The 57,288-nt window shown below is 63.2% G+C and carries 51 protein-coding genes, 1 tRNA gene and 1 pseudogene (2 of these 53 cut by a window edge); 18 read left to right on the top strand and 35 right to left on the bottom strand.

From position 1 onward, the window contains the following. Both PLO63_09185 and PLO63_09180 read right to left on the bottom strand, forming a co-directional pair. A protein-coding gene (locus PLO63_09185) for an NAD(P)-binding protein (GenBank protein HOI74306.1) crosses the window boundary here: on the bottom strand, positions 1-1,719 show its beginning. The gene continues 2,250 nt to the left of window position 1, outside the view; 1,719 of the gene's 3,969 nt are visible here — the first part of the coding sequence; the start codon lies at positions 1,717-1,719; its stop codon lies off the left edge, out of view. Positions 1,720-1,731: 12 nt separating this feature from the next. Then, a pseudogene (locus PLO63_09180) lies at positions 1,732-2,193 on the bottom strand (FAD-dependent oxidoreductase). Between the two features lie 324 nt (positions 2,194-2,517). Between PLO63_09180 and hslO the strand changes: the two are divergent. From hslO to PLO63_09165, 3 genes are all read left to right on the top strand, one after another. Then, positions 2,518-3,423, top strand: a complete 906-nt coding sequence (gene hslO / locus PLO63_09175; protein HOI74305.1) for an Hsp33 family molecular chaperone HslO — start codon at positions 2,518-2,520, stop codon at positions 3,421-3,423. Positions 3,424-3,512: 89 nt separating this feature from the next. Beyond that, the gene (locus PLO63_09170; protein ID HOI74304.1) at positions 3,513-4,739 is read left to right on the top strand and encodes a mandelate racemase/muconate lactonizing enzyme family protein; all 1,227 of its coding nucleotides are present in this window, start codon (positions 3,513-3,515) and stop codon (positions 4,737-4,739) included. A 10-nt stretch (positions 4,740-4,749) separates the two neighbouring features. Then, complete coding sequence (locus PLO63_09165) at positions 4,750-5,781, top strand: zinc-dependent alcohol dehydrogenase family protein (GenBank protein HOI74303.1); 1,032 nt, start codon at positions 4,750-4,752, stop codon at positions 5,779-5,781. A gap of 126 nt (positions 5,782-5,907) precedes the next feature. On the opposite strand, the gene PLO63_09160 is transcribed toward PLO63_09165, so the two are convergent. From PLO63_09160 to PLO63_09105, 12 genes are all read right to left on the bottom strand, one after another. After that, entirely contained in the window at positions 5,908-6,084 is a 177-nt protein-coding gene (locus PLO63_09160) for a hypothetical protein (GenBank protein HOI74302.1), read from the bottom strand. Between the two features lie 235 nt (positions 6,085-6,319). Next, complete coding sequence (locus tag PLO63_09155; GenBank protein ID HOI74301.1) at positions 6,320-7,840, bottom strand: radical SAM protein; 1,521 nt, start codon at positions 7,838-7,840, stop codon at positions 6,320-6,322. A gap of 1 nt (position 7,841) precedes the next feature. Further along, positions 7,842-9,008, bottom strand: a complete 1,167-nt coding sequence (locus tag PLO63_09150; GenBank protein ID HOI74300.1) for a radical SAM protein — start codon at positions 9,006-9,008, stop codon at positions 7,842-7,844. After that, positions 9,001-10,110, bottom strand: coding sequence for a radical SAM protein (locus tag PLO63_09145; GenBank protein HOI74299.1), 1,110 nt, complete (start codon positions 10,108-10,110; stop codon positions 9,001-9,003). Before PLO63_09145 ends, PLO63_09150 begins: the two co-directional genes overlap by 8 nt. A 167-nt stretch (positions 10,111-10,277) precedes the next feature. Then, positions 10,278-10,901, bottom strand: a complete 624-nt coding sequence (locus tag PLO63_09140; GenBank protein HOI74298.1) for a DUF4276 family protein — start codon at positions 10,899-10,901, stop codon at positions 10,278-10,280. A gap of 7 nt (positions 10,902-10,908) precedes the next feature. Then, entirely contained in the window at positions 10,909-12,165 is a 1,257-nt protein-coding gene (locus PLO63_09135; protein ID HOI74297.1) for an AAA family ATPase, read from the bottom strand. A 136-nt stretch (positions 12,166-12,301) separates the two neighbouring features. Continuing rightward, positions 12,302-13,447 carry an acyl-CoA dehydrogenase family protein gene (locus tag PLO63_09130; GenBank protein HOI74296.1) on the bottom strand — a complete coding sequence of 382 codons (1,146 nt, stop codon included), beginning with the start codon at positions 13,445-13,447 and terminating at the stop codon, positions 12,302-12,304. Continuing rightward, positions 13,444-14,967, bottom strand: coding sequence for a long-chain fatty acid--CoA ligase (locus tag PLO63_09125; GenBank protein ID HOI74295.1), 1,524 nt, complete (start codon positions 14,965-14,967; stop codon positions 13,444-13,446). Before PLO63_09125 ends, PLO63_09130 begins: the two co-directional genes overlap by 4 nt. Further along, positions 14,964-16,199 (bottom strand): beta-ketoacyl-[acyl-carrier-protein] synthase family protein, encoded by a 1,236-nt coding sequence (locus PLO63_09120; protein ID HOI74294.1) that lies wholly within the window; start codon positions 16,197-16,199, stop codon positions 14,964-14,966. Before PLO63_09120 ends, PLO63_09125 begins: the two co-directional genes overlap by 4 nt. A 1-nt stretch (position 16,200) precedes the next feature. Beyond that, complete coding sequence (locus PLO63_09115) at positions 16,201-17,433, bottom strand: beta-ketoacyl-[acyl-carrier-protein] synthase family protein (GenBank protein ID HOI74293.1); 1,233 nt, start codon at positions 17,431-17,433, stop codon at positions 16,201-16,203. 3 nt (positions 17,434-17,436) lie between these two features. Further along, complete coding sequence (gene murI, locus PLO63_09110; GenBank protein HOI74292.1) at positions 17,437-18,243, bottom strand: glutamate racemase; 807 nt, start codon at positions 18,241-18,243, stop codon at positions 17,437-17,439. Positions 18,244-18,298: 55 nt separating this feature from the next. After that, positions 18,299-19,471 carry a class I SAM-dependent RNA methyltransferase gene (locus PLO63_09105; GenBank protein ID HOI74291.1) on the bottom strand — a complete coding sequence of 391 codons (1,173 nt, stop codon included), beginning with the start codon at positions 19,469-19,471 and terminating at the stop codon, positions 18,299-18,301. 163 nt (positions 19,472-19,634) lie between these two features. Here PLO63_09105 and PLO63_09100 point away from each other — a divergent pair, with 163 nt between their 5' ends. From PLO63_09100 to PLO63_09075, 6 genes are read left to right on the top strand one after another with little or no spacing between them, the layout of a single operon-like run. Beyond that, entirely contained in the window at positions 19,635-20,792 is a 1,158-nt protein-coding gene (locus PLO63_09100; GenBank protein ID HOI74290.1) for an iron-containing alcohol dehydrogenase, read from the top strand. Positions 20,793-20,837: 45 nt separating this feature from the next. Next, positions 20,838-22,040, top strand: coding sequence for a DegT/DnrJ/EryC1/StrS family aminotransferase (locus PLO63_09095; protein HOI74289.1), 1,203 nt, complete (start codon positions 20,838-20,840; stop codon positions 22,038-22,040). Positions 22,041-22,072: 32 nt separating this feature from the next. Further along, positions 22,073-23,086 carry an ADP-glyceromanno-heptose 6-epimerase gene (rfaD, locus tag PLO63_09090; protein HOI74288.1) on the top strand — a complete coding sequence of 338 codons (1,014 nt, stop codon included), beginning with the start codon at positions 22,073-22,075 and terminating at the stop codon, positions 23,084-23,086. A 2-nt stretch (positions 23,087-23,088) separates the two neighbouring features. Continuing rightward, entirely contained in the window at positions 23,089-23,835 is a 747-nt protein-coding gene (gene kdsB, locus PLO63_09085) for a 3-deoxy-manno-octulosonate cytidylyltransferase (GenBank protein HOI74287.1), read from the top strand. A 35-nt stretch (positions 23,836-23,870) separates the two neighbouring features. Continuing rightward, the gene (locus PLO63_09080) at positions 23,871-24,788 is read left to right on the top strand and encodes a lysophospholipid acyltransferase family protein (GenBank protein ID HOI74286.1); all 918 of its coding nucleotides are present in this window, start codon (positions 23,871-23,873) and stop codon (positions 24,786-24,788) included. Positions 24,789-24,817: 29 nt separating this feature from the next. Beyond that, entirely contained in the window at positions 24,818-25,327 is a 510-nt protein-coding gene (locus PLO63_09075; GenBank protein ID HOI74285.1) for a periplasmic heavy metal sensor, read from the top strand. 105 nt (positions 25,328-25,432) lie between these two features. Here the strand turns inward: PLO63_09075 and PLO63_09070 are convergent, their stop codons facing one another. The 11 genes from PLO63_09070 to PLO63_09020 all read right to left on the bottom strand — a co-directional run bounded on the left by PLO63_09070 (position 25,433) and on the right by PLO63_09020 (position 36,346). Next, positions 25,433-25,876, bottom strand: a complete 444-nt coding sequence (locus PLO63_09070; protein HOI74284.1) for an AsnC family transcriptional regulator — start codon at positions 25,874-25,876, stop codon at positions 25,433-25,435. Between the two features lie 47 nt (positions 25,877-25,923). After that, positions 25,924-26,322 (bottom strand): EF-hand domain-containing protein, encoded by a 399-nt coding sequence (locus tag PLO63_09065; protein ID HOI74283.1) that lies wholly within the window; start codon positions 26,320-26,322, stop codon positions 25,924-25,926. 89 nt (positions 26,323-26,411) lie between these two features. Continuing rightward, on the bottom strand, positions 26,412-27,536 hold the full coding sequence (ahbD, locus tag PLO63_09060; protein HOI74282.1) for a heme b synthase: 1,125 nt from the start codon (positions 27,534-27,536) through the stop codon (positions 26,412-26,414). A gap of 65 nt (positions 27,537-27,601) precedes the next feature. Then, positions 27,602-28,576 (bottom strand): porphobilinogen synthase, encoded by a 975-nt coding sequence (gene hemB / locus PLO63_09055; GenBank protein ID HOI74281.1) that lies wholly within the window; start codon positions 28,574-28,576, stop codon positions 27,602-27,604. A gap of 18 nt (positions 28,577-28,594) precedes the next feature. Beyond that, on the bottom strand, positions 28,595-29,773 hold the full coding sequence (ahbC, locus tag PLO63_09050; GenBank protein ID HOI74280.1) for a 12,18-didecarboxysiroheme deacetylase: 1,179 nt from the start codon (positions 29,771-29,773) through the stop codon (positions 28,595-28,597). Positions 29,774-29,898: 125 nt separating this feature from the next. Beyond that, positions 29,899-30,690 carry a hypothetical protein gene (locus tag PLO63_09045; protein HOI74279.1) on the bottom strand — a complete coding sequence of 264 codons (792 nt, stop codon included), beginning with the start codon at positions 30,688-30,690 and terminating at the stop codon, positions 29,899-29,901. 391 nt (positions 30,691-31,081) lie between these two features. Continuing rightward, complete coding sequence (gene cobA / locus PLO63_09040) at positions 31,082-32,605, bottom strand: uroporphyrinogen-III C-methyltransferase (protein HOI74278.1); 1,524 nt, start codon at positions 32,603-32,605, stop codon at positions 31,082-31,084. 32 nt (positions 32,606-32,637) lie between these two features. After that, positions 32,638-33,582, bottom strand: coding sequence for a hydroxymethylbilane synthase (hemC, locus tag PLO63_09035; GenBank protein HOI74277.1), 945 nt, complete (start codon positions 33,580-33,582; stop codon positions 32,638-32,640). Between the two features lie 23 nt (positions 33,583-33,605). After that, complete coding sequence (gene hemA, locus PLO63_09030; protein HOI74276.1) at positions 33,606-34,874, bottom strand: glutamyl-tRNA reductase; 1,269 nt, start codon at positions 34,872-34,874, stop codon at positions 33,606-33,608. Positions 34,875-34,878: 4 nt separating this feature from the next. After that, the gene (gene ccsA, locus PLO63_09025) at positions 34,879-35,694 is read right to left on the bottom strand and encodes a cytochrome c biogenesis protein CcsA (protein HOI74275.1); all 816 of its coding nucleotides are present in this window, start codon (positions 35,692-35,694) and stop codon (positions 34,879-34,881) included. A gap of 4 nt (positions 35,695-35,698) precedes the next feature. Beyond that, positions 35,699-36,346: a bifunctional precorrin-2 dehydrogenase/sirohydrochlorin ferrochelatase gene (locus PLO63_09020; protein ID HOI74274.1), complete on the bottom strand. Its 648-nt coding sequence runs from the start codon at positions 36,344-36,346 to the stop codon at positions 35,699-35,701. 159 nt (positions 36,347-36,505) lie between these two features. On the opposite strand from PLO63_09020, the gene prmA reads away from it, so the two are divergent. The 4 genes from prmA (at position 36,506) to PLO63_09000 (ending at position 38,901) form a co-directional block, all read left to right on the top strand. After that, positions 36,506-37,468: a 50S ribosomal protein L11 methyltransferase gene (prmA, locus tag PLO63_09015; GenBank protein HOI74273.1), complete on the top strand. Its 963-nt coding sequence runs from the start codon at positions 36,506-36,508 to the stop codon at positions 37,466-37,468. Continuing rightward, the gene (locus PLO63_09010) at positions 37,465-38,250 is read left to right on the top strand and encodes an RsmE family RNA methyltransferase (protein HOI74272.1); all 786 of its coding nucleotides are present in this window, start codon (positions 37,465-37,467) and stop codon (positions 38,248-38,250) included. The genes prmA and PLO63_09010 overlap by 4 nt, the downstream gene beginning before the upstream one ends. A gap of 5 nt (positions 38,251-38,255) precedes the next feature. Continuing rightward, positions 38,256-38,753 carry an RDD family protein gene (locus tag PLO63_09005; GenBank protein ID HOI74271.1) on the top strand — a complete coding sequence of 166 codons (498 nt, stop codon included), beginning with the start codon at positions 38,256-38,258 and terminating at the stop codon, positions 38,751-38,753. Between the two features lie 72 nt (positions 38,754-38,825). After that, positions 38,826-38,901 (top strand) — tRNA-Phe (locus PLO63_09000). A 118-nt stretch (positions 38,902-39,019) separates the two neighbouring features. Here PLO63_09000 and PLO63_08995 read toward each other — a convergent pair. The 8 genes from PLO63_08995 to PLO63_08960 form a co-directional block, all read right to left on the bottom strand. Then, positions 39,020-39,622, bottom strand: a complete 603-nt coding sequence (locus PLO63_08995; protein ID HOI74270.1) for a hypothetical protein — start codon at positions 39,620-39,622, stop codon at positions 39,020-39,022. A gap of 197 nt (positions 39,623-39,819) precedes the next feature. Beyond that, positions 39,820-40,245, bottom strand: a complete 426-nt coding sequence (locus tag PLO63_08990; GenBank protein HOI74269.1) for a DUF3592 domain-containing protein — start codon at positions 40,243-40,245, stop codon at positions 39,820-39,822. A gap of 89 nt (positions 40,246-40,334) precedes the next feature. Further along, complete coding sequence (locus tag PLO63_08985; GenBank protein HOI74268.1) at positions 40,335-41,051, bottom strand: ABC transporter ATP-binding protein; 717 nt, start codon at positions 41,049-41,051, stop codon at positions 40,335-40,337. Then, positions 41,044-41,799, bottom strand: a complete 756-nt coding sequence (locus PLO63_08980; protein HOI74267.1) for an ABC transporter ATP-binding protein — start codon at positions 41,797-41,799, stop codon at positions 41,044-41,046. The genes PLO63_08985 and PLO63_08980 overlap by 8 nt, the downstream gene beginning before the upstream one ends. Further along, a complete protein-coding gene (locus PLO63_08975) occupies positions 41,786-42,808 on the bottom strand; it encodes a branched-chain amino acid ABC transporter permease (protein ID HOI74266.1) in 1,023 nt (340 codons plus the stop codon). Before PLO63_08975 ends, PLO63_08980 begins: the two co-directional genes overlap by 14 nt. Then, positions 42,802-43,662 carry a branched-chain amino acid ABC transporter permease gene (locus PLO63_08970; GenBank protein HOI74265.1) on the bottom strand — a complete coding sequence of 287 codons (861 nt, stop codon included), beginning with the start codon at positions 43,660-43,662 and terminating at the stop codon, positions 42,802-42,804. Before PLO63_08970 ends, PLO63_08975 begins: the two co-directional genes overlap by 7 nt. 155 nt (positions 43,663-43,817) lie before the next feature. Next, positions 43,818-45,092: an ABC transporter substrate-binding protein gene (locus tag PLO63_08965; GenBank protein HOI74264.1), complete on the bottom strand. Its 1,275-nt coding sequence runs from the start codon at positions 45,090-45,092 to the stop codon at positions 43,818-43,820. Positions 45,093-45,465: 373 nt separating this feature from the next. Next, positions 45,466-47,706 carry a vitamin B12-dependent ribonucleotide reductase gene (locus PLO63_08960; GenBank protein ID HOI74263.1) on the bottom strand — a complete coding sequence of 747 codons (2,241 nt, stop codon included), beginning with the start codon at positions 47,704-47,706 and terminating at the stop codon, positions 45,466-45,468. Between the two features lie 423 nt (positions 47,707-48,129). Between PLO63_08960 and PLO63_08955 the strand changes: the two genes are divergently transcribed. Together PLO63_08955 and PLO63_08950 are read left to right on the top strand one after the other, a co-directional pair. Next, positions 48,130-51,513: an alkaline phosphatase family protein gene (locus PLO63_08955; protein ID HOI74262.1), complete on the top strand. Its 3,384-nt coding sequence runs from the start codon at positions 48,130-48,132 to the stop codon at positions 51,511-51,513. A 14-nt stretch (positions 51,514-51,527) separates the two neighbouring features. Then, complete coding sequence (locus PLO63_08950; protein HOI74261.1) at positions 51,528-52,022, top strand: hypothetical protein; 495 nt, start codon at positions 51,528-51,530, stop codon at positions 52,020-52,022. A gap of 97 nt (positions 52,023-52,119) precedes the next feature. Here the strand turns inward: PLO63_08950 and PLO63_08945 are convergent, their stop codons facing one another. Then, entirely contained in the window at positions 52,120-53,073 is a 954-nt protein-coding gene (locus tag PLO63_08945) for an AEC family transporter (GenBank protein HOI74260.1), read from the bottom strand. 245 nt (positions 53,074-53,318) lie between these two features. Between PLO63_08945 and PLO63_08940 the strand changes: the two genes are divergently transcribed. From PLO63_08940 to PLO63_08930, 3 genes are all read left to right on the top strand, one after another. Then, complete coding sequence (locus PLO63_08940) at positions 53,319-54,452, top strand: HD-GYP domain-containing protein (GenBank protein ID HOI74259.1); 1,134 nt, start codon at positions 53,319-53,321, stop codon at positions 54,450-54,452. 227 nt (positions 54,453-54,679) lie between these two features. Further along, on the top strand, positions 54,680-55,363 hold the full coding sequence (locus tag PLO63_08935) for a hypothetical protein (GenBank protein HOI74258.1): 684 nt from the start codon (positions 54,680-54,682) through the stop codon (positions 55,361-55,363). Positions 55,364-55,597: 234 nt separating this feature from the next. Continuing rightward, on the top strand, positions 55,598-57,103 hold the full coding sequence (locus tag PLO63_08930; protein ID HOI74257.1) for a radical SAM protein: 1,506 nt from the start codon (positions 55,598-55,600) through the stop codon (positions 57,101-57,103). Positions 57,104-57,193: 90 nt separating this feature from the next. Here the strand turns inward: PLO63_08930 and PLO63_08925 are convergent, their stop codons facing one another. After that, on the bottom strand, positions 57,194-57,288 hold the 3' end of the coding sequence (locus PLO63_08925; GenBank protein ID HOI74256.1) for a hypothetical protein. 205 nt of this gene lie beyond the right edge of the window; the window shows 95 of its 300 coding nt (coding positions 206-300); its start codon lies beyond the right edge, outside the window — the gene reads right to left on this strand; the stop codon is at positions 57,194-57,196.

The following is a 57,288-nucleotide window of genomic DNA, read 5'->3' as shown; positions in this document are numbered from 1 at the left end:
GCCCACGCACTGGATGAAGGCGATCTTCCGGGGCTCCTTGCCGTCGGAGATGCGCTGGACGTGTCCGAAGTAGGGACCCGACGCGGAGAGGATGCGCTCGAACTGGATCGCCGTCACAACGTTGGCGTAGGTGCCGAATCCATACTCGCCGCGGATGGATGCATCAAAGGTCTCGAAGCCCGGGGCAGCGATGACGGCCCCGACCTCGATGGTCTCTTCCTCGAAGGTATCGTCATGGTTGATCGCCTTCGCGATACAGGCGTCGACGCACTGATAGCACTCGGAGCAGATGCCGCAGGCCAGGCAGCGCTGGGCCTCGCGGACGGCCTCTTCCTCGCCGAAGCCGATGCCGACTTCCTGGAAATTGGTCCTCCGCTCGTCCGGCTTCATGTGCGGATATTTCGCCCGGGGAGCCTTCGGAACGGCGCTCACGTCGGCCTTGTCGGCCAGATCTTTCGTCCAGTCCTTCGCCCGTCCGGCTGCCATGTCCTCGCCCTGGAGATACCGGTCGATGGACACGGCCGCTTCCTTCCCGGCGAAGACGGCCTTGACGACCGTCTGGGGTCCCGTGACCACGTCGCCGCCGGCGAAGACACCGGGGACGTTCGTCGCGAAGGTGACCGCGTCGACGTCGAAGTTTTTCCACTTGTTGATGGAGATGCCGCTCTCGGCGGGAACGAAATCAAGGTCCGCCTCCTGGCCGATGGCCGGGATCAGGGCATCGCAGGGAACGACGAACTCGGAGCCCTTGATCTCGATGGGGCGCCGACGGCCGCTGGCGTCGGGCTCGCCCAGTTCCATCCGGGTGCACTCGATGCCCGTCACCTTTCCGTTCTCCCCGACGACCCGCTTGGGGGCCACGAGGAATTCCATCTTGATGCCCTCTTCCAAGGCCTCCTCGATCTCCTCCGGAGAAGCGGGCATTTCAGCCCGGGACCGGCGGTAGAGGATGAAGACGTCTTTCGAGCCCGTACGGATGGCCGTCCGGACGGCGTCCATGGCCACGTTCCCGCCGCCGACGACGGCGACCTTGTCGCCCAGGAAGACCTTCTCGCCCAGGTTCACCCGCTTCAGGTAATCCACGCCGTGGATGACGCCCTGCATGTCCTCCCCGGGGATGTTCAGCTTGCTGCTGTTGACGGTGCCGCAGCCGATGAAGACGGCATCGAAGTCCTTCTGGAGCTGGGCGAAGGGGAGATCCTTGCCCACAGGCCTGTTCAGATGGATCTTGACCCCCAGGTCCTCGATGACCTTGATCTCGGCCTTCAGGACGTCCTTGGGGAGACGGTACTCGGGAATGCCGACCGCCAGCCAGCCGCCCGCCACGGGCAGGGACTCGAAGACCTCGCAGTCGTAGCCTTCGGCAGCCAGGTAGTAGGCGCAGGTGAGGCCCGCGGGCCCGGCGCCGACGATGGCCACCTTCTTCCCCTTGCTCTCCTTCTTCTCGGGGATGTAGCGGGTCTCGTCCTTCAGGTCCAGGTCGGCGACGAAGCGCTTCAGGTGCATGATGTCGATGGGCTCATCAACCTTGCCGCGCATGCAGGCCGTCTCGCAGGGGTGGTTGCAGACCCGGCCGCATACGATGGGGAACGGGTTGTCCTTCTTGATGAGCTTCAGGGCTTCCTTGAATTTCCCCGTAGCGATGAGGGCGACATACCCCTGGACGCTGATGTGGGTCGGGCAACTCGCCTTGCAGGGGGAGGTGCCGAGCTTGTCGATGGCGAAGCCGCTGGGAATGGCCTGGGGGAAATGCCGGTAGGTGGCTTTCCGCTCGCTCAGGTTCTCGTTGAAGTCGGAGGGTACCGAGATGGGGCAGACGTTGGCGCAGTCGCCGCAGCCGGTGCACTTGGAGAGGTCGATGAAGCGCGGCGCCTTCGTCATTCGGACCTTGAAGTGGCCCGGTTCGCCCTCGACGGATTCCACGGTCCGCCGGGTGAGGATCTCCACGTTGGGATGGCGGCCTACTTCCACCAGTTTCGGGGAGAGGATGCAGGCGGAACAGTCGTTGGTGGGAAAGGTCTTGTCCAGCTGTGCCATGACGCCGCCGATACTGATCCCTTTTTCCACCAGGTAGACCTTCAGGCCTGAGTTCGCCAGATCCAGGGACGCCTGAATGCCGGCGATACCGGATCCCACCACCATGACCGCACCGATTTTTTCATTTGATTGAGCCACTGGACACCACCTCGGGATATCTCAGAATGTTTGCGTCCGTCCCGTCATCGCGCCCGGGGAAGATCCTGAATCTGAAATGGGCGGGAATGCGGACCTTATTGAGAGAACATGCTTGACACCCAGCCACCTGTTGATGGGGGCTGAACCGTCGGTGCCGCTACCATGATTAGGGCGTTCTGTCAAGTCGATTTCACCCCTCCGGGGAACCCGGATACACACCCCCCGAAGAAGAACAACCACTTGCAACATAAAGGTTTTTTTGTTACATCCCCGAGGCGCGGCGGCCGCCCGCGGAAGCCCCCGGAGAGACGCGAAACGCCCATTGCCGCCACGGCGGAAATCATGACAAAATCATCTATACAAAAGGAACCTGCAGGGAGCCGCCTGGTCCGGGCCATTTCCGAAGACGGCGCAATTCTGGCCCTGGCCTGCGACACCACGGAACCGGCCGCCCGCTCCGCCGGCCGTCACGGGGCCTCTCCCGTCGCCGCCGCCGCCCTTGGACGGGCCCTCACCGGCGGGGCGCTCCTGGCCTCCCTTCTCAAGGAAGGACAGAGCGTGGCCCTGAAGTTCGAGGCCGAAGGCCCGCTGGGCAGGATCGTGGCGGAGGCCGAACGGAACGGTCATGTCCGGGGATACGTCCAGAATCCGGGCGCCGATGTGCCGGACCGGGAAGGCAAGCTGGACGTCTCCGGGGCCCTGGGAACAAACGGTTTCCTGACGGTCCTGAAAGACCTCGGCCTGAAGGAACCCTACCAGGGGATCGTCCGCCTCTGCTCCGGCGAGATCGCCCAGGACATCGCCCACTACCTCCTCGATTCGGAGCAGATCCCCTCCGCCGTTGCCCTGGGCACGTACGTGGAGGCCGACGGCCGCGTGTCGGCCGCCGGGGGATTCCTGGTCCAGTCGCTCCCCCCGCCGGATCCGGACGCGGTGGAGCGCATCGCCTCCCGCCTGGAGGCGATGCCCCCCGTAACCACCCTGCTCAGGCAGGGAAAGACACCGGAAGACCTGCTCCGGGACATCTTCTCCGACATCCCGTTCCGCATCCTGGAGACGCAGCCCCTGACGCTCCGGTGCTCCTGCAGCCGCAGCCGGATCGAACGGGTGCTGGTCAGCCTGGGAGTTCAGGAGCTGAAAGAAATGCTGGAGGAGCGGGGAGAGGCCGAGGTGAGTTGCCAGTTCTGCCGGACCGTCTACCGGTTCAGCCGGGAGGAGTTGGCGGAACTGATCGGGCGCATCGCCTGACCGGCCCGTCCCCGGTTTTCGACCCTTTGCGCAACGGCCGTTCAGGCCGGAGCATGATTACAATCTCTCCGCAGAAAAAGGAGGCTGCCATGAAAATCGACCGCATTGAGCTCTTTCACGTCGCCGTTCCCCTTCCCAAGCCCTTCTGGCCGTCCTGGATCCCCGGCTATCCACAGACGGTGAACCGCTTCACCCTGATCCGCCTCACCACCGACGGGGGGCTCCAGGGCCTGGCGGCGGGCATGGCCTTCGAGCGGGAGCGGGAAGGCCTGGGCGGCCTCATCGGGCCGTACCTGATCGGCCTGGACCCGACGGACATCGACCTCGTCCGGCGGCGGCTCCGGGAGGTCGGCTACCTGGGCTGGCGGAACTACTGGATCGAGGCGGCCTGCTGGGACATCCGGGGCAAGGCGGAGGGAAAGCCCGTGTGGGCGCTCCTGGGCGGCACAGATGACCGGCCCGTCCCCGTTTACGCCTCCACCGGCGAGGTCCATCCACCGGCACAGCGGGCCGGGGAGGTGCTCCGTCTCCGGGAGATGGGTTTCCGGACGGTGAAGCTCCGGGTCCACAGCGCCACGATCCAGGAGGACATCGCCCAGGTGGAGGCGGTTCGCCGGGCGGTCGGCGACACAATGGAAATCGGAGTCGACGCCAACCAGGGCTGGCCTGTCACGATCATCGAAAAGCCGCCGATCTGGGATCTCGAGCGGGCGACCGGGTTCGCCCGGGCCTGCAAGGACCTGAACGTCTCCTGGCTTGAGGAGCCCCTGGACATGTACGCCTGGGACGAGCTGGCGGAGCTCCGCCGGTTGGCGCTCGTCCCCATTGCCGGGGCGGAGCTCAACGCCGGCTGGCAGGAGTACAGGATCATGCTGGAAAAGGGGAGTTTCGACATCTACCAGCCCGACGCCACCATGGGCGGCGGCATCGGCGACTCGAAGAAGGTCCTGGACGCCTGCATGGCTCAGGGACTGGACTTCAGCCCCCACACCTGGACGAACGGCCTCGGCTTCCTCATCAATCTGCATCTTTATGCCGCGAGCCCCCGGAAGCACCCCCTCGAGTACCCTTACGAACCGCCCGCCTGGATCCCCGAGTACCGGGACGGGATCCTGGCGGAGCCGATCCGGGTCTCGCCCGAAGGCACCGTGGAACTCCCGAAGGGACCCGGCCTCGGCATCGTTCTGGACGAGGACAGGCTCGCCCACTACGGGGAGAAGTTCTTCGAGATCACCCCCGGGGGGATCGCCGCGAAGGCCATCCGGGAAAAGGGGCTGTTCACAGCCATCAAGCTGGCCATGAAGAAAGGAAAGTAGAGAAACTCCCATGAAGGCGATGATCCTGAAGGGCATATCCAGTCTTCGGGAGAACCCCGCGCCCCTGGAGCCCGCAGATGTACCCCATCCGGAGCCGGGCGACGGGGAGGTCCTTCTCAGGGTCTCCGCCTGCGGCGTCTGCCACACGGAACTGGACGAGATCGAAGGCCGGACGACGCCGCCCCGCTTCCCCGTCATCCCGGGCCACCAGGTGGTCGGCCGGGTCGTCGGGCACGGACGCGGGGCGGAGCGGTTTCCAGCCGGAGAACGGGTCGGTGTCGGCTGGATCTACCGGGCCTGCGGCCGCTGCTCGTTCTGCCTGGAGGGAAACGAAAATCTATGCCCGGGCTTCGAGGCGACGGGACGGGACACGGATGGAGGGTACGCGGAATACATGACCGTTCCGGAGGCCTTCGTCCATCCCCTGCCGCCGGCCTTTACCGACGTCGAGGCGGCTCCGCTCCTGTGCGCCGGGGCCATCGGCTGGCGGTCCCTCCGGCTGACGGGCCTGCGGAACGGACAACGCCTCGGCCTGACGGGATTCGGCGCCTCGGCCCACCTGGTGCTGCGGCTGGTGCGGCACCGCTTCCCCGACACGCCCGTCTTCGTCTTCGCCCGGAGCGATCGGGAGCGGGCCTTCGCCCGGGAACTGGGCGCCGTCTGGGCGGGGGATACCGCCGATACAGCCCCGGAGAGGCTCGACGCCGTCATCGACACGACGCCGGCCTGGAGGCCCGTCGTGGAGGCCATGAGAAACCTGGCCCCGGGAGGCCGCCTGGTGATCAACGCGATCCGCAAGGAGGAGGGTGACAAAACGGCTCTCCTCGCTCTCCATTATCCCGAGCATCTCTGGATGGAGAAGGAGATCAAAAGCGTGGCCAACGTGGCCCGGCGGGACATCTCGGAATTCCTGGCCATGGCGGCGGAGATTCCCATCCGGCCGGAGGTGCAGGCGTATCCCCTGGCGGAGGCGAACCGCGCTCTGGTGGAATTGAAGGAAGGAAAGATCCGGGGGGCGAAGGTGCTCGTGATGGGGGATTGATGCGGCGGGTCCGCGACACCGGCTGTGGATGGACCCGCATACGGAGCGTCCGGTCAATGGCCGGGGAGCTTCTCCCGTCAAAGAATAAGGAGGCCCGCCGGGTCGTTCCGGATCCGCTTGCGTCTGCTATTGGTCTCCGCTTTCCTTCTTCTTGCGGTGTTCCCGGACGGCGATGAAGACATAAACGCCCACGGCCGCCCCCAGCGAGATGATCAGGTTCACCAGCCCGCTCTCGATCCCGATGACCCGCTCACAGAGGAGCCAGACCACCAGGTAGGTGACGGCCGTCAAGATTTCCTGCATTTCGGAACCTTCCCTCCCAGCGTGGATTCCTGCGGCCCCCGCCGATGATCCCTCTACGCGAAGGCCGGGTGTTTCCGGACGATCAGTATGGCCGTATACCTATCCGTCTTCCAAAACACAACGAAAAACTCCCCCCGCCTGGATCACGATCAGGCATCGTCCCGTAAATTCGAGCCGTTCCACCGCCCAGGAAGGCAAGGCATTCTTCCATTTCCATCCCCTAAATGCATTTGACCTATGCCGGGGGGCGGGCGGTCCAGGCCAGCCGCGCCCGGCCCAAGGCCCTGCCGAAACAGGCGGCCGCGTTCGGCAGCGGCGCCGCCGGATCGCGTTGAAAGAGATAGATCCGTTCCACCCCCAGACGGACCGCGTTTTCGGCCATCACCCGGTGCAGCTCCGCCGGGGCGTCGGCGGGCATGTACAGATGGACGGGGATGCCCAGCCCCTGAACGGACCGGATCCGTCCCAGGGCGCCCCCAAGGCCACCCGGCGTCCCCGCATCGTCCAGAGGCATCATCACCCGGATGGCGCGGACGGGAAAGGAGCGCAGCCGTTCCCGGAACCCCGGATCCTCCGGCAGCCAGCTTCCCGTCGTCCAGAGGCGGATGTCCGCACCGGAGGGAACCCTGCCGAGGATGCCGATCAGATCGGCCCGGAGTAGCGCGTCCCCGCCGTAGAACTCGATGCTCCGGTAGTTCGGGTCCACGGCCTGAAGGTCGCGGATCACCGCCTCGGCGGGCCTGCGCGACGGCCTTCCGGCGGCATCGCAGCCGCGGCAGTCCGGCGGGCAGGGGGCGCCAAGGTTCACCTGGTTTTCCGAGGCGATGGGATAGAAGGGGCGCCCCGGGCCCATGGGCCGGATGTGCTCCTCGATGTAGTCGGGGTTCCGCATCGGGCAGGTGTCCCCGCCCAGCCGGACCAGCGGATGGGACTGCATCCGCTCGAACACCTCCACCACGGACTCGCGCGTCGCGTCGCCGAATACGAGGGGAAGGTACGGGCAGGGGGCGATCCAGCCGTTGCTCATGATGTGGCAGAAGATGTTCTTGGCCGTGCACTTGTTCGTCTCCCCCACCGGCGTCCCCGGCGTGTGAACATAAATGTGGGGGGCGTACTCCGGGGCGATGCAGGCGAAGAGATCCCGCTCCCGGCGCGCGGCAAAGGGGGATCCGTCGGGACGGGCCGACCGGCCGGAAAAGCGGGGCAGGAGGAGCCGCACCTTCCCGGCTCCCTTCTCAAGGACGAAGGCCATGAACCGGTTCATGTCGCCGCCGGTGAAGAATTCGGCCGTCTGCGGCACGATGGAGACATGCACGGCCATGGAGGTCGCCGCACCCAGCTCCAGCGCCCGGACGGCCCGCTCGAAGCTCCCCGCCCTCCCTCTCCGCCGGTCGTGCTCTTCCGGGCGATAATCGTCCAGGCTGAGGTAGATCTGGTCCAGGCCCGCCGCTTCCAGTCCCCGGACAAAGGCCCCGTCCAGGAGCCAGCCGTTCGTCTCCAGGGACATCATGAATCCGGAGGACTTCCCGCGCCGGATGATCTCGAACAGGTCCTTCCGGAGCGTCGGCTCGCCGCCGAAGAGGTCCACCACCAGGCAGCCCGCCAGCCGGAGGTCCCGGAAGACGTCGTCGATCTGCTCCAGGGTCAGCTCGCCGGGCATGACGCTCCGGAGCTCCGCCACCCCGCAGTGCCCGCAGTTCAGTTGGCAGCGGTTGGTGAGGGTGAGCTGGACGACTTTGATGAGCGGCAGGGCCATGTCAGGCACCCCGATCCCGGCTGAGGTTGTAGGGCAGGTCGCAGTCGAAATCCCGGATCACCACCCCCCTCCCCCGGGCGTTTACGTAGTCCGCGGCGGCGTCCAGCCGCCACAGCGCCTCCTCCGTCTGGACCTTCGGCTCCAGCAGGGCCGCCGGGGTCCCCCGGTTGTCCGAATAGTGGAGAAAGTACGTGTCGTTGAAGGCGTCCGCCAGGGCGAGGGACGCCCGGAAGTCCTCCCGGGTCTCCGTGGGAAAGTTGACGAGGACGTGCGTGCAGAGGAGGGACCCGGGGGCGATCTCCCGGAGCCGCTGCACGCGCTCCACGACCCGGCCGATCGGATAGCGCCGGTTCATCAGGCCCAGGATGCGCTGCGAGCCCGACTGGAGCGGGATGTTGGCGTAGCGGATACGACCGGTGGCGAAGAGGGGAGCCAGATCGTCGAAGCGCTCCTCCACGAAAGCCGGAAACACGTAGCTAAGCTTGAGCGTCAGGCCGCCGTCCAGCCCGAGGAGACGTCCGGCAAGATCGACCAGATCGCTCCCGACGTCCCGGCCGTAACTGCCGCAGTCGTCCGCCAGCAGGGCGAAATCGCGCACGCCCTGTTCGAGCCCGCGCCGGGCCCGGGAGAGGATCGAATCGACGGGCACGCTGGCCAGGCCGCCCTTCGCGCGGCGGATGTTGCAGTAGGAGCAGCCGTTGACGCATCCCTGGCCGATGAAGAGGAAGGAGTCCTGCGGTCCGAGGTGCTGGCCCGACAGGAAAAACTCCGGCGGCAGGCGGCTCGCCGCGGCCGCCCGGACGGAAATCCGGTGGGGGAAGCGCGCATCGAGAAGGTCCAGTTCCTTCGGACCAATGCACAGCACCCCCTCCGGATCGAACGGGGCATCCGGCAGGCCGGCCAGGCAGCCGAGGAAAACCACGGTCTTCCCCTTCCCGTGAGCCCTCGCCACCTCCAGCGCCGCCAGGGACGTGGCGATCTTCCCCTCCGTGACACAGCAGGAGTTCACAAGGATAATCCCGGCCTCCCGGACGTCCCTCACGGGGGGGTGACCGTTCAGGAGGAAGAAGCGGACCGCCTGGGTGAAGAGGTATGCACCGGGGGCGCAGCGCCGGCTCGGGTTGAAGACGAAGATGCCGGGCTTCTGAGATGCGCCGGGATCAGGCATAGGGCACCACGAACGAAGCAAGCTTCCCTTCCGCCGCCAGCCGCCCCAGGTAATCCGCCTTCGCCTGCCGGTCCCGGTCGTCGTACCGGGAGGCCAGGGCCGCCGCCCGGGTCGCCCGGTTTCCGCCGTAACCGATGAAGACGGAGTGGTCGAACAGGCCGGCAAAGGAGACGCTCTCCGCCAGTTCCTCCCAGGTCTCCGTGGGAAACGCGAAGATGAAGTGGGAATAGACGAAGACGCCGGGATCGAGGGAGCGGATCCGGAGAACCGCATCCGACAGACAACTCGGGTCGTAGCGGCGGTTCATCAGGGCCAGGATGCGCGGCGAGGCGGACTGGGTCGGCAGGCAGACATAGGGGATGCGGCCGGCGGCGAAAAACGGCTCCAGCCGATCGGCGTAGTTCAGGAACAGGGCCGGAAACACCGTGTAGAGCTTGATCCGGAGGTCCGGGGCGATTCCGCAGATCCGCCCGAGCAGCCCCGGCAGGTCGTCGGCCCGGTCGAGACCGTAGGAGCCGCAGTCGTCCGCGAGTAAGGTCACGGTCCGGACGCCCTCTTCATACAGCTCGCGGGCATCCGCTTCGATCTCCTCCGCCGGCCGGCTCCGGACCCGTCCCTTGGCAAGGCGGATGCTGCAGTAGCTGCAGTCGTTGACGCACCCCTGGGCGATCAGGAGATAGCGGTCGTCCGGTCCCATGCAGGGCTGGTAGGGCCGGTGCCCGTCCAGGCGCGAGACGTGGACGGCCTCGAACGGGACGCACGCCCCGATGAAAGCATCCAACTCAGCACTCGCCTGGTACGGGATGAATCGAACCCTGTCTGCATCCCTGCCGAGGGCCGCCTGCAGATCCGCGGGAAAGGCCGCCAGGCAGCCGAAGACAACGATGCGCGCCTGTGGATGGCTTTGCATAGCCCCGGCGATGGCCTCCTCGCAACGCCGGCGCATCCGGTCGGTCACGACGCAGGCCCCCACGAAAACCAGGTCCGCCTCCCTCTCTCCGTCAACCTGGTGGCCGTTCCGCTCGAAGTACCGCCGTGCCCGGGAAAGAAACAGGGCGTTGTTCTCGCACCCCGGGTGAAGATTGATGATCCGGACGTTCATGGCTGGCCATCCCATCCGACTTGTTTCATGGGTGCCACTTTCATCAGATCATCAATCCGTTATCAACCATGAATTTCAATCAATACCTGCATTTCAACAAATGCTGAAATCGCTTGGAAGACTGAACCGGGATTTTTCTTTCAGGAAACCTGGAGAATCATTTCCATTCAAGACGATGCACCGGGAGATAGTTCATGAAGTGCATCCCTGAAAATTTGAAAGCTTTTCGAAGTGTTTCGGAGGGGTTGCATGTTCTTTGAAATATTTCTTGCCACTTCCACCTTTGGCATTCCACCGGGATAATAGCCGGCTTTCATCAAAACGCGTTCCAATGCCTCCCATGTGCCACCGGCAATCGCGTCAGGTTCGCGATACGGGGCTCTATTGCCAATATTGCCGGATACCCTCGGATATGCCTCTTTCAGCGCTATTGGATCACCAAAGAACCACGCCTCCAACTCTTCAATCGCGATTCGGTTCAAAACCTCAAACTGTCCGCTCACCGCCGCGGCCGTTTTTGATGTGAAGCCGGCTTGGCGAACCATCCTTTCCAGTTCAGCCTTCAATTTATAGCAATCGTCCGTGTCCCGATCGACCAGAACAACAATCCGGGAATCTTCCGGTAACCATGCCCGGTAGCCTTTCAGCCGATTCGGCAGACAGGCCAACAAATCATGTTTCCCATTGAAAGCATGTATATCAAAGGTCATCTTCCCTTGAAGAATCAGAGGAAGAATGTTCCTTAGTGCTTCTTCCGCCGAGTATTCCTCCACCAGGAATTCAACATGCATGGATGCTTTACTCCTTCACCGATCGGTGCAGGAGCTTCGGCCTGCTCTTTGGACCGCCGGCACCGTTCAACGGATCACCGACGTCAAAATGCCCTTCCATCCACAATTGTCCCAGTTGTGCGCCGTTCTCCATGAAAGCGTTGACACCCGGCATATCGAACGCCCGCCTGGCCTGAGTGAAACCCCGTTCGTCGCGGTAGAGAACCCATAGTTCCCGGGGTCGCAGGCTGTTCACAAAGTAGGGCGAATGCGTCGTAATGAATAGCTGGGATCTTGCTGCAGCATTTCTGCATTCTTCGGCCAATTCAGGCAACAGCCTTGGGTGCAACTGATTCTCCGGTTCCTCTATCCCGATCAGTTGCGGCGGTTCCGGGTCATACAGCAAAGTAAGATAAGCCAGCATCTTCAAGGTACCGTCCGAGGCAAAACGGGCCAATACCGGCCGCTCAAACGGCGCATCCTTGATCTGCAGGAGGAGCCTCCCATCCTGCATCGGCTCCGCCTCAACCTTCTCCAGCCGCGGGACCCTGGCGGAAAGCGTTTTCAGAATCTGGTCCAGTCGATCCGGTCGCTGTTCTTTCAGGTACTGGATTACATTCGGGAGATTATCGCCGATGGAACTCAGGCGCTCCTGCGGCCCGGCTTCCGGAAGCCCCCTCGTGGTATCGGCGCTCAGATAGGAAAGATACCAGCCCGTGACGAACCTGCGCAGTGCGCTGACACGAGGATGCTTGGCAAACTGTCCCAGGGTGTTGACGGCCAGCATTTCCGGGGAATCCAGCTGCTCGTCGATTCGCTCGTCCCGATCATCCGGCAATTCCCCCGAAATGACCCGCCCCCGGCCTTTTCCAAAGTCAAGAAACCGAAAAGGCTTGCCGTGGCCGCCTCTGCGCCACTGCAGCCATTCTTCCGCAACATAAGGACCTTTCGAATTCTCATCGATTGCAAGGTGGTAGGTGACAACAGGCAGCCTTGGTTTTTCACGGTATTTCAATTGAATAACGACAGGTCCCTCTTCCCCCCGTGTCCGCAATTCCCGGAAACGCCCTCGTTTGTCCCATGCCCGGCGCAAACCGGTGACGAAGCACTCCGACAGAAAAGCAAACACGTCAAAGATGGTTGACTTGCCGCTGCCGTTCGGCCCGAGAAATACAGTGAACGGTGTAATATCCTTCAATTCGAGATCACATAGCGCACGATAATTCTTGACCTTCAGATATTCAATGCGTGGCACGCTCTGGCCGATCGGCGCTTTGATTGTCATGATAAACTCCTGTCGGTTGACGGTTGGATGCTGCCTTGTATCATATGGAAACAATTATTGAAAGAAGATCAACCGGGCAAATCGTCAATCGATGCCGGACGATTGTTGATCGGGCATTTGCTCCTTTTATTCTTGTTCATACCCCCGACATCCGGGCGATGATGCCCTTCATGATCTCGTTGGTGCCGGCGAGGATGCGGGTGACGCGGAGGTCCCGCCAGGCCCGGGCGAGGGGGCCGCTCTCGTCGAGGCCCAGGCGGCCGTGGAGCTGGAGGCACCGGTCGGCGATCCGCCAGGCCGTCTCGGTGGTCCACCACTTGGCCATGGAGACCTCCCGGACGACATTCATCCCCTCGATGTGGTCGGCGATGAGCTTGTCCACGAACGTCCGGCCGATTCGGACCTCCGTCGCCATCTCGGCGATCTCGAAGCGGACGTGCTGGAACGACGACAGGGCCCTCCCCGAGATATCCGTTCCCTTCACGTGGGAAATCGTGTGCTCCAGGACCCACTCCGCCGCGGAGACGGCGCCGATGGCCACAACGAGGCGCTCCGGCTGGAGGTGCCGCATCAGGTTCTTGAACCCCGAGCCCTTCCCTCCGAGGCGGTGGGTCAGGGGCACCCGGCAGTCGTGGAAGAAGATCTCCGTCGTGTCCTGGCTGTGCCAGCCCGCCTTCTTCAGGCGCCGTCCCCGCTCGAAGCCCGGGGTCTTCCCCTCCACCAGGTAGATGTCCACGGCCCGGTGGGGGTCCTCCGTGGCCGGGTCCTTCGCGGCCACCACGAAGAGGTCGCCGTTGGTTCCATTGGAGATGAAGGTCTTCTGGCCGTTCAGGACCATGAAGTCGCCGTCCTCCACGGCGCTTGTCCGGATGGCCGCCACGTCGCTCCCGGCGTGGGGCTCCGTCATGGCGATGCCGGTGACGATCTCGCCGGCGATGCACCCGGGAAGATAGCGGTGCTTGAGCTCCTCCGAGGCGAAGGACGTGATGTAGGGGACGACCACGTTGCTGTGGAGCCGCGGGGAGAGGCCGTAGCAGTTGGTCTTCGCCATCTCGTCCACGACGATGACGGAATGGAGGAAGTCGAGGCCCCGGCCGCCGTACTCCCGGGGAATGTCGGTGCAGAGAAAGCCCGCCGCGCCCATGGCCCGCCAGGCCGACCGCGGGACGATGCCGTCGGCCTCCCACCGGTCCACGAAGGGGATGACCTCTCTAGCGAGGAACCCGCGGAAGTCCTCGCGGAAGGTCCGGTGCTCGCCGGTCCAGGGCAGGATCTCCATCATCCCTCCCGCAGGCGCTTCTGGAGGATGCGCTTGAGGACCTTGCCGCCGGGATTCCGGGGGAAGGAATCGACGAAGAAGACACGCTTCGGCATTTTGAAGGGGGCGATCTTCCCCTGAAGCCCCGCCAGGATCTCGTCCTCCGTCACGACCTCGCCCTCCCTGAGCAGCACGAAGGCCGCCACCACCTCGCCCCGCCTGGGGTCCGGCATGCCCACGGCCGCCGCCTCCTTCACCGCCGGGAGGGACTGGATCGCCCGCTCGACCTCGGCGGGGTAGATGTTCTCCCCGGAGGAAATGATCATCTCCACCTTGCGGCCGATGATGTAGAGAAACCCGTCCTCGTCCCGCCGCCCCATGTCACCTGTCCGAAACCAGCCGCCCTTCCTGGCCTCCGCGGTCTCCTTCGGCTTCCGCCAGTAGCCGGAGAAGACGTTGGGACCTTTCACGACGATCTCCCCGGGATCCCCCGGGGCGACGTCCCGGTCCTCCTCGTCGACGATGCGGAGCCGCACGTGGAAGACCTCCTTGCCCACGGACCCGGCCTTCCGGACGGCGTCCTCCAGGTCCAGCGACGTGAGCCGCCCCGTCTCCGTGAGGGCGTAGCCCTGGACGAAGCCGATCCCCTTCTCGTCCTGGTACTTCCGGATGACCGGGAGCGGGATCGGCGCGCCACCGGAGATGAAGAAGTGGACGTGCGAAAGGTCAGCCCCGGCCCATTCAGGTGTGTCCGCCATGAGCTGGAACATGACCGGAACGGCGAACATGTAGTTGATCCGCTCCCGGACAATGGCCTGGAGGACCTCCGAGGCGTTGAAGAATCCCGACAGGACGACGGACCCGCCGGCGTAGATGACCGGCGTGACCGACGCCGCCAGGGCACCGATGTGGAAGAGGGGCGCCACGACGAGGGACCGGTAGGTCCGGTTGACGCCGTAGCCGATGAGGGAATGGACCGCCCCGAAGAGGATGTTCCCGTGGGTCAGCACGGCCCCCTTGGGATCGCCCGTCGTCCCGGAGGTGTACATGATGAAGAGCGGATCTTCGTCTGTGACCTCCTCCACCGGGGACGGCTCGCCCTCCGATTCCGCCGCCGTCAGGTCCGACAGGAGCGATTCGCCGGGGAGGGGCTCCCCTTCGTGGCGGATCCAGTGGCGAATCCCCAGGTTCGCGTCTTTCAGGGGCAGGGCCTTCCCGGCAAACTCGGCGGCGTAGACGAGCCCCCGGGGGGCCGCGTCGCGGAGGATGTATTCGATCTCCGGTCCCGCCAGGCGATGGTTGACGGGCACCAGAATGGCCCCTGTCTTGGCGCAGGCGAAGAAGATCTCCAGGAACTCGCTCGTATTGCCCATGATGAGCGCCAGGCGCTCGCCCTTCACGATATCCAGGTGCTGAAGCGCCCGGGCCGTCCGGTTGACGCGCTCGTTGAAGGCCCGGTTGCTGAAGACCCGCTTCCCGTCCTTCAGGAATTCCCGGTCCGGGTGGGTGAAGGCCCTCTTTTCAATCCATTCTCCGATGTTCATGATTCTTCCCCGATATTGGAAAACAGGAGGGAGACGTACGTCCCCCCGTGGGAGATCCCGTTCAGGAGTCCTCTTTGCACCTTCGCCCGGGCAGCCTGTCCTGTCACGAAATGCAGCGGCCGGACCGGCTCCTCCAGGCTCAGGGTGGGAGGGACGGCACCGTCCCGGAGCGCCAGGGCCAAAGCCGCCGCCCGCATCCCCCCGGAGGTGAAGCTCTCCCCGAGGGCACCCTTCAGGGCCGTCACGAGCGGCCTCTTTCCAGCCGGTCCGAACACCTGCGCCAGCCCTTCCGCCTCCAGGAGATCCGGCTTGAGGCCGCCGCTGGCCGCGGCGAAGACCGCATCCACATCCTCCGGCCCGCACCCGGCGGACCGGAGCGCCCGGCGGACCGCCAGAACAAGGCCCCGCGGGTCCTCCGGCCAGCCGGTCATGGGCGCCGGCGAAGAGGCCATGCCCTCCCCGGCAATCTCCGCATAGACAGTCGCGCCCCGCTCCCGGGCCGCCTCCAGCGGCTCCAGGCAGAGGATGCCGCAGCCCTCCCCGGCCACCGGCCCGTTCCGCCGGAGGTCGAAGGGGCGCGCCCCCTCGGGGCCGCCTCCCTGGAGCGGTGACAGGGCCTTGAAGCGCGTCAGGGATTCGAAATAGAAAGGGGCCAGGACGTCGGCCCCGCCGGCAAGAAGGACGTCCGCGGCTCCCCGCCGGATCTCCTGGGCCCCGTAGGCCAGGGCCGACTCCGCCGAGACGGCGTAGTGGTTGACCGTCGTGTTGATCCCCCGGAATCCCAGCTCGATGGAGGCATGCCCCGCCGGGGCGTTCATGACCACGTTGGGCACGAGGATGGGGTTGGCCGATCCGGGTCCCTCTGTCACCAGGACCCGGGCAAAGGAGACCGTCACATCGGTGCCGCCCCAGGCCGTCCCCAGGATCAAGCCCGTGCGGTCCCGGTTGGCCGGCGTCACGGCAAGCCCCGCGTCGTCCAGGGCCATCCGGGCCGCCGCCGTCGCCACGGCGGAGAGGCGGTCCATCCGCCGGAGGTTTTTGACGGAGACGAAGTCCCTCGCCTGGAAATCGCGGATCTCCGCGGCCAGCCGGCAGGGAAGCGACTCCACGGGGAATGCAGCCACGGATGCGATTCCGGATGCCCCGGCGAGGAGAGCCTTCCCGAAAGCCTCGCGGCCGGAGCCCAAGGGGGAGACGATGCCGATGCCGGTGATCGCGACGCGCCGGTCCATGCTACCCGTTCCCTCCTTCGAATCGCCCGATGACGAGGGAGGTGTTGTTCCCGCCGAAGGCGAAGGAATTGGACAGGACCACCGAGAGGTCCGCCTCCCGGGCCCCTTCCGTAACGTAGTCGAGGTCGCACTGGGGATCCGGCACGGTGCAGTGGATCGTCGGCGGGATGAAACGGTGGCAAATCGCCAGGACGGACGCCACCGCCTCGAGGGCCCCCGAGGCGCCCAGGGTGTGGCCTGTCATGGACTTCGTGGAGCTGACGGGAATCCGCTCGGCCCGGTCTCCGAAGACGTGCCGGATGGCCCGGCTTTCCATGGCGTCGTTGGCCGGCGTGGCGGTGCCGTGGGCGTTGACGTAGTCGACTCGCTCCAGGGAGACGCCGGCATCGCGCAGAGACTCCCGCATCGACCGGACCGCCCCGGAGGCCTCCGGGTCGGGGGCCGTCATGTGGTGCGAGTCGCAGGTGACGCCGTATCCCAGCACCTCGGCATAGATCCGGGCCCCCCGTCCCCGGGCATGGGAGAGGGATTCCAGGATCAGGATCCCCGCCGCCTCCCCCAGGGAGAGGCCGGCCCGGTTGCCGGCGAAGGGCTTGCAGGGCTCCGGGTCCACTGCCTGGAGGGCGTTGAAGGCCGCGTAGGTTATGCGGCAGAGGGGCTCGGTCCCGCCGGCGATGACAACGGGCGCCTTTCCACCCCGGATCAGGTCCCGGGCGTAGCCGATCGCCGTGGCCCCGGACGAGCAGGCCGTCATGAAGGATGTTTTGGGCCCCCAGAGCCTAAGGAGAGTGGCAATCCGGTCGGCCGAGGAGGCGCAGTAGACCGCCGACAGGGCGGAGAAACGGGCCAGCCGGCCCCCGGTCCGCAGGTAGTCCCCGTAGAACCGCTCCCCCTCCAGGAGCCCGCCGCCCCCTCCGCCGATGACGACGCCCGTCTCCTCCGCCAGCTCCGGTGGAAGCGGGTCCAGCCCGGCATCTTTCATGGCCTCCAGGGTGGCGGCGAATCCGAGAAGATCCGCACGGGACATGCGCTTGATCGGGTATTGCCGGGGGATGTGGTCGCGGGGGTTGAAGTCCTTCACTTCGGCGGCGATCTGCGTCCGGAAGGCCGAGGGGTCGAAGACCGAAAACGGTCCGATGCCGCAGCGGCCCCCCCGCAGGGCCCCGGCGAATTCCGGGGCGCTCCTGGCGATGGCATTGAGGGTTCCCAGTCCGGTGACGACGACCCGTTCCATCGCTTAGAGTTTCACCAGCTCGACGTGGGCGATCGTCCTGCCGAGAAACCGCTCGGCCATGGTCTGGAACCGGAAAGGAACGTCGCTGACGTAGCAGGAATAGGACGGCTTCTCCCGGAGCGGGTTTCCCAGGTGCAGTTCCGCCAGGAGGTCCGCCGTGGCCTCCGCCATTGCCTCCCCCGAATCCACCAGGTGAACCTCGGGACCGGCGATCTCTCCGAGCAGGGGCTTCAGCAGCGGATAGTGGGTGCACCCCAGGACGAGGGTGTCCAGGTGCTCCGCCAGAACCGGCTTCAGGTATTCGTTGGCCGTGATCCGCGTCACCGGGTGATCAAGCCATCCCTCCTCCACCAGCGGTACGAACAGCGGACATGCCTGGGAATAGATGCGGGTCGCCGGATCGAGGGCATGGATGGCCCGGGCATAGGCGTTGCTGTTGATCGTGGCGGGAGTCCCGATGACACCGATATGGCGGGAGCGAGTCTCCCGGACGGCGGAACGGGCTCCGGCATCGATAACGTCCAGGACCGGCACGGGCGAGCGGCTCCGCACGGCATCGCCGGCCACGGCGGCGACGGTGTTGCAGGCGATGACGAGGAGCTTGACCCCCTTCTTCAGGAGGAAGTCGGAGATCTCGATGGCGTATTGAGACACCGTCTCGACGGACTTGACGCCGTAGGGAACGCGGGCCGTGTCCCCGAAATAGATGATATTCTCGAAGGGCAGCCGCTCCATGAGGGCCCGCACCACCGTCAGCCCCCCCACGCCGGAGTCGAACACGCCGATCGGCTGCCTTGTCATGTCTCCCATAAATCGCTCCTCGCCGAAACCGTCCTTTTCTTCTTACCCTACGAACGGCGAAAATTCAAACGCCGCGGTCCGGCTTCCGGCTGCCTTCATACAGATCGTACAGGAGGAGCCGGCACTCGATGTCCCCGTTGTAGAAGGGGATTCTCCGGCTGGTTCGGAGTCCGACCCGCTTGGCCAGGGCCAGGTTCCCCGTGAAGACGGCCCCGGTGTAGCCCCGGCAGGATTTTTTGAGAAAGTCGCCGACGCGACGGTACAATTCCCCCAGGCCGGCCTGGTCGCCCAGGCGCTCCCCGTAGGGCGGGTTGAAAACAGCGAGGCCGCCTCCCGGAGGCACCTCCGTCCGCATGAAATCGCCGGCGGAGAAGGAGATGTGCTCCTCCACCCCGGCCCGCCGGGCGTTCTGCCGGGCCGCTGCCACGGCCTCGCGGTCGATGTCGGTGGCGACGATCCGACCCCGGAAACTGCGCCTCGCTTCTTTCCGGGCCTGGCGGAGGAGGGCGTCCCATTCCTTGTCCGGGAAACCCCGGACGGACATGAACCCGAAATGCTCACGATGCAGTCCCGGAGCCCGGTTCAGGGCCATCAGGGCTCCCTCGACGGCCAGGGTTCCGCTTCCGCACATGGGGTTGACGAGGTTCCCCTCCCCCTTCCAGCCCGCCGCCATCAGGACTCCCGCCGCCAGGGTCTCCTGCATGGGCGCGGCCATGGGGATCCGCCGGTATCCGCGGCGGGACAGGGGCTCCCCGGACGTGTGGAGAAAAATGTCGGCCCGGTCGCCCTGCCAGTGGACGTGAACCACCGCCCCGGTCCGCTCCGGTCCGGAATCCGGCCGGCGGCCTTTCCGGGCGGTCATGCGGTCCACGATGGCGTCCTTCGCCTTCATGTTCACAAAGCGGGAATCCTTGATGGTGGGGTGGTTCACCGTGCAGGTCACCGTCAGGTAGCCGTCCTCCCGGATGTATTCTTCCCACGGGAGGTCGGTGATCCCCCCGTAGAGTGCGCCCGGGCCGTCGGCCGCGACGGTATCGAGATGATACAGGACCCGGTGGGCCGTCCGGAGCCGGAGGTTCAGCCGCAGGCAGTCCAGAAGGGTGCCTTCCGCTTCCACGGCCGTGTCCGTCTCCATGCGGACGGGAACACCCAGCCCGGCGACTTCCTCAAGGAGGTAAGGAACCATGCCCCGGGCACAGGTGAGGACGATGCGGCGCGACGTCTTCCAGGGATTCATGGGTCCCCTCCTATCACACCTCCCGGAAAAGGCAAAGCAACCCGGGGTTTGCCCGGACCGGCGGTCCCGTTTTTTCCCTTTCCATCGAGTCCCTCATCATGTATAAGCATCCCTTGTTTCAACACCTTGGCCGCTTCGGCGGCGGAACTGGAGGAAAAAAACGATGATCCGACCGTTTACCTATACGGGGGCAAAAAAAATCGTTTTCGGCACGGGCTCCTTCCGCGGCCTGACTGACCACATCCGGGAACTGGGGGGGGTACGTCCCCTGGTCGTTCTCGATCACGCCCTTGCCGAGGCGGGCTTCCGGAAAACCGTGAAGGACCTGCTCGACAAGAGCGGCCTGCGCTATACGCTCTTCGACGGAGTGGAGCCGGAGCCGGCCCTGGAGCGGGCCGACGAAGGCGCCAAGGCCGCGCTGAAGGGCAAATGCGATCTCGTCGTGGGGATCGGAGGCGGCAGCTCCATGGACGTGGCCAAGGCCGTGGCCGCGCTGGCCGGCAACAAGGGCAAAGCCGTCGATTACCTGGGCCTGAACAAGGTCCCCGGCCCGGGACTCCCGACCATCATGGTCCCCACCACCGCCGGCACCGGCAGCGAAGTCACGTTCACGGCCGTCTTCGTCCGAAAGAACCTGAAGAAGAAAGAGGGCATGAACAGCCCCTACCTGTACCCCGAAGTCGCCCTCCTGGACCCGGAACTGACACTCAGCCTGCCCGCGCAGGCCACCGCCTCCACGGGGATCGACGCCCTCTGCCACGCCATCGAGTCGTACACCTCCATCAACGCGTCACCCATGAGCGAGATGATCTCCCTGGAAGCCGTCGTCCTCATCGCCGAAAACCTCAGGACCTGCGTCCACAACGGAAGCGACCTGGAAGCCCGGGAGCGCATGCTCCTGGGGAGCCTTTACGCGGGCCTCGGCCTGGCGAACGCCGGCGTCACGGCGGTCCACTCCCTCTCCTATCCCCTCGGCGGCGCCTGGGGCATCCCCCACGGGATGGCCAACACCCTGATGCTTCCCGCCGTGATGGCCTACAACCTCCCCGGCGCCATCGAGAAGTTCGCCGTCCTGGCCGATGCCATGGGACAGGAAGTGGAGGATCTCTCGATGCGGGACGCCGCAACGCTCGCCCTGGACGCGGTGGAGCTCCTCATCGAGGACTGCGGCCTCGCGATGACCCTGGAGGAATTCGGCATCGCCGAGAAGGACCTGCCGGCCCTGGCGGACGTGGCCCTCACCGTGGCGCGCCCCCTGGCCAACAACCCCCGGAACGTCACCCGGGAGGACGCCATCGACATTTACCGGGATGCCCTCTGAGCGTCCCTTCCCACGATCAAAAACGACAAGGATGGAGAAAAAGCCATGTCCGGAATGGAACTGATCGGCAACGAGGAGAAAAAGGAAGTTCTGGACGTCCTGGAGACGGGCGTCTTCACGCGTTACGGATTCGATAAGGAGCGGAAGGGCATCTTCAAGGTCCGCCAGTTCGAGGAGGAGTTCAAGCGTTATCACGGAGCCGCCCATGCCCTGGGCGTCACGTCCGGGTCGACGGCGCTGTCGGTGGCTCTCTCCGCCATGGGCGTGGGCCCCGGCGATGAAGTCATCGTCCCGGCCTTCACCTTTATCGCAACGTACGAGGCCGTCCTGGAGGTGGGGGCCATCCCCGTCGCCGCGGACATCGACGCATCCCTGAACATGGACCCCGATGACATCATCCGGAAGATGACTCCCTATACGAAGGCCGTCATCCCCGTCCACATGTGCGGCGCCCCGGCGGACATCGGCCGGATCCTGGAGACCTGCCGCAGCTCCCAGCTGATGGTCCTGGAGGACAACGCCCAGTCCGTCGGCGGCAGCTACAAGGGGAAAAAGCTCGGCACCTTCGGGGAGATGGGCACGTTCAGCTTTGATTATTACAAGACCCTGACCACCGGCGAGGGCGGGATGATCCTGACGGACCGGAAGGACCTCTACGACCGGGCCGACTGGTACCACGACCACGGACACGACCACAACCCGAACGTCAGCCGGGCCATGGAAGGCCGCACCATCCTCGGCTTCAACTTCCGGATGAACGAATTGCAGGGAGCCCTGGGCCTCGCCCAGCTCCGGAAGCTCGACTTCATCATCGCGGAGCAGAAGAAGAACAAGGCCGCCGTGAAGGAAATGCTGGCGGGCATCCCCGGGATCGGCTTCCGGGCGATCCCGGACCCGGACGGCGACACGGCGACGCACCTGTCCTTCCATTTCCCCACGGAGGCGCAGGCGGAGGCCTTCCAGGCGGCCCTCGGCGCGGGGGGCGTCGACACGGTCTGCTTCAAGAAGAACAAGTGGCACTACCTGGCCAACTGGGAGCACCTGATCGCCTGGTCTACGGCCAACCCGAAGAGCTTCCCCTTCACGAACCCCATCTACCGGGGGAAGGTGGACTACAGCATCCGCCAGTACCCGCAGGCCCACGACCTCCTGGGGCGGACCCTCTTCCTGGGCCTCCCGATCCGGATGCCCGAGGGGCGCCTGGAGCAGATCCGGGCGGCGGTGAAGAAGGCGGCCGAGGCCCTGTAGCGGGGCCGGGAAGCGCGAGAGGCGTTACAACCATGCGGAAGGAAGATGCGGGCATGATCGTCGTCACCGGCGGCGCCGGCTTTATCGGCAGCGCCTTCGTGTGGAAGCTCAACAGCGAGGGAATCGAGGACATCGTCGTCGTCGACCGCCTGGGGACCTCCGACAAGTGGAAGAACCTCGTGAACCGGCGGTTCGTCGAGTACATCCACAAGGACGACTTCCTCAAGATGATCTACGCCGACCAGGTGCCCTTCACCGTCCGGGCCATAGTCCACATGGGCGCCTGCTCGTCCACGACAGAGAAGGACGCCGACTACCTCTGGACGAACAACTACCTCTACTCCTGCCGCCTCGCCGACTGGGCGATCCGGAACGGCATCCGCTTCCTCTACGCCAGCTCCGCGGCCACCTACGGCGACGGCTCCCTGGGCTTCTCCGACGACGACGAGACCACAGCGCTCCTCCGGCCCATCAACATGTACGGCTACTCGAAACAGGTCTTCGACCTCTGGGCACTCAAGCGCGGGGCCGACCAGCATATGGCGGGCCTGAAGTTCTTCAACGTCTTCGGCCCCAACGAATACCACAAGGGCGACATGACGAGCGTCGTCTTCAAGGCCTTCCACCAGATCCGCGCCACCGGGAAGGTCCGGCTGTTCAAGTCGTACCGGCCGGAGTATCCCGACGGCGGGCAGATGCGGGACTTCGTCTACGTGAAGGACTGTGCGGAGGCGATGTGGTGGCTCCTGAACCACCGGGAGGCCAACGGGATCTTCAACCTGGGGAGCGGAAAGGCCCGGACCTGGAACGACCTGATGGCGGCGGTCTTCCGGTCCATGGACCGTCACCCGGCCATCGACTACATCGACATGCCCCCGGGGCTGGACGAGCAGTACCAGTACTTCACGGAAGCGAAGACGGAGCGCCTCGCCGGAACGGGTTGTCCTGTCCCGTCCACCTCCCTGGAGGATGCCGTGCAGGATTATGTCGCAAACCACCTTGCGCAGCGCGACCCGCACCTGGGCATGTGCTGCGCCATCCAGTGACCATGACCATCGCCGTCATCATCCCCTCGCGATACGAATCGACGCGCTTCCCGGGCAAGCCCCTGGCGGATCTGGCGGGGAAGCCCATGATCCGGCACGTCTATGAGCGCGTCCTTCAGTCCGGCACGGCAAGCCTCGCCGCCGTCGCCACAGACGATCCCCGCATCTTTGCGGCCGTCACGGCCTTCGGAGGGCGGGCCGTCATGACGGCGGAAACGCACCGCTCCGGCTCGGACCGGATCGCCGAGGCGGCGGGGATCCTGGGCCTCGCGGACGACGACATCGTCGTGAACGTCCAGGGCGACCAGCCCGTCTTCGAGCCGGTCCAGATCGACGAGGTCGTCGCGCCGCTCGTGAGCGACCCCTCCCTGCCCATGTCCACCCTCATCTACCGGATCCGGCGGAACGAGGAGATTACCCACCCGAACGCCGTGAAGACGGTCTTCGACCGGAACGGGAACGCCCTCTACTTCTCCCGCTCCACCATCCCCTTCGTCCGGGACCGGGGAAAGACGGCGGATTACTTCAAGCATCACGGCATCTACGCCTACCGGAAGCACTTTCTGGACACGTTCACCAGACTCCCCGAGGGGACCCTGGAGCGCCTCGAATCCCTGGAGCAGCTCCGGGCACTGGAGCACGGCTACCGCATCCGGGTTGTCATCACGGAGCACGACTCCATTGAAGTGGACACGCCCCAGGAGCTGGACCGGATCCGGCGGCTTCTGGAAGAAGGCGGATCATCCTGAAGGAGGCAGGAACCGGGAAGGAGGGAACGGAATCCATGGTGGACCTGGAGTATCTGAAGAACATCCGGCTGGTGTCCAATCCGCGGTCGCAGAAACTCGTGGCCAGGCTTTTCCTGACGCCGAACTACGAGATCTTCCGCAAGCTGGACATCCGGTTCGAGAACATCGAGCGCATCCCCCGCAACGAGAACGTCATCTTCGCCATGAACCACACGGACCGCTTCAACTACTGGCCCTTCCAGTACAAGCTGTGGCGGATGGAATACCCGTTCACGACGGTCTGGGTGAAGGGCAAGTACTACCGGAACGCATATCTGGCCAAGGGTCTGGACCTCTGCAACCTGATCCCGGTGCCCTCCATGGGCTACCTCATCGAGGAGTTCTACAAGAAGCGCTTCGGGAAGAAGATCGACCGGGAGGAATACCGGAAGATCCGGGACGTCATCGACGGGAAGTTTGAGGACCTGGAGGCGCACCGGAAGGCCCTGGCGGAAACGGCCCACCTGATGGGGGATTCCTTTGTCGAGTTTATCCGCGATCTTTACGAAAAAATCATGGCCAGGGTGGCGGACCTGAGCATCTACGCCCTCTTCGAGAAGGGGCTGAGTGTCATCATCTTCCCCGAGGGAACCCGGGGATCCCAGCTCGGGGAAGGGCGGACGGGGATCGCCCAGGTGGCGCTGCACACGGGGAAGACGATCGTGCCGGTGGGGTGCAACAACTCCGACGCCGTGTATCCCGGCAGCAGCCCGATCGCCCGGAGCGGATGGATCAACTACCGGATCGGCGAGCCCATCACGCTGGACAATCAGTTGAAGGAGTTCCGCATTTCAGAGAAATTCCAGCTCCTGTCCAGGGAGTCGCAGCAGAAGTACCGGGAACAGTTCGAAGGGGCCACTACCGTCATCATGAAGTCGATCAATGCACAACTGGACGAGAAATACCGGCGATGAGTACGGATCGATCGAGAAGGAGGAGAACCATGAGAAGCGGCATCCTTCAGTGGAGAATCCTGTCCGGAGCGGCGGCGGTTCTTCTGATCCTGCTGGCCGCCGTGACGGCCGCCTCCGCGGCCCCCGCCCGGAAGGGCGACAACGCCGACCGGCACTGGTGGGAGCGGCCGAAAGTCGTCAAGATGCTGCAGATCTCGGAGGAACAGGTCGGCCGCATCCGGCAGGCGACCCGGAGCGACCTCCGGAAAAGCGCCGAGCTGAAAAAGGCCTTCCGGCAGGAGCAGGACACCCTGGATCAACTGGTTGCCGCGGAGAAGCTGGACGAGAAGGCCGTCCTTCGTCAGACGGAAAAGCTGCTGTCGGTCCTGGCCGGGTTCACGAAAATCGAGGCGGAGATCCAGTTCAAGGCCCTGAAGGAACTCACGGCGAAGCAGCGCCGCGAGCTGATGGAGCTGGTTCGGACCAGGAAGGACTGGGCGATGGAAAAGATCCGAAAGACGATCCCGGAAGGCGAGAACGGGCGATCGACAGAGGATTGAGGCGGACCCGGTTTTGCGCGAAGCGATTCAAATGCAGCGGATGTGTCCCAAAGCCTGCTCCGGTGAGCAGGCTTCACCGGCCCCTCCCGTTTTGACACCCCGGATTTACAGCTCGAAGGTGGCGTCGATCTTGTAGGTTTTGACCGCTCGAAGGCTCAGGATCTCGATCCCCGTCTTCTCCCGGATTTCCGCAAGGGCCGTCTCCAGGGCCTCCTCGGACGGGGCGATGAAGGTGAACCAGCAGTTGTAGTCGTGGTCCCGGCGGTAGTGGTGGGTGACGCCGGGATAGGCGTTGACGGTATTCACGAAGGCGCCGGCCTTTCCTTCGGGGACCCGGGCGGCGCAGAGGGTGCTGACGAATCCCAGCTTCCGGGGATTGAAGGAGGCCCCGATGCGCCGGATCACCCCTTTCTCCCGGAGCACACGGACCCGGCGCAGGACCTCGCCCTCCGGGAGGCCCACGTTCTCCCCGACCGCCCGGAAAGGCGATGCCTCCAGGGGGAATTCCTTCTGGAGGATGTTCAGAATTTCCCGGTCTTTCCCGTCCATTGTTCCCCGGTGGTGTTGAGCGGCCCGGCCGCCCGTCAAGGCAATCGTCAGAAATAAACGCGGAACAGGGGACTGATCTCGGGCGCCCGGCGGACTTTGCTTTCCGGCACGTCAATGGAGCCGTCCCGGTTCCGGTCCAGGTACTGGAATCGTTTGTCTGCCGATTTCCTGAGCTCGTCCATGGAAAGCTTGCCGTCCTTGTTCCTGTCCAGGTCCTTGAACTTCGATCGCGCTCCCTGGATGGCCTTGAACTCCTGCTCGCTCAGGTATCCGTCCCGGTCCCTGTCGGCATCCTGAAACACCTTTTCCGCCGCCGCGTCGATCTCCTGGCGGGACAGCTTTCCGTCCTTGTCCGCGTCCATGTCCTGAAAGGAAGGCCCCGCGGCCAGGGCCGTCCCGGCCAGAAAGGTAAGGATCAACACCACCGTCAGCCACACGTTTTTCATCGTCTCGCTCCGTTCTCCCCATCGGCGCATCCCCTGCGCCCCGTTGTTCCGCTTCCTCCGGTCCGGGCATGCTCCCGGCCCGCCTTCTATCAAACGCCTCCCGGCTCGTAAATGCAGAGAGGCTCCTCCGCCAGGTAATCCCCCGTCGCCTCGTAGGCCCGGGCGCGGCAACCGCCGCAGACCCGGATGAACTCGCAGCGCCCGCACTTGCCGCCGTAGCGGTTCAGGTCCCGCAAGTCCCGGAAGACCGCCGAGTCCTTCCACACCGCCTCGAACCCCCGCTCCCGAATCTGCCCGCAGTCCACCTCCAGGTAGCCGCAGGGCTGGACCTGGCCGGTGTGCGAGATGAAGCAGAAGGCGCTTCCCCCCAGGCAGCCCCGGGTCACGGCGTGGAGGGGGTGGCCCTGGGGAGCCGATCCCGCTGCACCGCCGCGTGCCGTCCCGGCCGGACCGGCGCCCTCATCTCCCGACGTCTTCTTCCGCTGGCGCACGACCCGGAAATAGTGGGGGGCGCAGGTGGCCTTGAGCTGGATGGGCGCCCGATGCTCCTGCTCGGCGAACCACTTCAGGGTCTCTTCATACTCCTCCGCCGAGATGGCCTGGTCGGCCATCTCCCGTCCCCGGCCCGTCGGGACGAGGAGGAAGATATGGTGGGCCGCCGCCCCAATCCGGACGGCCAGATCGAGAATTTGCGCAATCGAAGCCCGGTTCGCCCGGGTGATCGTCGTGTTGATCTGGAATTCAAGGCCCGCCCGCTTCATGGCCTCGATGCCCGCCATGGCACCCGCGAAGGCCCCGGGGACGCAGCGGAAGGAGTCGTGGCTCGCCGCGTCGGCCCCGTCGAGGCTGATGCTGACCCGCTGGATGCCAGCCCCGATCATCCGCCGGGCCACGTCCTCTGTCACGAGGGTACCGTTGGTGGCGAGGACCATGCGCAGGCCCTTTTTCGTCCCGTACGCGGCCAGGTCGTAGACGTCATCCCGGAGCAGGGGCTCACCCCCCGTGAGGATGATGACGGGCCGGCTGAAGGCGGCGATGTCGTCCAGGAGCCGAAGCCCCTCTTCCGTGGTCAGCTCGCCCGGGTAGGGTCCCCGCTCGGAGGAGGCCCGGCAGTGGACACAGGCCAGGTTGCAGCGCCGGGTGATCTCCCAGGCCACCATGCGGAGCGTATCCTCCAGGATGGGCAGGCGCCTGTCTTTTCCGGTGTCAGCCATTCACAATCCGTTTCTTCGCCGCTCCCGGACGCCGGGAGCGGATGACGGAATCCCTTCGGAAAAACTCAGCGGGCGAGGACCTTCGCCGCCTCGGGGGCGAAATAGGTGATGATGATGTCCGCCCCGGCCCGCCGGATCGAGGTCAGGCACTCCATCATGGCCCGCTCGCCGTCCAGCCAGCCCATCTGGGCGGCGGCCTTGATCATGGCGAACTCGCCGCTCACGTTGTAGGCGGCGATGGGCAGGTCGAACTCCTCCCGAGCCCGGCGGATCACGTCTAAGTAGGCCAGGGCGGGCTTGACCATGATGATGTCGGCCCCCTCCTCCACGTCCAGGGTGATCTCCCGGATCGCCTCGTCCCCGTTGGCGGGGTCCATCTGGTAGGCCTTCCGGTCGCCGAACTGCGGGGCGCTCTCCGCGGCCTCCCGGAACGGCCCGTAAAAGCAGGATGCATACTTGGCGGAATAGGCCATGATCGGAAGATCGTCGAAGCCCGCCTCGTCGAGGCCGTCCCGGATGGCCCCCACCTGGCCGTCCATCATGGCCGAGGGTGCCACCATGTCTGCCCCGGCCCTGGCGTGGGACACCGCCGTCTCCGCCAGGACCTCCAGGGTCGAGTCGTTGTCCACGGACCCCTTCTCCAGCATGCCGCAGTGGCCATGGCTCGTGTACTCGCAGAGGCAGACGTCGGTGATGACGAGGATGTCCGGGACGCGGCTCTTGATCTCGCGGACGGCCCGCTGGACGACGCCGTCCTTCGCGAAGGCCCCCGTGGCCAGCTCGTCCTTTTTGTCGGGGATGCCGAAGAGGAGGACCGCCGGGATCCCCAGCTCCTTCGCCGCCTTCGCCTCCTGGACGAGATAGTCCGCGGACATCTGGAAGTTCCCCGGCATGGAGTGGATGGGCTTCTTGACGCTCTTTCCCGGGACGGCGAAGAGCGGGTACACGAAATCGTCCGCGGAAAGCCTCGTCTCCCGGACCATGCGCCGGAAATGCTCGTTTTTTCTCAGCCGTCTCGGCCGGTACAGGGGGAACTGCATCGTCGCCTCCTCCTTTTTTTACGCGATTTCCCGGTCCGACAGGTAACACGCCGGATCGGGCGCCCAGATGTCGCCCGCGACGGCCTCCGCCCGGGCCCGGAAGTTCCCGCCGCATACGCCCAGCCACCGGCAGGTGGCGCAGCGGCCCTTGACGTTGGGCTTCTTGTCCTTGAGCTTCGCCATCAATTCGTTCGAGGTGTCGGTCCAGATGGCGCTGAAGGGCCGCTCCCGGACGTTCCCGAAGGATACGCCCCGCCAGAACTGGTCCGCGTGGACGGCACCGTCCCAGCTCACGCAGCCGATGCCGTTGCCGGAGCTGTTTCCTTCGTTCATCTTCAGGAGCTCCAGGACCTCCGCGGCCCGGGCCGGGTCTTCCCGGAGGAGGCGCAGGTAGACGTAGGGGCCGTCGGCGTGGTTGTCCACCGTGAGGATCTCCTTCTCGAGGCCCTTCGCGAAGAGGTCCCGCGTCCGGTCCATGATCAGGTCCAGGAGCCACCGCGTCTCTTCGTGGGAAAGGTCCTCCTCCACGAGGGCCGAGCCACGGCCGGAATAGACGAGGTGGTAGAAGCAGCAGCGGGGGATGTCCTCCGCTTCGAGCAGGTCGAAGATGGCGGGGACGTCCTTCACGTTGTGGCGGTTCACGGTAAACCGGACGCCCACCTTGATGCCGGCATCGCGGGAGTCCCGGATTCCCCGGATCGTCCGCTCGAAGGTCCCGGGGACGCCCCGGAAGAAGTCGTGGGTCTCCTTCAGGCCGTCGAGGCTCACCCCGATGTAGGACAGGCCGATCGCCCGGAACGTGCGGATGCGCTCCGGCGTGAGCAGGGTGCCGTTCGTGGAGATGACGGCCCGCATGCCCCGGTCCACGGCGAACTGCGCCAACTCCGGCAGGTCCTTGCGGATCAGGGGCTCGCCGCCGGAGAAGAGGATCACCGGGGAGCCGAAGGACGCCAGGTCGGCGATCAGGGCCTTCCCCTCCTCCGTCGTCAGCTCGTCCCGGTAGGGGATGTTGCGGGAGCTGGAGTAGCAGTGGATGCACTTCAGGTTGCAGCGCCGGGTCATGTTCCAGACCACCACCGGCCGCTTGTCGGCGGAGAACTGGAGCAGGTGCGAAGGCAGGCGCTTCGATTCCCGGTTGTAGCGGAGGACGTCGGCGGCCTCCACGGCGCCGCAGTATAGTTTCGAAATTCCGATCATATTGCCTTCCCGTCCCGAAAGGGAAACATCTACCTACCGGAACCCCGGCCGGAAATCAACCCCGAGGACTTCGCAACGGGATGACCACGGCCGGGGCGTGACGTTTCCCCACATGACAGTCTTGATCAGTAGCGCCCCGGAGGGGGCGGGGCGAAGCCGTAGCCGTCCCACAGGCGGTTTCCGTGCTCCCGGTACCCATGGCCGCAGGAGATGACGTGCTTCCGGCAGAGGGTCTCCCGCCACTCGTACTTCACCAGGATCGTCTCGACGGCCCTCGCCTCCGGGTCGAATCGCACCTGCCGCGAGGGCGAATACTCTTCCCGGCCGTAGCCGGTGCCGGCGCTCTTGGACTCTTCCATCTTCATCGACGGTGCGGCCTGCCGGCGGGCCGCATCATGCTTCCCTTTGCCCAGGGGCGCCGACATGGAGAAGTCCATCTGCGGCTCGTAACGCCGGATCTCCGGATAGACCGCCACGGCGATGACGCCCATGGCGGAGGTGTCGCCAAAGGCGGCGGCATAGGAGTCGGGGACATCGGTGAAGTAGAAGCGATTCACGCGGTCCCGGCCGCTCCGCCAGCCGCTGTACTCGTTGGTTGCATAGGGTTCGAGGATGTACATCCGCTCCGTGTTCCGGAGCCACGACTTCCCGCCGGAGATGATGTTCCGGCCGTCCACGGCGACGACGACGCCGACCCGCCGGTCCAGCCGGTTGTGGACAACGATCCGGTAGTGATCGCCCCGGACGGCCTCGGCATAGACCTTCTTCAGTCCATACCGGCTCTTCTGCATGTGGAGGGGCAGGGTTCGGCCATCGTCGGTGACGATGCTCACGTCCACCGAGTCGCCGATGGAGGCCCAGGCGGGGCCCCCGGCCAGGACCAACAGCGCAGCAAAGACTGCAAACAGGGTTTTCATGACTTCCTCCTTCTTCCATCCTGGGATTTTGGGTGCTGCCTTTTGGGGGATTGGACAGGAGGAAGAAGGAAAAAGTTCCCGGAAAAAACAGGCGGATTCATTTTTATATGCGATATCCCGTCGCAACTGCATCGAAACGGACTGTTCAAAAAGGGTTGAATGCAAGGCGCCTGCAGTCCTGAGCCGCGAGGCGTACTGTCTGGTACGTCGAGCGGCGCGGGACAAGGGCAACGCAGCAGACGCCCTTTTTCAACAGCGCGCCAACACTACACCGCAAAACGAGCTGTTCAAAAAGGGTTGAATGCAAGGCGCCTGCAGTCCTGAGCCGCGAGGCGTACTGTCTGGTACGTCGAGTGGCGCGGGACAAGGGCAACGCAGCAGACGCCCTTTTTCAACAGTCCGTCCCCGAGAAGTGGGCTTCGATAGCTGCCACCATTCCGGGGATCGTATACTCCTGCTGATGGATGTGGATGGGCAGGCCGGCCTTCCGGGCTGCGGCGGCGGTGATGGGGCCGATGCAGGCGACCTTGAGGCCCGCGGGCAGGGCCTCCACTCCGCCCAAAATGTCCAGGAAGTGCCTGACCGTGGATGGGCTTGTGAAGGTCACGACGTCGGCCTTGCCCTCCGCGAAGATCGCCTCCAGTTCTTCCCGGGTCTTCTCCGAGCGGACGGTCCGGTAGGCCGTGACGACGTCCACGGTCGCCCCCATGGCGGCGAGCCCCTCGGGGATCACGTCCCGGGCCTCCGCCGCCCGGGGCAGGAGGACCCGGGCGCCCTTCAGGTCCACCTTCTCGAACGCCTTGACCACACCCTCCGAGATGTACTCCTCCGGAACGATGTCGACGCGGATTCCCCGGCCCTCGACGGCCGCCGCCGAGGCGGGTCCGATGGTGGCGATCCGGATGCCCCGCAGGTCCCGGACGTCGCCGCCTCGCATGCGGAGGCGGTCGAAGAAGTGCCGCACACCGTTGGCGCTGGTGAAGACGATCCAGGCATAGGCGGACAGGCTGTCCAGGGCCTTGTCCAGCCCTGACCAGTCCTCCGGCTCCGCGATCCGGATGACGGGGAAGTGGACGACCCGGGCGCCCTTCTCGTCCAAGAGGGCGGCGAACGATTCCGCCTGGGCCTCCGGCCGGGTGATGATGACACCCCGGCCGAAGAGGGGCCGGTTCTCGAACCACGAGAGCTTCTCCCGCAGGGCGACCACCTCGCCGACGACGAAGATCGCCGGCGGCTTGAACTTCCGCTCCCGGGCCAGTTCGACGATGGTTCCCAGGGTCCCCGCCAGGGTCCGCTGGTCCGGCGTCGTCCCCCAGCGGATCAGGGCCGCCGGGGTCTCCGGCTTTTTTCCGTTCCCGACGAGGCTCGCGACGATCAGGTGGAGATTCTTCACGCCCATCAGGAAAACCAATGTACCGATGCCCGCCAGGGCCTTCCAGTCGATGTCGCTCTGCTCCTTCGTGGGATCCTCGTGCCCCGTCACGAAGGCGAGCGTGGATGTGTACCCCCGCTGGGTCAGCGAGATGCCCGCGTAGGCCGGCACGGCCACCGCCGAGGACACCCCCGGGACGACCTCGAAGGGCAGCCCCGCCGCGGCCACGACCAGCGCCTCTTCCCCGCCGCGGCCGAAGATATAGGGATCACCGCCCTTGACCCGGGCCACCACGCGGCCCTGCCGGGCCTCCTCCACGAGGATCCGGTTGATCTCGTCCTGAACGAGGGTGTGGTCGCCCCCTTCCTTCCCGGCATAGATCAGCCTTGCACCGGGCTTCGCGTGGACGAGGATCTCCTCGTTGACCAGGTGGTCGTAGACGATCACATCGGCCCGGGCGATGCACCGCACGCCCTTGAGGGTGATCAGCCCCGCGTCCCCGGGCCCCGCGCCGATGATGTAGACGATTCCCTTCTCCGCCATCGAATACCTTCCTTCTTCTTTATATCAGGCGCTCAACACTGGCGGTAGACCAGATCCAGGATGGCCCGCCCGCCCCGGGAGAGCAGGTTCTCGGCAAGCTGCGTGCCCGCCGCCTCGTACTCCCCGAAGGGTCTGCGGACCTCGTCCCGGACGACCAGCCGGCCGTCCAGGTTGCTGATGAGTCCCTGGATGACCACGTCGCCGCCCTTCTTCTTCGCATGAGCCGCCACGGGAACCTGGCATCCGCCGCCGAGGCGCTGAAGAAAGGCCCGCTCGGCCCCCGCCTCGCCCCACGTGACCGGATCGTTCAGGAAGGCCAGGGCCTCCCCCGTCCTCCCGTCGCCCGTCCGGGTCTCGAGGGCGAGGACCCCCTGGCCCGCCGCCGGCAGGATGAGCTCTTCCGGCAGGAACTGGGTTACCCGGTCCATCCACCCCATCCGGCGGATCCCCGCCGCCGCGACGATGATCCCGTCCAGGCCCTCCGTCTCGACTTTCCGGATTCGCGTGTCCAGGTTCCCCCGCAGGGGAACGATCTCCAGGTCCGGGTAGATGCTGACGAGCTGGCACCGGCGGCGAAGGGACCCCGTGCCGATGCGGCTCCCGCGGCGGAGGTGCTCGAACTTGACGTTCCCCCTGGAGATCAGGACGTCCCTCGGGTCTTCCCGCTTCGGTGTGACGGAGATCGTGAGGCCCTCCGGCAGCTCCGCCGGCATGTCCTTCATGCTGTGGACGGCCAGGTCCACCTCCCCCCGGAGCATGGACTCCTCGATCTCCTTGACGAAGACCCCTTTCCCGCCGATCTTGACGAGGGCCACGTCCTGCATGATGTCGCCCTTCGTCTTGATGACGACCAGCTCCACGGCAAGGCCCGGGTGGCGCTCCCGGATCCGGTCGGCCACCCAGCCGCTCTGTTTCAGGGCCAGGGCACTGCCCCGGGTCCCGATTCTCAGCACGTTCGCTTCCAGAACATCCTCCATTTATCTATGTCCGCCGTCCGCCTTCACGTCTCCCCGTCCAGGCGGAACAGGCGGCGCAGGACCTCCGTGTACACCGCGGCGCCGTTCTCATGGGTCTCCTCCTTGAGCCCCGTGATGGGGTCGTGAAGGATCTTGTTCACGATGGAGGAGGCCAGGATCTGCACCCGCTCGCGATCGGCCTCGCTCAGCCCCTCCAGCCAGGAGGAGACGCGCTCCATCTCGCCCCGGACGATGCCATCCATCTTCTCCCGCAGGGAGACGATCGTGGGCACGACCTCCAGGGTCTGGTACCACCCTTCGTACCGGTCCAGCTCCTCGGCGACGATGTCCTCGGCCTTCCGCGCCTCGGCCAGCCGGCCTCGGATGTTCTCGTCCACCACCTCCTGGAGGTGGTCGATGTTGTACAGGTAGACGTTGTCGATGTCCCCCGCGGCGGGCTCGATGTCCCGGGGGACGGCGATGTCGATGAGGAACAGGAGCCGGTTCTTCCGGCGCCTCAGGGCCGCCGCCACCATCGGGGCCGTGACGACCCATCCGGCCGCGCCGGTGGAGCTGATGACGATGTCCGCCTCCTGGAGCGCCCGGGCCAGCTCGTCGATAAGAACCGCCTCGCCCCGGAACTCCTCCGCCATGCTGACGGCCCGCGCGTGGGTCCGGTTGACGACGAGGATCCGCGGGGCACCCTGGCCGATCAGGTGCCGTGCCGCCAGCTCCGACATCTCGCCGGCACCGATGAGGAGGATCGTCTTGCCCCTGAGGGTCCCGAAGATCTTCTTCGCCAGCTCCACCGCCGCGAAGCTCACCGACACGGCGTTGGCGGCAATGCCCGTCTCGGTCCGGATCCGCTTGGCCGTCCGGAAGGCGTGGTGCAGGAGCTTGTTCAGGACGGCCCCCGCGGCCTTCCGCTCCACCGCCAGGCGGTAGGCGTCCTTCACCTGCCCCAGGATCTGCGGCTCTCCCATGACGAGCGAATCGAGGCTCGCAGTCACCCGGAAGAGGTGCCGCACCGCCTCCCGGTCGTAATGCGTGTAGAGGCAGCGGTCCATCTCCTGCCGGTCCAGGTTCCCGTAGCGAAACACGAACCCGTGGAGCCCCTCCGCGGCCTCCCGGCCCCCGGCGCGGGCCAGGAGCTCCACCCGGTTGCAGGTGGAGAGAAACAGGGCCTCCTCGACACCGGGCACCCGCAGGACCTCCGCCAGGGGATCGCTCCCGTCCTCGCAGGTGATGCTCAGGCGCTCCCGGATCTCCAGGGGTGCCGTCTTGTGGTTCATGCCGACGAGAATCAGGCTCATGGCTTCACAGAAAGCGGTGGACCGTCGTGAAGAAGGTCTTTTCCACGACGAAGGTCAGGAGCAGGACGAGCAGGGCCGCCACCGAGTAGAGGGCCGCCTTGTGGCCCCGCCAGCCGATGGCCAGGCGCTGGTGGAGGAGGAGCGCCAGAATGGCCCACGCCAGGATCGTCCAGACCATCTTCGCGTCCCACTGCCAGGCGCTGCCCCAGACCACGCGGGCCCAGACGGAGCCGGCCAGGACGCCGAGGGTGAGCAGGGGGAATCCCCACAGGAGGCAAAGCTCGTTGATCCGGTCCAGGTCCCTGAGCGGGGGCAGGAAGCGGCTCAGGCGGGTAATTTTCTTCTCTTTGATCCGCTTGTCCTGGATCAGGTACATCAGGCCCGCCAGGGCGGCCAGGACGAACAGGGTCTCTCCTGCCAGCGACAGGATCACATGGATCGTGACCAGGGAGTGCTCCAGCTGGGGCGACGCCGCGACGGCCCCGCCGAGTCCCGTGGAGGAGACGATCATCATCACCGACGCCACCGGGGCCACGAAAATCCCCAGGACGCGGGTCTTGGTCCTGAACTGGAAGGCCAGGTATCCGCCCGTCATGATCCAGGCGATCAGGGAATGCATGTCGTACAGGCCCACCACAGGAGCGCGCCCGATGGCCATGCACCGCAGGACCAGGGCTCCCGCATGGATGACAAAGGCCGCGGCCAGCAGCCAGGTTGCGATTCGCGCCACATGGACGCGCCGCACCACGACCGAGGCGACATATGCCAGGGCGCTGAAAAGATAGGCGGCCAGGGCCGCCTTGAAAACCAGGATGTCCATGTATTCAGGGCCTCGAGTCGATGTCTTCCCCGGTCAGATCCCGGACCAGGGCCCGGACGCCCTCCCAGTCGCCGGTCCGGATCCGGTCCAGCACCCCGGAGCGGACCACGGACTCGAACAGGACCTTGTTCTCGGCAGCGGACCGCCCCCGGGCGGTCACCTTCCGCCGGAGCTCCGCCATGATCTCCAGGAGGACGGCGTATTCCGGTCCGAAGCATTCCTCCAGTTCCTCCCGGATCCGCTTCGCCAGGGCGGGGCTGCTCCCGCCGGTGGAAACGGCCACCATCAGGTCGCCCCGCTGGAGGATCGACGGCAGGATAAAATCGCAGCGCTCCGGGTCGTCCACGATGTTGACCAGGATGCCCCGGCGGCGGCACTCCCGGCTGACGGCGTCGTTGACATCCTCCCGGTCCGTCGCCCCTATGACCAGCATGGCCCCGTCCAGCTTCGACGGCTCGTACTCGGAATCGACGTGCTCCACCGTCCCGGCGCGGGCCATGTCCGCCAGGCGCGCCGTCAGCCGCCGCGACAGCACGGCCACCCGGGCGCCGCACTCCACGAGGCGCTCCACCTTGCGCTCCGCCACTTGGCCGCCCCCGACGACAATGCACCTTCTGCCGGCGATGTCCAGATTGACGGGATAGTAAACCATGGTTGTCCCCTTTGAGGTCCGGACCGCCTGGAAGGGCTCCGGCACGGACGGTGAAAAACCGCGTCGAGACGCTACCATGCCGGGTTTGAAAATTCAAGCTGCTTGAAATGTCATGGGAAACAGGTTATGAGAAGGCATCTTTCAGCGAAGGGAGAGGACATGCCGGAACGATCGTCCAAGGGGGAGGGAAAGCACGAACGATGGCTGAAGGTGTCGCTCCTGAGCCCGCCGGAGCTGTCGGACGCCCTGTCGAATTTCATGACCGAGCTGGGCGCCCAGGGCATCTACCAGGAAACCCCCGTGATCCAGGACGAAAACGAGGATTTCCCCGGCCTGTCCCCGGAGGAGACCATCTATGCCTTCCTGCCGGTGGACGTCCGGATGGAGAACCGGATCGCATCGCTTACGGTCTACCTGGAAGACCTCGCGGAGCTCTTTCCCGACCTGCCCGCCGTCCGCCTGAACCGGGAGATCATCGAGAACCCGGACTGGGGGGAGGCCTGGAAGAAGTACTTCAAACCCATCCGGATGAGCCGCAGCATCGTCGTCAAACCCACCTGGGAACGCTACGCATCCTCGGGCCGGGACATCATCATCGAGATCGATCCGGGCATGGCCTTCGGAACGGGGCAGCACCCGTCCACCCGCATGTGCCTGGAGGCCATTGAAGACCTGATGCTGCACGGCCGCCACGAGCTGAAATGGCACGTCCTCGACGTGGGGACCGGAACAGGGATCCTCGGGATCACCACGGCCAGGCTCGGCGCCGAGCGCGTCCTGTGCGTCGACGTCGACCGGAAGGCCGTCGAGGTCGCCCGGGAGAACGTGGCCATCAACCAGGTGGCCGATCGGGTGGCCGTGGTCAACCGGGACGTGGCGACCATCCGGGACTCCTTCAACCTGATCGTGGCCAACCTGACGGCCAAGCTCCTCCTCAAGCTGCGCGCCCACCTGACATCCCTCCTGGATGACGGGGGATGGCTCATCCTGTCGGGCATCCTGGAGCAGCAGCGGGGCGCCATCGAAGAGCACTTCGTCACCGACCAGCTCACGATCCAGCGGCTCGTGACGGAAAAGGAATGGATCTGCTTCGCCCTGAGAAAGGGAGGGGGCGGCGCGTGACCCGCCCGCGCATTTTCCTGGATTCCCTGCCGGAGCCCGGGGATACCCGGACCATCGACGATTCCCGGAGCCACTACCTGAAGAACGTCCTCCGCCTCAAGGAGGGGGAGGAGATCGTCCTCAGCGACGGACGAGGCGCCGAGTGCGAGGCCGTGGTTTCGTATTCCGACGGCGGACGGGCGGAGTTGACAATCCGGACCCGGGCCACCCGGAAAGCCCGGGCGGTCCCGATCATCGTTGCCCAGTCCCTCCCGAAGGGGGACAAGATGGACGCCATCATCCGGCAGGTCGTGGAGTTGGGCGTCCGGCGGATCGTCCCCTACCGCTCGGCCCGCAGCATACCCCGGCTCTCCGCCGACAAGGGCGCGGCGCGGGTCGCCCGGTGGCAGCGAATCGCCGAGGAATCGGCCCGCCAGACCGGCCGTGCCCACATCCCACAGATCGATCTCATCCTCTCCTTCGAAGCGCTGGTCCGGATGGCCCTTCCGGAGGGCGCCTGCCGCCTGATTTTCTGGGAGGAGGAGAAGGAGGCGGGATTCCGGGAGGCCCTGCGGGGCATCGGAGAAACAGCCGCGGCCTACTGCCTGATCGTCGGACCCGAGGGCGGGCTCACGGCCGACGAGGTCAGCCAGGCCCGGGAGGCGGGATTCCGGTCCGTCAGCCTGGGGCGGAACGTCCTCAAGGTGGAGACGGCGGCCCCGGCCGTCGTGGCCATGCTGCAGTACGAGATCGGCGGGCTCGGTGCGGCCGCAGGAGAAACAATCCCGGAGGAGGTCTCTTGAATTCGATGAACCCCTATGCCGGATTCTGGAGGCGGGCCTTCGCCATGTCGATCGACTGGACGATCCTCTCCACCATCGCCGTATTTCTGTTCATCACGGGGGCCGCGGCCCTCAATCTCTCCTGGCTTCAGGGGGGATTGGCCTGGCCGGAGGACATCTTCGCGTCGGTCTCCACCTTTATGCTCCTGTACTCGCTCGCCCTCCTGTGCATGAACTGCTTCTACTTCACGTATTTCCACGGCCTCACCGGGCAGACCCCCGGGAAGATGCTCTTCCGGATCCGGGTCGTCTGCCAGGACGGGACGCCGGTGACACCCGGCATCGCCTTCCTCCGCTGGGTGGGATACCACTTCTCGTCCATTTTTCTCCTGGGCTTTCTCTGGGTGGCCGTGGATCCCCGCAAGCAGGGCTGGCACGACAAGATCGCCGGAACGGTCGTGGTGGTCGGCGAGCGCCGCGAGAGCGCCCAGATGGCGCTGCCTCTCGGCCCATATTCGGGATAAAAAGCGCTTGACAAGAAAAGGGAGATTTACTACAAATCGCATCCCCAACGGGGGAGCAACCGATGCAAAAACGGGCCGGTAGCTCAGTCGGTAGAGCACCGGACTGAAAATCCGGGTGTCGGCAGTTCAATTCTGCCCTGGCCCACCATGACACAAAAGGGGTCACAGATTACGGTCTGTGACCCCTTTCTTTTTGCTGCCCTGTTTCTACCCGTAATAAGGGACAATAAGCGACGGAGTTACAAGGGCGTCCGCCAAGGCCCATCTTAATCAAAATTTATTTTCGGTCTGCGAGGGATACTCGGCTTGTTTCTCTTTATATCAATTGATTTGTCGGTCATGATCGTTAACTCATACCCAAATGGACTCGAGTATTGCCATCCGCGAAAGATCCACGGAAGATTCGGCAATCCAAAATTTTTCTTGAATTCATCGACAAAATAATCTGCGTGAACATCATTTGTAAGAAAGATGTAATCCGTTAATTCCCCGCTTAAAAAAATCTCCGTAACCTTTCCGTGTCCGTCTTCGTCGATGATGAACCCGTATCCGGTAAGATTGCCTTCTTTATTTTTCATAAGAAAGCCTTGCTTACCAAACATGCGCATTTTGTTCTTTTTGAAAAACTCCCTATCATGCGACATCAAAGTATTAGAGTCTTCAACTGGACTGACAGTCCAGTTTTTGCCTATTAAGTTTACACACACCTTCCGTGCTTCATTGATATCCATTCCGATACTTAAACCTTTTAATATTATCTGCTTTTCTTTTACCTTAACATTGCGTTGCGCTTCTGCTGCGGCAGCGTTTGCAGCCCAATAAGCAACCAACAATACAATTCCAAATATAATAAATAATCGCTTTTTCATCTTAAGCCACCTCCTGCATAAATATCCATTAACAAGTGAATTTCTTACTACATACTACTTCGTCGGACAATTCATTGTAACAGGCACATCATCAACAATACCAGCACAAGTTTCAATCATGAACCCCATTATTTGAGAAGATCACCCGGTTCCCGCGACACCATGATCCGACCATCCTGAACAGCCGGCCTTCGATGCTATAACGCCGCGTAAATGATCAGTCCCAGACCGATAAGGAACACACTGATATTGATGGCGACTTCACGAATGAGACGGATATCGTTTTTAAAACGGGAATGATCCGGATTCTTGGGATCATATATAACGGCAACCTCGGTGTTCAAAAATTTTTCTGGAGAACTGCTGGCAAAATGCGATGCCGCTACATGGGTAGTATTGTCAGCAGCCTTGAATTCCGCATAAAAGCGGTATTGGCCGGAGTTGACGTTCTCTATCTGCGGATACGTGGCTGCATCCGTGATCTTTCCCGTGGTTTCGATCCCGGTGCGGAGCAGCTTTTCATCACGGCGCCAATCGAAGAAGTTGAACACACCATCAACGAATCCGTAGAAAGCAAGGATGACGCCTACCAGAAAACAACCTATTTCTGCATCCGTCGGCATGATGTGTAAGCTCTGTACACAAATCAGCAGGGTTGTCTTGACGGCACTGTCACTCTTTTTTTGCTTATAAACGGAAAGGAGTTGATGGCTTACATTCCGAGGTATGCCTTGCGGACATCGGGAGAATCGAGCAGTTCGCGTCCCGTGCCGGACTGGACGACATTCCCGCTCTGGATGACATAGCCTCGGTGGGCGATTTCGAGCGCCTCCTGGACCATCTGTTCGACCAGCAGGACCGTGGTCCCGGCCTTGTTGATGCCGATGACGGTCTCCATCATTTTCTCCACCATGGTAGGCATGAGGCCCAGCGACATCTCGTCGAGCATGAGCAGCTTGGGGTGCGACATGAGCCCGCGTGCGATGGCCAGCATCTGCTGCTCCCCGCCGCTCAGCGTCTCGCCGACTTGCCTGGCGCGCTCCCTGAGCACGGGGAATATCTGCAATATTTCCTCGACGCGGCGCTTGACCTCCGTCTTGGAGTCTTCGGCATACGCCCCCAGGGCGAGGTTTTGCTCAACCGAGAGCTTGGCGAAAATCCGGCGGCCTTCCGGGACGTAGCTGATGCCGAGCTTGACGGTGCGGTTCGCCGGAAGCCGGGAAATATCGGCTCCCTCGAAGAGGATGCTCCCTTTCAGAGGGTGCATGAGGCCGCAGATTGTCCGCATGATCGTGGACTTCCCCGCCCCGTTCGCGCCCACGATCGCGACCAGCTCACCCGGCAAGACCTCCAGGGAGGCGTCAAAGACGACGGGGATGCCGTCATATCCCGCATCCAGGCCGGAAACGTTCAGGATGGGCTCAGGCACCGGCTCCACTCCTCTGTTCCTTCATGCGCTGGGCGTATTTCGCCCCGAGATAGGCCTCGATGACCTTGTCATCGTTGACGATGCGCTCGGGCACGTCCTCGGCGATCTTGAGGCCGCTGTCGAGCACCACGACCTTGTCGGCGATCGGCATAATGGCCTCCATGACGTGCTCCACGATCATCATGGTCATGCCGCTTTCTTTCAGGCGCAGGATGACTTCCGCGGCCGCCTTCACTTCCGTCGACGTGAGGCCCGCCATCACCTCGTCCAGCATGAGCAGCTTGGGACCCGCAGCCAGCGCCCTCGCCATTTCCAGGCGTTTCTTGCCGGCGATGGGCAACCCCCCGGCCAGCTTGTCCTGGAATGGGGTGAGCTCGCACAGCCTGATGCATTCCGCGGCTTTTTCAAATGCCGCCTTGTTGTCATGGCATTTCAGGAAAGCGCCGACGAGCACATTGTCGAAAACCGTCATTTCCTTGAGGGGCCGAACGACCTGGAAGGTGCGCACCGCCCCTTTGCGGGCGATTTGATATGGCGTGAGCCCGGTTATATCCTCGCCGTCGAAGGAAATGCGTCCGCTGAACGGCTTGTAGAGCCCGGAAATGCAGCTGAACAGGGTCGTTTTCCCCGCGCCGTTGGGGCCGATGAGCCCGACAATCGAGCCGGCTTCCACGGTAAAGCTGACCCGGTCGTTGGCGACGAGCTCGCCGAACTTCATGGTCACTTCATTCAGTTCAAGGAGCGCCAACTTCCTCACCTCCCTTGCCGCGGGCTTTCGCAATCCTCTGCCGGATCCCCTGGAAAATTCCGACGATCCCGGCGGGCTGCTTGATGACCATGAGGATGATGATCAGTCCGAAAACGATCAGGTCGATGCCGCCGCCCAGTCCGCCCCAGAACGCGCGGGTGTACTCCTGCAGCGGGATGAGGACCGCCGCACCGGCCAGAGGCCCCAGGAGGGTGCCGGCCCCGCCCAGGATGGTGATGAGGACGAACTTCATCGCCATGTCGAGGGATATGACCATGGACGGGTCCACCCGCAGGTTGTACTGCACGAAGAAAACACCGCAAAGGGCCGCCAGGACGGCCGAGATGGCCATTGCCGTGAGTTTTACCATGGTGCTGTTGACGCCCAGCGATTCGGCCGTCTCCTGCCCTTCCCGCACGGCCTTCATGTAATACCCGAACCGGTGCCCTTCCAGCCAGCGCACGACTCCGAAGACAACCACAAACAGGATCAGGGCGAAGTAATAATACCCGGTCTTCGAATACCAGACCAGGTTCCAGAGCCCCTCTTCAACAACGGGATAGTCCAGCCCGATGGCCCCGCCAATCCAGTCCCATACCTGGAACATGCGGAAAAAAATCTCCACGATGGCAAAGGTGGCAATGGCAAAATAATGGCCGCTCAGCTTGAAGCAGGGATAGCTGATGATGACCGCCACCAGGCCGGCCGCCGCCATGCCGATCAGGATGCCGGGCCAGGGCGCCGTCCCGTACGTCACCAGGGCCATGGACGCCCCGTAGGCGCCGATTCCGAAAAACACCGAATGGCCGAAGGACACTTGGCCGCAGTAGCCGCCGATGATGTTCCAGGCCTGCGCCATGCTGGCGTACAACAGGATCAGGATGAAGACATGCATGCGGAAGGAATTGTCCGCAAAACCCGGTACAAGGGGCAGGACGGCCACGACCGCAATGAACAGCAGCCACACGGCATCCTTGCCGAAGATTCTGTTTTTCGCCGGATCTACCAACCGAAAAACCCCTTCCTTCGAAAGGCGACAACTGCCAGGTACAGGCTGAACACGGCCACGTATTTGAACACGGGCGCGATGTAAAACCCTGCGAACGACTCCACAACCCCCACGAGCAGGCCCGCACACAGCGCCCCCGGGATGCTCCCGAACCCCCCCATCGCCACGCAGATGAAGGCAATAAGCCCGAAAAGCGAGCCCACCTCGGGATGCACGGCAAGATACGTCGGCATGATGCCGCCGGCAATGCCCACGCACGCCCCGCCGATACCGAAGATCAGGAGGTAGATTCGTTCCGTGTTGATGCCCATCAGCTCGGCCGCTTCCTTGTCCATGGCGGTCGCCTGGACGGCCCAGCCGAACCGGGTGGAGTTGATCAGTGCATAGATAAGCGCGATGACGAGCAGCGCGATGATGCCTGTCACCAGTTGCGGAATGGGGATGATCAGCGCCCCCAGGTGATAGGTCTTGTCGCCGAGCCACGTATCGGTGAGGATGCGGAAATTCGGCGAGAAGAGGTTCAGGCAGAGATTCTTGATGAGCATGGCCAGCCCGAAGGTGGCCAGGAGCGCCGCGAGCGATGGTTTGCCGACGGTGTATTTGACGATCAGCTGGTAGGTCAGCACCCCGAGGAGAAAGACAAACACGCCGGCGGCGAGAAGAGACACCAGGGGATCCACACCGGCCAGGAACCCCAGCCAGTAGCTGACATACATGGCCGCCATCAGGAACTCGCCGTGGGCGAAATTGATGACGTCCATGACGCCCCAGATAAGGCACAGGCCGGCGGCCACCAGTGCGTACAGGAGCCCGCTTAAAATTCCGTCAATGAGTACCTGGAGAACCGTTTCCATTCAATGCACAGACAGGAGCCTTTGGGAGTAGTGTATCGGGCTCCCAAAGGCTCCCATACGAAGTCCACTCGATCCGTTGTCGAGGTGAGCAAACCGGATATCGGATATGATGGGCTGCGGGGGCAACCGGCCGGTCGCCCCCGCGGGTCACCTTGTTACCTCTTGTCCCAGGGCTTCATGGGGAACACGACCTTGGCCTTCGGATCCGCCAGATCGGCGGGATAAAGCCTTTTGTATTCACCATTCTGAAGCTGCGTCACGATGCTGAATGCCTTGATGTTCTGGCCACCCTTCGCGAATTGAACCTTCCCGCCCAGGGACAGCGGGGAGTCGAACGTGCTCTCGTGGAGCACCTTGACGACCTTTTCCGGGTCGAGGCTTCCGGCCTTCTCGATCGCCTGGGCCAGCACGATCACGGCCACGGCTTCCTGAATGCTGTCGCCGTCGAACGGCACGCCCTTCGTCTTGGTCTTGAAGATCTTCTCAACCGCGGCAACGGCCGGCAACAGGGACGCGAACTGCGGGGTATAGGCGTTGGAGCCCATGAACAGGTCGGCGTCCTTGCCCAGCTGTTTGGCAATGATCGGATCCTGGTAGCCCGAGCAGTAGTTGATCGACATTCTGGGGACCCAGTTTGACTGCTTCATGGTCTTCACCATGAGGGCGTAATCGGCACCCAGCACCGCTCCGAAGAGGGCATCGGGGTTCTTGGTCTTCAGAGTCTGAACCTCGCTGTTGAGGTTGGTCGCCCCGGGGGTATAGGGAACGTCCGCCACTACGCTGAATCCCGCGGCGGTGGCGGCTTTCTTCGCCTCACCGGCGGCGCCCTTTCCGAAGAGGGTATTCTCGTAAATGATCCCGATCGTCCTGATATTGGCCTTCTGCTTCTGGTTGAGCCATTTGAGGACTTCGACGAATTCCGCCGACTCGGTCGCGTCGGTCGGCGCCAGGCGGAAGAAGTAGTTCAGGTTACGATTGGTCAATGCCGAACTGCTGGAGGCACCGCACATGAAGATCTTTTTCGCGCGCTCGGCGACCAGGCTCGCCGGTCCGCTCACGGAGCTGTTATAAGACCCGATGAGGGCCCATACGCCTTCCTGGTTGATGAGCCGCTCGGCCTCGGCCTTGCCGATGTCCGGCTTGCCCTGGCTGTCCGCATGGACCAGCTGGATCTTGTATCCGCCCAACAGCCCACCCTTCTTTGCCAGGGGGATTTTCACTCCGGGATGCTGGCCGTTGACGATTTCAACCGCCGTCTGGACCGCGGCCTGGCAACGCTGCCCCGCGTTTGCTACCGGGCCGGTCAAGGGGAAAATAGTACCGATCTTGATCACTTTTTGCTGGGCTGCCGCCGGACCTGCCGCGAGCAACAGGCACAGTACCGCTGCTACCGCCACGCAACCAAGCAACCGCAACGATTTGCTTTTCATTTATTACCTCCTTTGGAAGAATGGTGGCGAAGTATCTGAAAACAAAAGAATTGTCAATGAAAACATATTGTCCCGCAGAGAATACGTAATAAGTACGGGGGTTGTAACACATAAATTGTCCGGTTGGCATAGAGCCCCAGGGAGGGGGGCATGAGAGGGACAGTGCTACTGCAGGAAACCCGGAAGGTTGGATGTGAGGAGATGCTGCAACGATGGGATCCGCGTTTCGGCCGTTCCATCCTGCCCTGGCCCGCCAAGTGAGGGAAGGATGCATGGAAAGCGTCCCGGGGAGGCCAATCGAGCCCGCTTTTTTCTCAAAAGGCTGATTGATTTTTTCATTCTCTCCAGGCTGGCTTACCCCGGCGGGCTTTCCTCATGCACACTCGCTATAGCCGCATATGCGGCAAACCATACAACCGCCCTCATGTGCTACGATTCCCCCGCATTCGGGGCAAGCTCCCTTGAACAGAACACTCTTTTCCTGATACGGAATCTTGCCGCTGCCTCCATTGTCCGACAGATGGTACTGAATCGCCTTGGCCACGGCATCCGCACAAGACAGGACTCTATTCTCGCCAAAGCCCGATGGCGAGTGGCAGGAAATGCCATGAAGCTGCTTGATAACCTGTTTTGCCTGGAGTCCGCTGCGCCAGGCCAGAGACACCATCCTGCCGATCGCTTCACTCTGTGAGGCCGCACAGCCTCCCGCCTTCCCCATCGTGGTGAAAAGTTCAAAGAGACCCGAGCTGTCCTGGTTGACGGTTACATACAGGGGTCCGCATCCGGTCTGCATCTGGTAGGTCCAGCCTTTGAGCACTTTGGGACGCTCGCGCTTGGTCGTTGGCTTCTCAGGAGCCGGGGTTTCCGGAATCGCCTGCCCTTCCTTGCTGCCTCTACTCAATACCTGCTGATCCCGCGAGCCGTCACGATAGATCGTAACCCCTTTGCAATCGAGCTGATAGGCCAGCTCATAGACGCGGGCGACATCCTGAATGGTTGCACCGTTCGGGAAATTCACGGTCTTGCTCACCGCGTTGTCCGTATATTTCTGAAAGACCGCCTGCATACGAATATGCACGTCCGGTGTTATGTCGTGGGCCGTAACAAACAGATTGCGGATATCTTCCGGGATGTCTTCCATATTGTGAATAGATCCTTCTTCGGCAATTCGCTTCATCAATTCCGGCGAGTAGAAACCCCGGCGTTTCGCGATGGCTTCAAAATGCGGGTGCACTTCCAGGAGGACGTCGTTATCCATGACCTGCCGGACGAACGAGACCGCGAAGAGCGGCTCCACGCCTGACGAGGCATTGGCAATGAGCGAGATCGTGCCGGTGGGCGCGATGGTCGTGACCGTTGCGTTGCGCATGGACGGCATCCTTTTTTGATCATAGATTGATCCCTTGAAGTTCGGGAACGGCCCGCGGGTTTCGGCCAATGCATGCGAGGCCCTGTGCCCCTCCTCATTGATAAAATTCATGACCCTTCCGGCAAGTTCCAGCGCCTCTTCCGCATTGTAAGGAATCCCCAGCAGAATCAGCATGTCCGCCCATCCCATGACTCCAAGCCCGATCTTGCGATTGGCGAGGGTCATCTCGGCGATCTGCGGCAAGGGGTATTTGTTGATTTCCACCACGTTGTCGAGAAAATGAACGGCCAGGTGAACAACCTTCTTCAGCCGCTCCCAATCGACCTTGTCTCCCTTCACCATCCTGGATAGATTGATCGAGCCAAGGTTGCATGACTCGTAGGGCAAAAGGGGCTGCTCACCGCAGGGATTGGTGGATTCGATCTCCCCGATGTGGGGCGTGGGATTGTCGCGATTGAGTCGATCCAGGAATACGATCCCCGGCTCGCCGTTTTCCCAGGCCTGAGAAATGATCCGATGGAATACTTTTGGGGCATTGAGCGTTCCGGTGACGTGCCCGTCACGGGGATTGATCAGCTCGTAATTTTCGTCCTTCTCCACGGCCTTCATGAAGGCTTCCGTAAGCCCCACGGAAATGTTGAAGTTGTTGAGCTGCTTCTTGTCGGCTTTGCACATGATGAAATTCATGATGTCCGGATGATCGACACGCAGGATGCCCATGTTCGCGCCACGCCGCGTGCCGCCCTGCTTGATGGTTTCCGTGACGATGTCAAAAACGCGCATAAACGATATCGGACCGCTGGAAATGCCGGTCGTCGTCAGGACAACGTCATTGGCGGGGCGCAGCCTGGAAAAGGCAAAACCGGTGCCTCCTCCGGATTTGTGAATCAGGGCGGTGTATTTCACGGCATCGAAAATCTCCTCCATGGAATCACCCACCGGCAGCACAAAGCAGGCGGACAATTGCCCCAGTTCACGCCCGGCATTCATCAGGGTCGGCGAGTTGGGCAGAAATTCCATGGAAGCCATCATGCGGTAGAATTCCTTTGCAAGTTGAGATACGCCGTTTTTCCTGCTGAATTTCCGATCTGCCTCGGCAACGGTTTGCGCTACCCTTCGAAACATATCCGCCGGCTCTTCCAGAACGTTGCCATCCAGATCCCGTTTCAGATACCGCCTTTCCAGCACTGTGACGGCATTCTTTGCCAACTCCGGCTTATCGAAAGAATCAGACATTGTTCTCATGGCAGATTAACCCCTTGGAAAGAGAAGAGAAAGTTCGACAGATCAACACCACATGTTGTATGAGGCCCTGCACATAACCACAACATGTAGTGATTGTCAATGACGACCTGCTTGTCCGATGCAGATCCGGTCTGCACGCAGGATTTCAGGATCATGAGGGAGCGAAAGAAGGGACGTCGGCTGTAAGATGGAGTCCAACACCGTCTTCCCGGTCCATAAATGAGTCCGTTGTGATGACAAAGGCATGTTTCCCATCGGCCAAATGGCGTTTGCTCCCCCGGTGACGTCTGTGGTAACGTCACGGAAACCTTGCAATGCTGCTGTATCGCTGAAACGTCAATCCATTCCCCTGTCTTCTCCTGAGTGCCCGTCCGACAACGGCACCGTCGTCTTTTCAAAAGGAGGTATGAATCGGTGCAAATCATGGAATCAAAGAAGCCTTTCATGGTTGGCCCCCTGTATCTGGCTATTTCCTTTCTGCTCATCCTTCAGGCAGGCTGCAGCAGCACCCCGGCGGTCCGGAAAGAGATGACAGAACCTCCGGGTATGGCCGAGACCATGAAAGTGGACGGCATCGAGCGGTTCGCCCGCATCGACACGGACGTTTACCGGGGCGGCTCTCCCACCGATAGCGGGCTCAAGTCGCTGAAGCGGGCCGGCGTCAGGACGCTGGTCTGTCTCCGGGATGACGTCCCCTACCGCGAAACGGCGGGCGTTTTGGGCCTTCGCATCGAGCACATCCCGCTGTCCGCGCTGGATACTCCGAGCCGCGAGTCGATCCTTCGTTTTCTGGACATCGTTACCGATCCCGCCCTCCGGCCGGTTTTCTTCCACTGCCGGCAGGGAGAAGACCGGACCGGGGTGATGGCCGCGATCTACCGCATGCAGGTCCAGGGCTGGCCGCTGGAGGCGGCCGTGGCGGAGATGAAGGCCTTCGGTTTCGGCGGGCAGTTCCTCGATCTGAAGAAGTCCGTGCTGTCCTATTCGGAGGCAGGAGGCAGGAAAACCAAGTTCCGCATGACGCCGGGAGTGGAAATGGATCTCGAGGCCGGAAACCGCCTTCTCGCGGCGGGAATGGACGAGAAGGCTATCCCGCGCTTCCAGGCGGTGCTGCAGAAGGGCCCGGATCTGGTCGAGGCGCGCCTGGGGCTGTCCGAAGCCCTGGGGAATACGGGAAAGACCGGGGAGGCCCTGTCGGAGGTGCGACAGGCCATGATCCGCTCCGAGTCCGGGGAGGAGCGCATCCGGACCTCCAGGGTGACGATCCGGATCCTGGCCGCAGCAAGCCATCACGGGGAGCTGCCGCCATACGGCCTTGACCTGGCCGAGCGGGAGTGGGAAGTCCTCAACCGGTACAAGGCCGAGGACAGGGAGAGCCTTCTTCGGCTGGGAGACCTCTTTCAGCGCGGTCTTTACCTTTCCAGGGCCATCGAGGCCCTGGAACGCGCCCGCCGCATAGCGCACCCCTCCGGGAAGGTCGATCTCGATCGCCGGGTCGAGCACATCCGGTCCGTATACTCTTTTGCGCCCCGCAGCGACCTGGGGAAGAGACTGGGGCTCCTGCCCCAGGTGACCAGGGGCGAGCTGGCGGCCCTGCTGGTACATGAGCTGCGCGTGGATCGGATCCGGACGATCCGGGGATCGGCGACCTGGCGACCCTACGTCGAGAAGCAGGCGGCGGCGCCTGCGGTGAAAGACATCGAGGACAGTGCCTATCGGGACGACATCCGGCGCGTTCTCGCTCTGGGCATCCGGGGTCTCGAGCCCTTTCCCGACGGAACGTTCCGTCCCTCCGACGCGGTGAGCCGCGCCGAGTTCGCCGTCATCCTGGAGGACGTTCTTTCCAGGGCCACCCGCGACGAGACGCTTGCCACGCAGATGATGGACAAGGCCTCCCGCTTCGAGGACGTGGAAGCCAGCGCCTGGTACAAGAGTGCCGCCGATCTCGCGCTGAGCCTCGGCCTCTTCGCTCCCGGTCCCGGCGCTCCCCCGAGATTTCAGCCGATCAAACCGATCACGGGCGTCGAGTCCCTCCAGGCCTTCCGCCTTTTGCGAAAGCGCCTGGACTCCCGAAGCCGGGCCATTGTAATCGTCGTGGACGCATTGCGGGGCGAGTCGGCGTACAACGCCCTTGACGCGAAGAGGCTCCCGAACCTGGAGCGTCTGATCCGGGAGCGGGGGGTCGTACGCTTCGCGAAGTGCCTTTCCGCCCTCCCTTCCATCACCCTTCCCAACCACACGACGATTTTCACGGGCGTCTACCCGGGCCGTCACGGAGTTCCGGGCAATGAATGGTTCGACCGGACCCTCGACGCCAATGTGCCCCTGTACCGGCGGACGCGGGAATACGTGAAATACGGCAGCGAGGACGATCCCGGCCTGGGGCGCGCCTGGTCCTTCGGGGGCATTCCCGTTCACGACCAGGACCTTTCCCGGGACGTGCGGACGATTTACGAGGCGTTCAAGGAGGCGGAGACGGCGAGGGGCCGCACGACCCGGTCGGCCGTCGTTTTCGATCCCGTGAGACGAGGCGCTGACGTGGTCGTGAACCCGGACCTCTTCGACGCCCTCATCAGTCTCGACGTTCTGCCTTTCGTCAACCAGTACGCCCTCCTCGATGCCTCCGCCGCGCGGAAAGCCGTGGCGCTGATCCGGAGCGAGAATCCGCCGGAGCTGATGGGCATATGGCTATCAGGGCTGGACGGGCTGTCCCACGCGAAAGGTCCCGGCCCCATTGGAGGCGCCGGAGACCGGCAGGCGGACTACCTGGCAGAGCATCTCGATCCGCTGATCGGAGAAATTATTAAGGCCCTGGAAGACCGCGGATTGCTGGACGAGACGATGATCTTCCTGGCATCCGACCATGGGCAGGCGGACGCGGTGGCGAAGGACGAAATCACCGTCGATGCGGAGAGGGTTTATCATGCCCTGGCCGGAAGCCCGTACCGTCCTCCCCTGGACAAGTCGGGACGCCTGGATGAAAACGCCACGGACTTCGACATTGCCGTCATGGCCGACTCCAACGGCAATGCAGCCCTTGTCTCCATCCGGCCCCCCGGAGCCCCGTGGTCTACCCTACCGGCCCGGTCGGACATCGAGGCGGTTTCGGCCCTCCTGCTGAAGGAGCCTTACGTGTCCCGGATCTTCTTCAGCGAGACCGGCATCCCCGGCAAAGAGCCCGCCGTCTTCCTGATGAGCGGGAACGACGGAAAGATCGTGACAAAAAGGCTGGAGCGGGAGAGCGAGGAGCGCCTCAACACGCGGGCCCTGGGGCTGTCGGGTTCCGGCCGCTCGGGGGACCTGCTGGTGGAGGCGAAGAGCCCCTATTACTTCTCTCCCCGCGGAAGCATCTACCTGGGACAGCACGGCCGCGGCGAGCGCGTGGAAGACCAGGTCCCCCTCCTGATCATGAATCCCTCCGGAGGTCGGCAAAGCATCGTGCGCTCGGTGGTCGAGATCGACGACATCGCGCCCACCGTGGCCGGGGCGCTGGGTTTCCTGGACGCCCTGCCCGCCGACGGGACGGATCTCCTGGACCCTCCGAAGATTCTTGTCTCTTCCCATGCGGAGAACCAGGTGGTTCCGGCAGGCCGGACCACGAGCATCCTGGGATTCGTCAAGGATTCGGTCGGAATCGAGCGGGTGGAGTTCCGTGTGGACGGAGAAGACAGGTTTCGGGCAGCAGAAGGGACGTCCTTCTGGGAGGCACGGGTCCGGCTCACGCCCGGCCGCCATGCCATCGTCGTTCGGGCCTTTGACGAGACGGGCATCGCGTCGACGGTACGGTTCCATCTCATCGCGCAATAAGAGAGGTATTTGCCGTGAAATCATTCCGTCTTTCGATCGCTTGTTGCGTCCTGGTGCTCTTTGCCGCCACCGGCCTTGGAGCACAAGACTGGTTCCTGCATGGCCACGGGGTGGGTTTATACGACGGGAGCCGCTCCGATTATGACCGGACACTTCGTGTTGTTCAGGCCGGAGATCGCTGGTCCCTTCAGGAGCTCGCAGACATGGGGGCGTTCAGGACCAACGGCCCGAAGGTCTTCGGCGCCTGGCTGCAGGGCCCCCCCACGGACACCTTCAAGAACCGATCCGGACTGCCTGCGTTCCTGTACAAGGTGCGCATTACGAATCCACGCGGGGAATCCCGGACGGAGGGGCCTTACAATTTCTACCTCCCCGGCTTTGCGACCTTCTTTCTTGCGGACGTGCAGGACGGCAAGGCCGGCACCTGGCGGGTGGAATGGTTCACCGTTCACAGGGACACGAAGGAAGAAAAGCGGGTGCAGACCGACGTTTTCGAGATGATCCCCTAAGCGGCGGGAAATCCGGCGGAAATCCCGCCCCTTGTCATGAACGATGTATACCGTTCCATTCCGTCCTGGCCCGCCATGCAAACATGGGGTCAGGCAGCTAAGCAAGCGACGAAAACACGACCGGCACCAGGACCGGGCTGATGACGATGTGTGTGAAGGTGAGCATGGTGGCGGTTTTCGCTGCGCAGTTGTAACGGGAGGCGAAAACAGGCCCCAGAATCGCCGCGGGCATGGTGCTGATCAGGATCAGGATCTGCCGGTTTTCCGCCCCCACCTCCAGTAGGTTCGACACCGTATTGCACATCCAGGGCTGAAACAGCATCTGCACGACAATGGACACCACGATCAGCGCCCAGAAGCCGCGCGGCGGCTGCACGGAAAGCTGAAGGCCCAAAATGATCGCGGAAACCACCACCGTCGCGCCCTGGGCCATCTTCAGGGCCTCCCGGAGCGTATCAACCACCGGTATTCCTTCCGGAATGCGCATCTGGGCGCCGGCCAGCCCCAGGACGACCGCGATCAGGATGGGCGACGTGAAATACTCTTTCGCCAGTTTTTTCAGGTCCTCCGTCCCCCGGAAGGTCCCCCCGAAGTACATGGCCACGGCCGGGCAAAAGATAAAGATCGGCAGGCCCACGCCCAGTTCGCTGATGACGATGCCTTCGGCGAGCGCCCAGGTGTTGTTCTCGAAGGCGAACTGGATGATGGGATAGCCGATCAGCGCCGAAGAGCCGAAAGACGAGACGATCATCAGCGCCCCCGTGCTCTCGCGGTCGAATTTCAGAAGGACTCCCGCAAGCCAGCTGATCGCCAGAGCGGCGGTCCCCGATGCAAACATGACGAGAACAGGCGTGAAGCTTTCGCTCGACATGGGATGGGTCCACAGCTGGTACAGGATGGTGGCGGGCAGGACGGCCTGGGTGAGCAGCCTCGCGAACACAGGACTGTCTTCCTGTTTCAGCACGCCCTTTCTCTTCATCCAGTAGGTTGCCAGGACCAGCAGGGTAAACGCGATCACCGTTTCAGCCACACATAGACCGACCTTGGACATGAGCGTATCTCCCTTCGCGCGTGAGTGATGGTCTATTTGCATTCCGAAAACGTGATGTTCGGATGGGGCACTATAGAAAAAATGTCTGTGTTTTCCAAGACAAGAATGTTGACCTTCCCCCAAAACAGGCTCGCTCAAGGGGAAAGGAAAAAATACTTACCGAAGGCCTAAAGAACGACAATCTTTCTTTCGATAGGGGATATAGAGGTGATGCCGTTCACAGCCATTCCCCGTGAGAGCAAGAGATGAAGAAGACCATTCCTGTAGATCAGTTGAAAGTCGGCATGTTTGTCCATCTGGAGAAGGCCTGGTTTAAACACCCGTTTCTGTCGAACAGTTTTCACATCGAGTCGGAGAGTCAGATCCGGAAGATCGTCGATCACAGGATCCGGATGGTGGTGATCGATCCGGAAAAGACGCTTTCCCCGAAGCAGAGAATCCAGACCGGAGACAACTCCCAGCCGTCCACCGGCCGGGAAGGGCAGGACGTCAAACGTACAACGCCCTCACCGGTGATCCATCCGGGAAAAGAGGTTTCCCCGAAGGATGAATTCCAGATCGCGGCCGACACCCAGCCGCCGGACGGACGGAAGGAGCAGGCCGTCGAAAGCACAACTCCATCCGCCGAGCAGATCCGGGTCCATGAGGCCATCGACGAGATCGTCCGCGACCGGAAGGCCCCGCCGGAGGAGAAAGTGCGGGCCGTCCAGGATATGTCCATCCACATGATGCACGATCTGATGGACAAGCCGACCGCTGCCAACATCGTGCAGGCCAAACAGACCATCGCCAGGATCGTCGACCTGATTCTTCAGAATCATTCGATCACTTCGCACCTGGTGCAGATCACCTCGCACGATTTCAACACGTACACCCACTCAGTGACAGTGGGCCTTCTGGGCGTAGCGCTCTCCAAGGTCCTCTTCCGGGATTCCGACGAGCACGATCTGCATGAGCTGGGAGCCGCGTTCTTTCTCCATGACATCGGCAAGGTGCGCGTAGATACCGCCATCATCAACAAACCCGGGAGACTCTCCGAGGAAGAGATGGACGCGATGCGCAAGCACCCGTCTTTCGGGTATCAGGTCCTCCGGGAGACCGACCAGTTGACCGTCGAGTGCAGGGAGATCACCCTCCAGCACCATGAACGGAATGACGGAACGGGTTATCCCAAGAGACTCCGGGGGAGTGACATCCATCAGTATGCCAAGATCTGCGCCATCGCCGATGTCTACGAGGCGCTGACAGCCGAAAGGCCTTACAAGCTCCCGATGAAACCGTATGACGCACTCGTCATGATGAAAACGAAGATGTCCAATCATTTTCAAAAGGATATCTTTGAGCGCTTCCTCCTGCTTTTCGCCAACGGCGGAACGTGAGGTGTCGTGACAGGGTATGATGGACCGGACAGCCATTCAGGCATAATCACCAAGCGTCATAAATCCGGTTTAAAGCAAGATTCGGGGAAAGCCCCTTTATTGGGGAAGATGCCCTATTCTCTGGAAATCGAAGAAACAATCCTATATGGATTCAACGTGACAGTACGCTTTGAGTCCGGCAAGGCAAAAGAACACCCATCATATGCTCGGAAGGGAGGAAAGATTTCATGGGACGGAAAAAAGCGATAGCAGTTGCAGCGGCTGCCGTTCTTGCTCTTCTGGTGATCGCGGCACAGGCGATCGGAGCGATGAACATTCTGCTCGAAGACGGTCGCGTCATTTCGGTCCAGGTCAACAAGAACGAAATCATGGGAATCGTCTTCGACAAGAGCCCCGGCGAAGTGATGGGAATGCCCTCCACTCCGGAGCCTCAGCCACGGCTTTCGTCCGGAATCCCGGTGACTCTTTACTGGCACATGGCAGACGATGCCGATGTCTACCTGAACGGGGTTCCACTCAGGAGGTACCAGCCCTCTTTCCGAACCCGCGGCGATGAGGCCCCACTTCCGGCCTTTTCCGCCCCGGCCACCCTGCGGAACGGCGACGTATTCACCGTCGGGGGCCGCCGCGGGGGCAGTTTTGGGTTCATGCTCGTCGCCGTTGATGAATCCGGCAGGGTCGTGTTCAAGACGGATCAGCAGTCTTGGAGGGTTTACAGGCCGGGCGAACGGGCCGACTGGTATCTGCCGGCTGTGGCCGCCGCCTCTCCGAAAGATGCCGTTACCGTCCAGCCGAATCCCTGGCATCCCCAAAAGGATCTGAATCGCAAGTTCGGCAACCAGGCCTTCTCGATCTGGGCTTCACCGTCCGATCGTTTCGCCTTTCTGACGGCGAAGGTGGTTTTGCGATAGAGACGATCCTCGTTGCCCCGTTCTTGCGGACCTGATACCTGTTCGGGTGTTGGGGGAACAGAATCATTCAATACCACCCCGGCGGGTCATTCCACGAGGGGTTGCGGTCAAAAAGGCTGCAGCCCCTCTTTCTTTCTGCTATCCTGATCCGGCGATTCGCAAAGACAGGTGCCATGCAGGATCGCAGTGATTACAGGAGGATGAACAGCGGCCGCTCCACAAGTCCGACAACCGATGAAGATCTATCTGATCAATCCGAAGACACCGGAGAATTTCTGGGCCATGCGGGGAGCCCTCGACATCGTGGGCCGGCACAAGACCCTCATGCAGAACACCGCTCTTCTGACCCTGATCGCACTGACGCCCAATGACCTGGATGTCGAATACGCCCTCTGTGACGAGAACATCTCCCCTATTGACTGGAATCTGGAGTGCGACCTGGTGGGCATCACGGGCTACACCCTTCAGGCCGAGAGGATGGAGGCCGTCAGCTGCCGGTTCCGGGAACGGGGCATACCGGTCGCTGTCGGCGGAATCTACGCCACCATCCAGCCGGACCGCGCGGGCGACATAGCGGATCACCTGTTCATCGGTGAGGCGGAGTACACATGGCCGCAGTTCCTGAGGGATTGTTTTCAGGGCGGGGCCAAAACCGTTTACCGGCAGGAATCGTTCGTCGATCTGAAGGACACGCCCGTTCCGGACCTCGCCTTGATCGACAGGAGGGACTACCACTACTACTCCCTGCAGACAAGCCGCGGCTGCCCCAACCGCTGCGACTTCTGCGACGTCATCCGCGTTTCGGGAAGGAAATACCGCAGCAAGCCCATCGACCGGATCATGCTGGAGCTTCGAAACGCCCAGGCTTGGGGAGCGGAGACCGTCTTCTTTTCCGATGACAACTTCGTCGTGAACCGGACATTCACGATGGAACTGCTCCAGGAAATCATCCGGTGGAACAGGACTCTCTCCCGGCCCGTGTCGTTCGCCACCCAGGCAACCGTCATGATCGGCGCGGACGACGAGATCGTGAAGCTTCTCGCCGATGCACGCTTCAGCGTCATCTTTCTCGGGCTGGAGACCATTAACCATGAATGCCTCGAAGAGGTGAACAAGGGACAGATGGCCCGGTACAACCCCTTCCAGGTCATTCCCCGCATCTCCAGCCACGGGATCCTTCCATTCCTTGGAATGATCGTCGGCTTCGACCACGACGCACCGTCGGTATTCCGGGAAATCGAGGATTTTCTCGAGGCGACGTCCAGCCCCTTTGCCTCGATCAGCATACTCAACGCCCCCAACGGAACGCCCCTGTACGAGAGAATGAAACATGAGGGGCGTCTCATCGAGGATTTCAGCGGCTTCTGGCATCTATCATCGAATATCATGCCGAAGCAGATCAGCCCGGATGACCTGCAGAACGGCCGGATGGCGCTCTTCCGGAAAATCTACGAACCAGAGTGCTTCGAGCGGCGCATGATCGGATGGCTGAAGAACGTCAAATACCTGACGGGCCTGTATTCTACCCGAAGGAAGGATCTCTTCCGAATCGTCATGATTCTGAAGATATTCCATCATTTCACGCTTCGGGTCCCCCCGCCCGTCCGGACCATGTTCCGGAACGTCATCAAGGCGGCGTGGGAAATCAATCCCCGCCTCATCTCGAAGGCGGTTCCCGCACTCGTCCAGTACTGGCACTATTATACCTTTTCACACAACGATGCCTGGACGGGGGAATGAAGCGGCACGGCCGCGCTGGGCCGGGAGAGCAGGCTTCGGGAAGACGGTCGTCAGGAAGAAAAGGCTCCCCTCTCGGGGCGGCTGTAGATGTCAGTCAAGCGATCCGTTGAAATAGGACCGGTGCGCCTCGCAACGGCACTTCTTGTTCCAGGGCTCGGAGCAGTTCCCGATCTGTGCGACCTTCG

This window comes from Syntrophales bacterium, assembly GCA_035363115.1.
Lineage (GTDB): Bacteria > Desulfobacterota > Syntrophia > Syntrophales > PHBD01 > PHBD01.
Note: the sequence above shows the minus strand (reverse complement) of the source record. Positions and strands in the feature narration are given on the sequence as shown.

Excerpts from the sequence above, each read along its gene's own strand:
- PLO63_09005 (HOI74271.1), top strand. The coding sequence starts at position 38,256 with ATGAACCCCTATGCCGGATTCTGGAGGCGGGCCTTCGCCATGTCGATC.
- PLO63_09130 (HOI74296.1), bottom strand. The coding sequence starts at position 13,447 with ATGATGGAGATCCTGCCCTGGACCGGCGAGCACCGGACCTTCCGCGAG.
- PLO63_08945 (HOI74260.1), bottom strand. The coding sequence starts at position 53,073 with ATGTCCAAGGTCGGTCTATGTGTGGCTGAAACGGTGATCGCGTTTACC.
- PLO63_09045 (HOI74279.1), bottom strand. The coding sequence starts at position 30,690 with ATGAAAACCCTGTTTGCAGTCTTTGCTGCGCTGTTGGTCCTGGCCGGG.
- PLO63_09115 (HOI74293.1), bottom strand. The coding sequence starts at position 17,433 with ATGGAACGGGTCGTCGTCACCGGACTGGGAACCCTCAATGCCATCGCC.
- PLO63_09145 (HOI74299.1), bottom strand. The coding sequence starts at position 10,110 with ATGAACGTCCGGATCATCAATCTTCACCCGGGGTGCGAGAACAACGCC.
- murI (HOI74292.1), bottom strand. The coding sequence starts at position 18,243 with ATGGGAGACATGACAAGGCAGCCGATCGGCGTGTTCGACTCCGGCGTG.
- PLO63_09155 (HOI74301.1), bottom strand. The coding sequence starts at position 7,840 with ATGGCCCTGCCGCTCATCAAAGTCGTCCAGCTCACCCTCACCAACCGC.
- PLO63_09070 (HOI74284.1), bottom strand. The coding sequence starts at position 25,876 with ATGGACGGGAAAGACCGGGAAATTCTGAACATCCTCCAGAAGGAATTC.
- hslO (HOI74305.1), top strand. The coding sequence starts at position 2,518 with ATGACAAAATCATCTATACAAAAGGAACCTGCAGGGAGCCGCCTGGTC.
- PLO63_09105 (HOI74291.1), bottom strand. The coding sequence starts at position 19,471 with ATGAATCCCTGGAAGACGTCGCGCCGCATCGTCCTCACCTGTGCCCGG.
- ahbD (HOI74282.1), bottom strand. The coding sequence starts at position 27,536 with ATGGCTGACACCGGAAAAGACAGGCGCCTGCCCATCCTGGAGGATACG.
- PLO63_08960 (HOI74263.1), bottom strand. The coding sequence starts at position 47,706 with ATGAGAACAATGTCTGATTCTTTCGATAAGCCGGAGTTGGCAAAGAAT.
- PLO63_09075 (HOI74285.1), top strand. The coding sequence starts at position 24,818 with ATGAGAAGCGGCATCCTTCAGTGGAGAATCCTGTCCGGAGCGGCGGCG.
- rfaD (HOI74288.1), top strand. The coding sequence starts at position 22,073 with ATGCGGAAGGAAGATGCGGGCATGATCGTCGTCACCGGCGGCGCCGGC.
- PLO63_08990 (HOI74269.1), bottom strand. The coding sequence starts at position 40,245 with ATGCCGACGGATGCAGAAATAGGTTGTTTTCTGGTAGGCGTCATCCTT.
- PLO63_09020 (HOI74274.1), bottom strand. The coding sequence starts at position 36,346 with ATGGTTTACTATCCCGTCAATCTGGACATCGCCGGCAGAAGGTGCATT.
- PLO63_08955 (HOI74262.1), top strand. The coding sequence starts at position 48,130 with ATGGAATCAAAGAAGCCTTTCATGGTTGGCCCCCTGTATCTGGCTATT.
- PLO63_08970 (HOI74265.1), bottom strand. The coding sequence starts at position 43,662 with ATGGAAACGGTTCTCCAGGTACTCATTGACGGAATTTTAAGCGGGCTC.
- PLO63_09080 (HOI74286.1), top strand. The coding sequence starts at position 23,871 with ATGGTGGACCTGGAGTATCTGAAGAACATCCGGCTGGTGTCCAATCCG.
- PLO63_09140 (HOI74298.1), bottom strand. The coding sequence starts at position 10,901 with ATGCATGTTGAATTCCTGGTGGAGGAATACTCGGCGGAAGAAGCACTA.
- PLO63_08935 (HOI74258.1), top strand. The coding sequence starts at position 54,680 with ATGGGACGGAAAAAAGCGATAGCAGTTGCAGCGGCTGCCGTTCTTGCT.
- PLO63_09120 (HOI74294.1), bottom strand. The coding sequence starts at position 16,199 with ATGGACCGGCGCGTCGCGATCACCGGCATCGGCATCGTCTCCCCCTTG.
- PLO63_09160 (HOI74302.1), bottom strand. The coding sequence starts at position 6,084 with ATGCAGGAAATCTTGACGGCCGTCACCTACCTGGTGGTCTGGCTCCTC.
- PLO63_09170 (HOI74304.1), top strand. The coding sequence starts at position 3,513 with ATGAAAATCGACCGCATTGAGCTCTTTCACGTCGCCGTTCCCCTTCCC.
- kdsB (HOI74287.1), top strand. The coding sequence starts at position 23,089 with ATGACCATCGCCGTCATCATCCCCTCGCGATACGAATCGACGCGCTTC.
- ccsA (HOI74275.1), bottom strand. The coding sequence starts at position 35,694 with ATGGACATCCTGGTTTTCAAGGCGGCCCTGGCCGCCTATCTTTTCAGC.
- PLO63_08940 (HOI74259.1), top strand. The coding sequence starts at position 53,319 with ATGAAGAAGACCATTCCTGTAGATCAGTTGAAAGTCGGCATGTTTGTC.
- PLO63_09125 (HOI74295.1), bottom strand. The coding sequence starts at position 14,967 with ATGAACATCGGAGAATGGATTGAAAAGAGGGCCTTCACCCACCCGGAC.
- hemA (HOI74276.1), bottom strand. The coding sequence starts at position 34,874 with ATGAGCCTGATTCTCGTCGGCATGAACCACAAGACGGCACCCCTGGAG.
- prmA (HOI74273.1), top strand. The coding sequence starts at position 36,506 with ATGCCGGAACGATCGTCCAAGGGGGAGGGAAAGCACGAACGATGGCTG.
- PLO63_09150 (HOI74300.1), bottom strand. The coding sequence starts at position 9,008 with ATGCCTGATCCCGGCGCATCTCAGAAGCCCGGCATCTTCGTCTTCAAC.
- PLO63_08995 (HOI74270.1), bottom strand. The coding sequence starts at position 39,622 with ATGAAAAAGCGATTATTTATTATATTTGGAATTGTATTGTTGGTTGCT.
- PLO63_09100 (HOI74290.1), top strand. The coding sequence starts at position 19,635 with ATGATCCGACCGTTTACCTATACGGGGGCAAAAAAAATCGTTTTCGGC.
- PLO63_09135 (HOI74297.1), bottom strand. The coding sequence starts at position 12,165 with ATGACAATCAAAGCGCCGATCGGCCAGAGCGTGCCACGCATTGAATAT.
- PLO63_09095 (HOI74289.1), top strand. The coding sequence starts at position 20,838 with ATGTCCGGAATGGAACTGATCGGCAACGAGGAGAAAAAGGAAGTTCTG.
- PLO63_09065 (HOI74283.1), bottom strand. The coding sequence starts at position 26,322 with ATGAAAAACGTGTGGCTGACGGTGGTGTTGATCCTTACCTTTCTGGCC.
- PLO63_08965 (HOI74264.1), bottom strand. The coding sequence starts at position 45,092 with ATGAAAAGCAAATCGTTGCGGTTGCTTGGTTGCGTGGCGGTAGCAGCG.
- hemC (HOI74277.1), bottom strand. The coding sequence starts at position 33,582 with ATGGAGGATGTTCTGGAAGCGAACGTGCTGAGAATCGGGACCCGGGGC.
- PLO63_08930 (HOI74257.1), top strand. The coding sequence starts at position 55,598 with ATGAAGATCTATCTGATCAATCCGAAGACACCGGAGAATTTCTGGGCC.
- ahbC (HOI74280.1), bottom strand. The coding sequence starts at position 29,773 with ATGATCGGAATTTCGAAACTATACTGCGGCGCCGTGGAGGCCGCCGAC.
- PLO63_09165 (HOI74303.1), top strand. The coding sequence starts at position 4,750 with ATGAAGGCGATGATCCTGAAGGGCATATCCAGTCTTCGGGAGAACCCC.
- hemB (HOI74281.1), bottom strand. The coding sequence starts at position 28,576 with ATGCAGTTCCCCCTGTACCGGCCGAGACGGCTGAGAAAAAACGAGCAT.
- cobA (HOI74278.1), bottom strand. The coding sequence starts at position 32,605 with ATGGCGGAGAAGGGAATCGTCTACATCATCGGCGCGGGGCCCGGGGAC.